We start from the raw sequence: 57,671 nt of genomic DNA, 5'->3' as shown, positions 1-57,671 counted from the left end.
GACAGCGAGTCGGAAACGGGCGGAGACTCGAGCGGCGGATCGGACGAGTCCGGCGACGGCGAAACCCTCTGTCGGCTCACGGTGCTGGCCCACGAGGACGACGAGGGAGCCATCGGCTCGATACTCGACGACGTGGCGGCGAACGACGGAGTCGAGGTCAGGTTCACGGGACCGTGGCCGCCGTACACGTTCGCACCGGAACTCGGCGGTGGCGGGACCGCCGCGGACGAGCGAGCGAATCCACAGCCATGAGACCGCAAAAGAACGACGATGCGCTCGTCGACGTGCTCGACGTGTTGCTCAGAGACGGTGCGATCCTCCGCGCGGACGTGATCGTCTCCGTCGCGGATATTCCGCTGGTCGGGATCAAGCTCACGGCGGCCATCGCCGGTATGGAGACGATGACGGAGTACGGCCTCTTCGAGGAGTGGGACGCCAGCCGCCGGAATGCAGCCGTGAGCCGACGCCAGTACGATCGGCCGGAACTCGACGAGAACCGCACTACGTTCGACGAACTCGGTGTCGGTCGCTCCCACGAGGACGCCGAGGGCGGAGATGGAACGTCGAGTTGACTACGGGCACGAGACCGTCGACTCGAGACTGCTGACAGGAGAAGGACGATCGAACGAAGCGACGACGTGACGATTGCGATCGACGGAGAGAGAAACGCCGCTACCGCACGCTTGACATCCTCCCCGCCGTGAACGGCGAGGCTTTGCGCCTGCTCTGCACGTAACCGGCCGACCCAGTTTGGTTCGTTCGTTCCCGTTCCCCCGGAGAGTCTCGTTCCCCGAGAGGGCTGACGGTCAGGCGTATTTCGGGCGTTCGGTCGTGTGCTCGACCTCGCCAGTGACTGTCTCCTCATCGCTGTCGTCATCGTAGACGTACTGGCCGGTCGCCCCACACAGGGTGCACTCGTACGTCTCGGAGATCTCGTTGATCATTTCGCCGTCCTCGAAGTAGACGCGACTCTGCGTGATCTGCAGGAACTGGGCGGTCTCGCAGTTAGTGCAGGTTATCATACTCGTTCGATAGCCAGCACCAGATGTAGTTATCCGGCTTGTAACCGATCGGCAAAGACGACTATGGGGGTCTTACCCGCCGACCGCCATCGAACGGGGATCCGGACGACTCGCCCCGTCGCTCGCGGCCGACCGACCGAGAGTAACTGTTTCATACCCCGGGACGGAGGCGGGATCGACCCGATGGCTCGGCGACGAGTATTCCGACGAAAAGCCGCTTTTACAGCCGTAACAAGACGGTTATCATCCCACTTATCCGGGTGAAATCGAACGGCAACGACCGGTTCCGAAAGACGATTCGACGCCGGGGGAAGCGCGATCGGTTTGTTCCGGCGGCCGCACCGATCGATGCGCTGGCGGAGCGACGATCATCGGTCGACGGAAACTCGATCACCGGTTCGAGCCGCCTCGTAAGCCGCCTCGGTCAGCGCCGTCACCCGGTGCGCGTCCCGAACCGTCGCCGGCGGCTCGGTTCCGCTTCTGACGCTCTCGAGAAACGCGTCGGCCCGGGTCCGTTCGTCGCGGGGATCGATATAGGGAACGTACTCCCCGGCGTCGGAATCGATTTCGACGACCTCCCGGGGCCCCCACTGCGTTCCCTCGAGGTAGACCGCACCCTCCTCGTCCCAGAGGTGGACGTGCTCGCGGACCGACGGCGCGTCGCCGTGAAACGAAAACGTGCCAGTCGCACCGTTTTCGAACCGAACGTCGAGGTGAGCGCGGCGGTCGACCCGCTGCTCGTCGTCGTGGAACGCCATGCTCGCGGCGACGGACGCCGGCTCGAGGCCGGTCGTCCAGAGAACACCGTCGAGGACGTGGCTACCCGTATCGTAGAGAAAACCGCCGCCGGACAGATCGGGATCGAGCCGCCAGGTCTCCCGCGAGTCGTCGATCCACCCCTGCGTGATGGAGGCGGTCAGCCACTCCGGCTCGCGCTCGTCGAACCGGGCGCGTGCCGTTCGAAACGCCGTCTGGAGGTGGCGCTGGTAGCCGACCATCACGGTCCGATCGCTTCGCTCGACTCGATCCGCGAGGTCGCGGGCCCGCTCGAGATCGGTCGTCAGCGGTTTGTCGCAGTAGACGTGGCAGCCCCGCTCGAGGGCGGCGACGACTTGCTCGTAGTGGAGAGTGTGCGGCGTCCCGACGAGCACTGCGTCGAGAGACGCCTCCGCGAGCATCGTCTCGTACTCGGCGTACTGCCGATCTGTGGACACGCCGAACCCGCGGCCAACTTCGTCGCGGAGCGCCGCATCGAGATCGCAGACCGCGCGGACGGTCGCGTCAGGGTGACGGTGGAACTGCCCACCGACGGTGGTCCCGATGTAGCCCAGTCCGACGATACCGATCCGAATCGGCTCCGATTCGTCGTCGTCACTCATACGATCCCGAACGGGCTGCAGTCCCATCCTTCTGGAGGCGTCGCAGGCAAGCAGCTCCTGCCCGTCGACCGGTTGCGTCCGATCTCGAGACGGGCGAGGGTTCGACCGATCGTCTACTCGAGTTCGTCCGTTCGTCCACGCGAGTCCGTTCCGCTTGGTTCGTCAGCGCGAGGGAGTACAACGGACGGGGTGTACCGAGTGCCGACCGGTAGCAGGGTGCTACGATCGGAGTAGACGGTACCTGCGTTCGGTTTGGAGTCGCTACCGGTGGCCAAGCGGCTGCATAACAATGGGTAACACGTGCAACGGTCGACCTGCGGGGTTGTAACTCCCCGCCGGGTACGCGCTCGGCTCATCTGTGCGCTGACCAGCCATTGCGTGCGTTCGTGCCCGAATCGCTCGGACGTGGACTCGCCCCCGCTTCGAGTACGCTCATGTCTCTCACGCCCAGGGCGGTTCCCGCCCGCCCGGGTTTCACGATACGTCCCCCGTACAGCCGCGGCTCGCAGAGTCGAAACCCAGTAGTGAAAACCGAGCGGAACGACGTTCGTAGTTCGCGCTCAGAACTCCGTGATGACCGGAATGCCGACCGTTTCGTAGTCGTCCATCGAGGCGAGCGTCTCGGGAGCCTCCTCGAGCGACAGCGTCTTGCCGATGATCTTGTCGGGCTCGAGGGTGCCCTGTGCGATCAGGTTGAACAGTTCCTCGTAGCGGACCAGCGGCATCCCGAAGGAGCCGTGGAAGTCGATCTCCTGCATCGTCATGACGTCGACGGGAAGTTCGATCTGGCCCTCCTCCTCGCCGGTCGTCAGTCCGACCTGCACGTGGCTGCCCCGCGTGCCGAGGCTGTTGACCGAGTTCTTGCAGGTATCGGCGACGCCCAGTGCGTCGATCGAGACGTCGGCACCGCCGTCGGTGATGGCCTGGACCGCCTGGGCCGAACTGTCGACCTCCGTCACGTTGACCGTCTCCCGGGCACCGAGTTCCTCGGCGCGCTCGAGTTTGTCGTCGACGAGGTCGATCGCGATCGGGTGGGCACCCAGCGCGTCCGCGATGTGGATCGCCGAGAGGCCGACGCCGCCGCAGCCGTGGATGGCGACCCAGTCGCCGGGTCGAAGGTCGGCCCGGTCGGCCAGCGCGTGGTAGGCCGTCATGAACCGGCAGCCGAGACCCGCCATCTCCGTGAAGCCGACGTCATCGGGGAGTTTCACGCAGTTGAAGTCGGCTTCCCGAACGGGAAACGCCTCCGCGAACGCGCCCTGGGAGTACTCCGACAGGCCGAGCGGAAGCACCGTCTCACAGTTGTTCGCCCGCCCTTCGCGACAGTGCGGACAGGTGCCGTCGCCGAGGTGGAACGGCACCGCGACGCGGTCGCCTTCCTCGAGGGTCTCGACGTCGCTCCCGACCGCCGAAACGACGCCAGCGGGCTCGTGGCCGAGGATCTGCCCTTCCGGGACGCCCGCGCCGATCCAGCTCCAGTCGCCCTGCCAGGCGTGCCAGTCGCTCCGACAGATCCCACACGCCTCGGTCTCGACGATTACCTGATCGGCTCCCGGCTCCGGATAGTCAACGTCTTTGACTGCCAGCGGTTCCCCATGTTCTTCGAGTACGGCTGCTCGCATGTTCCAACGGTAGTGGCAGCGAGTATAAAAGTGTAGGCGGTACGCTGTCGAGTTGTCAGAAACTATTTTTGAGTTGTTGGTCGTTGCTCGAATGGATTGGGTCGGAACTCCGGCCGAATTCCCTCGATACCGATCGGTGTCGAACAGATCTCGACAACGGAATACGGATGTACAGTGAAGTTGAAACGATATCGAGACGAGTGCGGAACGCTCCTTTGAATCGGATGAACCGCTTCGAGGAGCCGATCACTATCGCACCCGCCATCTAACGGCCCAGACCAATTCCCTTGTTCTAAAGGACTGTAATATTAAATATGAATAATATAATATACATATTCGGCTGATACAGCGACAATCGTGGAAGTTCGCTCGGTAGTGGAGGGAAGGAGTCGAAATAAGCCGATTTGGGGCGAGAATCGATGGCCCTCAGCGATAGCTCCGGCAGCGCGAGACAGCGATTTACTGGAGACGTCTCCCCGAGATAGTATCCCTTTGAGCGGCCTGAAATGGCGGTTGTCCGTATATTTCGCCGTGACATATACGGCCAAAGACCCCCGACTCTGATTTTGTACTAGAATTATTATGTTTTATGGGAAGTGACGATATACTAGTATTTAGGCAGATCAGGTCTCCTAACGGGCGGCCGGTCACCGAGGTCAGCCGTTCTACATTACGATCCTACGGTTGTAATTAGAATGTCGACGGCACCGGGTAGCGATCGACGATTCGACTGGAAACCGCGTTTTCAACCGGTTGCGAGCCGGCTAGTGGTCGCCTTTCGTCCGACTACGTTCTCGTTTCGACGAACTCACCGATCGTTATGTAATACCGAATGAAAATCGAGAAGAAGGGAGAGCTTCGACCGAAAACTTTCCCCCACGCGTACGACTGGTTTTCGTACCGTTTTCGGGCGGTATCGTCGTCAGTCAGGGGATCAACATGCCCGGTCGTTTATTTGCGTCTGTTGGAGTGATATACCGGTACCGACGCTGAAAAGATCGTATAGGAAATCGTTCATTCATAACGAACTGCCGTCTCGCTCGCGAGCGACGGTACAAACGACTCACATATCCGAAGCAGCAGTGATCGACGCCGTCCAGCATCGCTTTATCCGAATGCGTAGTCGTCATACTGCATCTTCCGTTCGTGAATGCTGAACACACAAATATTTATACTAAACACTATCTAGCCATTGCATGGGCAAACGAGCGAACAATCCCGTCAAATCGGTTGTCACGACGTTCAACATTCTCCAGACGTTACGCCGACTCGACGGTGCCGGGGTCACCGAACTGTCGAACGAGCTCGAGCTGCCGAAAAGCAGTGTCTACAACTATCTCAGCACGCTCGAGCAGGAGGAGTACGTCGTCAAAGAGGACGGGACCTACTACCTCGGCCTCCGGTTTCTCGATCTCGGCCGGTACGCGCGCCAGCGTGACGACCTTTACGAGACGGCCCGTCCTGAGATGGAAGCGATCGCGGATGAGACCGGAGAGCTCGTCAACCTGCTGGTCGAAGAGCACGGACAGGGCGTCTACGTCTGTCGGGTGCGCGGCGATCAGGCCGTCAACGTCGCGGCGAGTACCGGCCACCGCGTGCCGCTTCACAACACGGGACTGGGGAAGGCGATCTTCGCGCATCTCCCGGCGGAGCGCGTCGACGAAATCCTCGACGAACACGGGATGTCGGCCGATACCGCGCACTCGATCACCGACCGCGACGAGCTCAAGGCCGAACTCGAGACGATCCGGGACCGTGGTGTGGCGTTCGATCGAGAGGAGCGAATCGACGGACTCTGTTGTGTCGCCGTCCCGATTCTGGACCGCGACGACCGCCCGATCGGCGCTCTCAGCGTCGCCGGACCGAAGAGCCGCATGAAAGGCGACCGGTTCGAGACCGAACTCCCCGAACTCCTCGAGAGCGCCGCGAACGTGGTCGAGCTGAACCTGACGTACTCCTGACCGTTTCATCACGAGTCTCGCTAGCTGGCCCCACGAATAAATGTTTATCAATACCGAACGACCGTCTCACGCCTGACGCCACGCGACGACGCCGTCCGCCGTCGTCCGCTCGAGGGTCCCGCGGTCGACGTGGGCCGCAAAGTGACCGGAGAGCGGATACGCGAGGTCGATGTCGAGTCCGTAGCTGCCCCGACGCTCGACGACGGCGTCGATCGCCTCGCGCAGGGTGATCGGTTCGCGCTCGTCGACGAGGGTCGGTATCAGCGCGTCTAGCTCCGACGCGAAAGCCAGCGATTCATCGAGGAAGTCCTCGACGTCGGTACCCTCGAAGACCTCGTAGTGAGTCAGCGACAGCACGTCCGGATCGAGGGTTCGGAGCAGGTCGATCGTGTTCTCGTAGGCGGGAGAGCGGTAGTACGGCGGCGGCTGAATGTAGCCGCCAGTGACGGTGAACACGCCCCGGCCGAAGACCGCGTCGCCACCGATTACGAGGTCGGTAACGGGATCGTAGAGCGCGAGGTGACCGCGCGTGTGCCCGGGAGTATGTAGGACCCGCAGTTCCCGATCCGCGAGCGCGAGCGACTCTCCGCCCCGGAGACGGAGGTCGATCCGTTCGCCGGGTCCCATCATCCCCTCGAGCCACTCGGTGGTGTCATCGTTGTACGTGATACCGTGGTCGTCGGCGAACATCCCATAGCGTTCGCGCATGATCCGGTCGGTGCTCTCGATCAGGTTCACGTCGGCGTCGTGAGCCGCCAGCGTAACCGACGGTGCGTGCTCGCGGAGTTCGTGGGTACCGCCGTGGTGATCGGCATCCGCGTGGGTGATCACCGCCAGGGACACGTCCGCGAGTGACCAGTCCATCTCCTCGAGGAACGGCCGATAGATCGTCGTCGGCGCGTCGACGACGCCGGGATCGACGACGATCGGTCCGTTGGCGCCCTCGAGGACGTGGTAACCGTGTAGCTTGTCGTCGATGACGGTCTCGATCCGGTGGATTCCGGGGGATAACGTCTGTGTCGCTGTCTCTCGCATAGGGTCGAGTCGAACGTCGGCGCGGCGGCTACAAAAACGTTGGTCCGATCAGAACGCGCTATCCGCGAAGCCGCCGTCGACCGTGACGATCTCGCCGGTGACGAACGAGGAGGCGTCGCTGCCGAGGTAGATCGCCGCGCCGACGATCTCCTCGCGCTCGGCGACTCGGCCGAGCGGGGTGCGTTCGTCGATGCGCGCTCGCTTCTCCGTTCCTTCGGCGTACGTCTCGGCGTTCTGCGGAGTGATGACGAATCCGGGCGCGATCGCGTTGACCCGAATGTCGGGAGCGAGTTCCTTCGCGGACGCACGCGTGAACGCTTCGACGCCGCCTTTGGCCGCGGTGTAGGCGGGCAGGTTTGCCATCGAGAGTCGAGCCGACAGCGAGGAGATGTTGACGATCGACCCGCCCTCAGCCATCGCCGGGGCGAACGACTGAGTGACGCGACGGACGCCGTCGAGCGCGACATCGGTGACGAAATCCCACTCCTCGTCGGAGATGTCCTGCACCGTCGCCCGCGAGATCGCTCCCTGCGATGCGACGACGATATCGATACTGCCGAACTCGTCGACGGCCGTCTCGCGGACGCGCTCGAGCGACTCGGAGTCGGTCACGTCGCACGTAACCCTCGCCGTCTCGACGCCGCGGTCCTCGATCGCCGCCGCGGTCTCCGCGACCTTCGACTCGTCCCGGCTCGTCGCAATGACGTCGGCACCCTCCTCGGCGAAACCGAGGGCGATCGCCTGTCCGATACCGCTGGTCCCGCCGACGACGATTGCACGCTTGCCGTCGACGGTCACTGGACTATGTTCGTAGTCGACCATACGCCTAGCGTACCTGTCCGTCCCTATTACGTTTACCGTCCCGGGGCGCTCCGGATCGGGAACCCCACAGAATTATAACTGCCCGCGAACGACCCGAAGGCATGCGCGGATTAGCAAAGACCAGTCGGAGTCAGGGAGCCATGGAACTCGTCGACCGCGATCGGCCAGAGCCGGAGCCCGACGAGGCGTTGATCGAAGTCGATTACGCGGGCCTCTGCGGGAGCGACGCCGGGATCTACGAGTTCGAATCGGCGTTCGAACGGATGGAGCTGCCGACCGTCATCGGCCACGAGTACTCGGGTCGCGTCGTCGAGGTCGGCGACGCCGTGACGAAGTTCGCGGTCGGCGACCGGGTCGTCGAGCGGCCGATTCGCGGCTGTGGCGACTGCTATCAGTGCGAGATCGGCGAATCGAACGTCTGCCAGGATGCGGTCATCACGGGCGTGGACCACGACGGCGCCTACGAGCCCTATGTCGCCGTCCCCGAAGATGCGCTCCACCCCGTTCCCGACAGCGTCGAACAGCAACACGCGGCGATGGTCGAACCGACCAGCATCGGCGCGCGAGCGGTCATCCAGAACTCCCGAGTGCGCGCCGGCACGCGAGTCCTCGTCGAAGGGCCCGGCCCGATCGGGCTCCTCACCGCGCAGGTCGCCCGCGCACAGGGCGGCGAGGTCGTCGTCAGCGGCGTCGGCCAGGACGTCGACTACCGCCTCCCGCTCGCCGAGGAACTCGGCTTCGAGACGATCAACGTTGCCGACGACGATCTCGACGCCGTCCGCGACGAACTGACCGACGGCATCGGCTACGACGTCGTCTTCGACACGACGGGCCACCCGTCGGGACTGCCGTCGGCCGTCGACGAGGTCCGGAAGGGCGGCCAGATCGTCCTCGTCGGCCAGACCGGCGAGACGACGATGCCCTACTCGCCGCTCGTCCGCGCGGAGATCGACCTGCAGTGTTCCTACGCATCGAAGTACGAGGACTTCGAGAACGCGCTGCGCCTGATCGACACGGGCGACGTCGACGCCGAGACGTTCCTCGACGACCGCTTCAGCCTCCTCGAGGCCGACGAGGCGTTCGAGACCTTCCTCGAGAGTGGGACCTGCAAGCCGGTTTTCGACGTTTCCGTCCTCCGGAACTGAACTCGCGAACGCCGCAGGCAATCGTTCTCGTTCCGTGCTACCGTCTAGCGGAAGTTTTAGTAGCACCTACAGTTATTCACGACTGTCGATGGACTACAGACAGCTGTCCGACCCGAACGCAGAGTATACGATGCGCGACCTCTCGGCGGAGACGATGGGCGTCTCCGCCGACCGCGGGCCGCGCGATGTCGAAATCACGGACGTCCAGACGACCATCGTCGACGGCAACTACCCGTGGACGCTGGTCCGCGTCTACACCGACGCCGGCCTCGTCGGTAACGGTGAATCCTACTGGGGCGCCGGCGAACAGGAGATCATCGAGCGGATGGCCCCCTTCATCGAGGGGGAGAACCCGCTGGACATCGATCGCCTCTACGAGCACCTCGTCCAGAAACTCTCCGGCGAGGGGTCGATCTCGGGGAAGGCGATCTCCGCGATCTCCGGCATCGAACTCGCCTTACACGACGTCGCCGGCAAGATCCTCGAGGTGCCGGCCTACCAGCTACTGGGCGGTAAGTACCGCGACGAGATGCGGATCTACTGCGACTGCCACACCGAGGAGGAGGCCGACCCCGACGCCTGTGCGGACGAAGCCGAACGCGTCGTCGAAGACCTGGGCTACGACGCGCTGAAGTTCGATCTCGACGTGCCCAGCGGTCACGAGAAGGACCGTGCCAACCGCCACCTCCGGAATCCGGAGATCGAGCACAAGGCCGAGATCGTCGAGAAAGTCACCGAGCGCGTCGGCGACCGCGCCGACGTGGCCTTCGACTGCCACTGGTCGTTCAGCGCCGGCAGCGCGCATCGACTCGCAAAGCGACTCGAGGAGTACGATGTCTGGTGGCTCGAGGACCCGATCCCGCCGGAGAACCACGACGTCCAGGAGGAGGTCACCAAGCGGACCTCGACGCCGATCACCGTCGGCGAGAACGTCTACCGGAATCACGGCAACCGACGACTGCTCGAGAACCAGGCGGTCGACATCGTCGCGCCGGACGTACCGCGCGTCGGTGGGATGCGCCAGACGCGAAAGATCGCCGATCTGGCGGATTTGTACTACGTCCCGGTCGCGATGCACAACGTCTCCTCGCCGATCGGGACGATGGCCAGCGTCCACGTCGGGGCGGCGATTCCGAACTCGCTGGCCGTGGAGTACCACTCCTACGAACTCGGCTGGTGGTCGGACTTAGTCGAGGAAGACATCATCCACGAAGGGTACGCCGACGTGCCGGAGAAACCGGGGCTCGGCGTGACGCTGGACCTCGATGCGGTCGAAGAGCATCTGGCCGAGGGCGAGGAGCTGTTCGACGAAGCGTAGGCTTCGTCAAGCTCGCTGAGCGTTGCTCAGCGTTGTTCGACGAAGCGTGAGCGAAGTCAGGCTCACGGAGCTTTGCTTCGGGTCGTTCGATGAAGCATCGCCCGTCCGACTGGGACGGTCGATCGTGTCGACGAATCGGTAGTCGACCGACGAAACGAACGAGAGTCACCTCCCATCGCATTTCTCTCCCCTTTCCCGAAGCACGCGTTCGTGACGCATGCCACCGAGCGGGCCGTTCCTTCCCGAACGCGGCCAGTACGCCTACAGCGCTAAACCTTGGCGATGACGTCTCGATCGCACCTCGCACCGGTATCTTTATAAACATGTGGAATTATTTGCCAATCCGTATGGTTGACAATGACAAACCGGACAAGGGTATCGGTAGACGAACGTATCTCGGTGGCATCGCGGCGGGTGCTGCACTCGGAATCGCGGGCTGTGTCGGCGGCAGCGGCAGCGAATCGGGTGAACTCGAGGTCCTGCACGGCTGGACCGGCGGCGACGGCGCCGCCGCGGTCGACGCGCTGACCAGTGCGTTCAAGGAGGCTAATCCCGACATGGAGCCGGAGCCGAGATTCCAGGCCGTCGGCGGTGACGGGAACGTCGAGTTGAATGCGACCCTGCTCCGGCGGTTGTCCAACTCGAATCCGATGAGCTCCTTCGCGAACTGGCCGGGAAAGAACCTGAATCGGTACGACGGCGCGCTGATGGACCTCGAGGAAGACGTCTGGGACGCCGAGGGGTACAAAGAGAGCATGCAGGACCGGGTCATCGACATATGCAAATACAACGACAAGATGCCGGCGGTCCCGATCGGGTCACACCGAATGAACAACCTGTTCTACAACACGGCGGCGTTCGACGAGGCGGACGTCGACGCCGAGAGCCTCGGGAGCGTTCCCGATCTGATGGACGCACTCGAGACGATCGACCAGAACACCGACTACACGCCCTTTTCACACGGGATGCGAGCCCCGTTCCTCGGACTCCAGACGTGGGCGCAGATCCTCACGAGCCAGAGCGGCGTCGAGGCGTACATGGACTTCATCGAGGGGAACGGCGACAGGGGCGCGATTATCGATGCGCTCGAGACGTTACGGGAGATTCAGGAGAACTACATTCCCGACGACGCCTCTTCGATCGGCTACACGGAGGCCGGACAGAAATTGATCGCGGACGAGGCCGCCTGTATCCACGGCGGCAACTGGCTCTACGGGCTGTTTCGGAACGACGACGATTTTAACTTCGGCGAGGAGTGGGACTGGGTCCCCTTCCCGGGGACCGAAGGGCTGTACTTCTACCACGTCGACGCGTTCGTCGCGCCGTCGAACAACCCGAGCCGGGAGGAGACGATCACGTGGCAGAAGTTCGTGGGGACGAAGGAGGCACAGATCGAGTTCAATAACCTCAAGGGATCGGTGCCGCTTCGGACCGACATCGATCCGAACGAACTATCGGACTTCCTGGCGATGACCTACGAGGACCTCACCAACTCCGAGGCGTATCCGCCGACGATCGCTCACGGCCTCGCCCTCGAACCCGAGTCCATGAACGCCTGCAAGAGCGCGATCGGGAACAACTTCTCGGACCCGTACGACGCGGAAGCGACGGCGGACGGCCTGCTCGACGCGGTCCCTCAGTGACGTCGCGCTGTCGTTCGACGTGACATCCGACCCACGTCGTAACATAACTCAATTTTTATTACGGTGGCGAGTATTGGCTAGTTCGATGGCAACAGGAGACACGACCGAATCGAAATCAGTACCGACAGAGGAGGTGGTCGGTTGGGAGACGAAGCTCAGGTACTTCCTGAACAGCGACTTCGTCCGGTCGTCACCGTTCTGGGGGATTCCGTTTATTCTGATGGGGATCGCCGTCTACGGTGGCATCGGGTACAACGTCGTGATTTCGCTCACCGACTACGCCGGCCTCGGCCGGCCGACGTTTTCGAACCTCGACTTCGAAATGTACGCGACCGCCCTCTCGAACGACGCGTTTCGGGAGGCGGCGATAAACAACCTCGTCTTGCTCGTCGCCTTTACGACGGTTTCGCTCGCCCTGGGGCTCTTTCTCGCGATCCTTCTGGATCACGGGATCCGGTACAAGGACAAGATCCAGACGATCTATCTCATGCCGATGGCGCTCTCGTTCGTCGTGACGGCCCAGCTCTGGTTGTGGATGTACAACCAGGAGAACGGGGTGTTGACGGTCATCGTGACGACGCTTGGATTCGAGCCGATCAACTGGCTCGGAAATCCCGAAATCGCGCTCGCGTCGGTCATCTTCGCGCTGGTCTGGCAGTTCAGCGGGTACGCGATGGTCGTCTACCTTGCGGGACTCCAGTCGATCCCGTCCGACCAGTTCGAGGCGGCGAAGGTCGACGGGGCGAGTACCGTCCGCACCTACCTGCGGATCATCATCCCGCAGCTGAAGGAGTCGTCGGTCAGCGCGGCCGTCGTCCTGATGGTGTTCGCGCTCAAGGCGTTTACCTTCCTCTACGCGCTCGTCGGGCAGTACCGCCCGCCCAACGGCACTGACATCCTGGCCACGCTGATGGTCCGGCAAGCGTTCAAGTTCGGGAAGTGGGCCTACGCGGCCGCGATCGCGACGATGTTACTGCTACTCGCGCTCAGCGTTATCGCACCGTATCTCATCTACCAGCATCGACAGGGGAGTCTCTGACCATGTCACGATCCACTTCGGATACGAACGTCGACGTCGCATCGCTCGTCGAGGACGTCAACCTCAGACGGGTCGGTCAGTACACGCTGGTCGTCCTCTTTCTGGGGTTCTTCCTCGTCCCCCTCGAGACGGGGATCATGACGGCATTGAAGACCAACGAGGCCGTCGCGCGCTCGCTGCCGTTCGCGCCCCCGGTCGGCGAGGGGTTCACGCTCGAGAACCTCGAGTACGCGTTCAGTCAGCTGACGAACTCGTTCGTCAACTCGCTTCTCATGGCGATTCCGGCGACGATCCTCAACGTGTTGCTGGCGAGTATGGCCGCCTACGGCCTCACGATGGTCAACTGGCGCGGTCAACTGGCGGTACTCTCGCTATTCCTGGTGGGGGTATTCGTCCCGTATCAGGCCGTTCTCGTTCCGCTGGCGCGCTTCTGGAACAATCTCTTCCCGCTCGCGCGAATGCTCGAGCCGATGTTCGCGGCCGCGCCGCTCCTTCAGGGCTATCACTCGCGGCTCGTTCCGCTGATCATCACCCACGTCGCGTACGGGATCCCGATCTGTACGATTCTGTTTCGGTCGTACTACAAGAGTCTCCCCGACTCGCTGGTGGAGGCGGCCAAGATCGACGGGGCGAGCATCACGAAGATCTACCGCCGCATCGTGTTGCCGATCTCGAAGCCGATGTTCGCCGTGGTCTTCATCTACCAGTTCACCCAGATTTACAACGAGTTCCTGTTCTCGTTCACCCTCATTACAGGATCGAATCACCCCGCGGCACCGGTGACGCTGATCCTGCCGGCGATCGGCGCGTCGACCTCCGGCGTCGATTTCGGGATCCGGATGTCGGCCGCGTTCCTCGCCGCTCTGCCGACGATCATCCTGTACGTCGCGTTCGCCGAACAGTTCGCGGAAGGACTGCGCACGGAGAGTGGATAACCGATGGGACGAATTCAACTCGATCACCTGACGAAACGGTTCGGAGACACGGTCGCCGTCGAGGACGTCACCCTCGACGTCGAGGACAGCGAGTTCCTCGTGCTGGTCGGCCCCTCGGGCTGTGGCAAGTCGACGACGTTGCGCATGATCGCCGGCCTCGAGACGCCCAGCGAGGGTAACCTCTACATCGACGGCGACCACATGAACTATCGCGTCCCGCAGAACCGCGATATCGCGATGGTCTTCCAGGATTACGCCCTCTATCCGCACATGACCGTTCGCGAGAACGTCCGGTTCGGACTGGAGGAGGAAGCGGGGTACACCGCGGACGAGATGGACGAGCGAGTCGAGGAGGTCGCCGCCGACCTCGGCATCGAGGACCTCCTCGATCGCAAGCCGGGCGAACTCTCGGGCGGCCAGCAACAGCGGGTCGCGCTCGGTCGGGCGATCGTCCGCGATCCCGAGGTTTTCCTGATGGACGAGCCGCTCGCGAACCTCGACGCCAAGCTCCGGTCCCAGATGCGGACGGAGCTCCAGAACCTACAGGCCGGCCTCGACGTGACGACGGTCTACGTCACCCACAATCAGACCGAGGCGATGACGATGGGTGACCGGATTGCGGTGCTCGACGGTGGTCTCCTGCAACAGGTCGGCGAACCGCTCGAACTCTACCACGAGCCGGCAAACCAGTTCGTCGCGGGCTTCATCGGCGAACCGATGATGAACTTCCTCCGCGGCCGGCGGTCCGAAGCCGGCTTCGCGGGCGACTTCCTCGAGTATCCGTTCGACGACCGACTGGCCGACGCCGTCGGCGATGTCGACGACCTCGTCATCGGGATCCGTCCCGAGGCGGTCGACGTTCGGCGGGACGACGACGAATCGGCTCCGCTCGGCGACCACGAGTACCGGATGACGGTGACGGTCACGGAGACCCACGGCGATCAGAACGTGGTCCACCTCACGCACGCCGACGCGGCGGACGATCACGACGTTCTACAGGCGGTGACCGACGGGATGCACGTCGTGGAGGCGGGCGAATCGGTCGTGGTGACGCTCGATCCCGAGCGGATCCACGTTTTCGACGGAACCAGCGGCGACGCGCTCTGCAACCGTCGTCTCGAAACCGAACGCGAACTCACCCAGGTGTAACATGGCGGGCTTAGAACTCGACGACGTGACCAAGGTGTACGGGGACGAAAACGCAGGCGTCGTTGCGGTCGAAGACGTCTCGGTCGAGGTTCCCGACGGCGACTTCCTCGTCCTGGTCGGCCCCTCGGGCTGTGGCAAATCGACGACGCTGCGCATGATCGCCGGCCTCGAGACGGTCACGGACGGCGAGGTCAGGCTCGGCGACCGGACGATCAACGAGGTCTCGGCACAGGACCGCGACATCGCGATGGTCTTCCAGTCGTACGCGCTGTACCCCCACAAGACCGTCCGCGAGAACATGGCCTTCGGGCTCGAGGAATCGACCGAGCTCTCCGACGCGGAGATCGACGAGACGGTCGAGGAGACGGCGGCGCTGATGGGAATCGACGAGCTGCTGGATCGCAAGCCGGGCGAGCTCTCGGGCGGCCAGCAACAGCGGGTCGCGCTGGGACGGGCGATCGTCCGCGACCCCGACGTGTTCCTGATGGACGAACCGCTCTCCAACCTCGACGCGAAGCTGCGCGCGGAGATGCGGACGGAGCTCCAGCACCTTCAGGAACAGCTCGGCGTGACGACGGTCTACGTCACGCACGACCAGACCGAGGCGATGACGATGGGCGATCGGATTGCAGTATTGGATCAGGGAGAGCTGCAGCAGGTCGGCACGCCGCTGGAGTGTTACCACGAGCCGAACAATCTCTTCGTCGCCGGCTTCATCGGCGAACCGTCGATGAACTTCTTCGACGGTCGCCTCGACGGAGCGCGGATCGTGACCGACACGTTCGACTATCCGCTCGAGCCGGCGATGAGCGACGACCTCGAGGACGGGAGCGAACTCGTCCTCGGGGTCCGACCGGAAGACGTTCGGATCGACGAGGTGGCCGCGGACGAACGGCGATTCGAGGCCACGGTGGACGTCGTCGAACCGATGGGCAACGAGAATCTCGTGCATCTCCGGTTCGACGACGGGACCGAGTTCACGGCGACGACCGAGGGGATCCCGACCGTCGGCGACGGTGACCGCGTCGACGTCGCATTCCCGACGGAGGCGATCCACCTCTTCGACGCCGAGTCGGGGACGGCGGTGAAGAACCGACAGTTATCCTTCACGGGGCCGACCAACGAAGTACGGCCGTAAGCGTCGGTCGCTGTTTCTAGTGAAGCGATCCTCGAGAGCGCCAATCATCCGGCCTCGATCGCGCGGTGACGGCTGGAAGACGGGCGGTAGCTAACTGAGCGGGAGGATCGACGAGAAAACGAGCGTACTCAGCAGGCCCGTGAGGCCGATGAGGATGGTTGCGACCGTCCACGTCTTCAACGTCTCCGCCTGCGTAAGGCCGCCGATCTCCTTGACGATCCAGAAACCGCTATCGTTGTACCACGAGCAGAAGGACGCGCCAGCGCCGATCGACATGACGAGGTACGCGACGTTGACCTCGAGTCCGCTGGCGAGCGGAGCCATGATACTCGCCGTGGTGACGATCGCGACCGTCGCCGACCCCTGAACGACGCGAACGCCGGCGGCGATCACCCACGCCGTCACGAGCAGGCCGAGGCCGATCCCTTCGAGGCTGCCAGCGATGTACTCGCCGGCACCGGCCGCCTGAAGCATTGCGCCGAACGCACCGCCGGCGGCGGTGATCGCTGCGATGTTACCGCCGCTTTTGAGCGCCTCGGTGAGTTCGTCGGAGAACGCATCGCTCTCGAGATCGCTCATCCGGTAGTACGTGAGCGCCGCTGCCAGCGCTGCCGCCGTGAGGGCGACGGTCGGATCACCGAAGAACCCCGTGATGTCGCCGACCGATGCGTCCGAGCCGAGTATCGTTTGTGCGGTCGTGTCGGCGGTCACGAGGAGGACGGCGAGCAAAATAGGCAACAGCGATTCGAACACGCCCGGCAACTGGCCTGTCGGAATTCGGTTTTGTGACTCGAGTTCCTCGACCGTCGTTCCCATCGCGTCTCGGAGCGGGATCTCCACTCGGCGGTTGATCCAGTAGCCGTAGCCCAGTCCGGAGATGAGCGCCGTCGGCAGTCCGACGAGGACGCCGACCAGAATGGTACTCCCGAGATTGGCGTCGAACTCTTCGACGGCGAGCAACGGTCCGGGTGTCGGCGGGACGAAACCGTGCGTAACGACGCCGGCAGCGCCGACGGCGACGATGTACAGCGCGTAGTTTTGACCGTCTCGCGACCGCGCGGCGCGTGCCAGCGGCGCGAGCAAGTAGAACACGTTGTCGAAGAAGACCGGGATAGACATGATGAAACTGCTACTGAACAGCGAAATTTCGGTGTTCTCGTCCCCGAGTACGGCCGTGAAGGCTCGAACGATCCGATTGGCCGCACCGCTCTCGACCATGGCCTTTCCGATGATCGCAGCCATCAGGATGGGGATACCGATTCCGGCCATGTTCTCGCCGAAGGCCGTTGAGAACTCGCCGGGAACGTCGGCGAAAGCGACCGACGGAGCGACGATGCCGACCGCGAGTCCCGCGATAACGAGCGAGACGAACGCCGGTAGGTCGAGGACGACCAGCAGGAGTACGATCACGACGATGCCCACCACGAGCGATACGAGTGGCGCTTGTCCACCGGATTGTAGTATCCAACCGAACATCGTTTCCCCATATAATATTACCATATATAATAGTCACTTATTATCGAACTGGTACTATGCGATATCGATGTCCACCGCCGTAGCTTCGCAGCGACTCAGTCGATAGGTCGGCTACAAAGCGGTCTCGAGGACTCAGTCCGGAACCGAACCGGCTCGCCGACCGGTCGGATCTCGGTTCGGGCTCCGTCGATCGAGACTCGATGGCCTCGTTCGGTGTCCGAGTTCGTCAGCCAGCCTCGAACGACCATCCGTCACCGGACGCGTTCGGACGAGGGTTGCCGAGAAGGGAGCGAGAGAACGTCGATCCGATCAGACTTCGACGACCGGATTCACGAGTTCGCCGATCTGGTCGATCGCGATGCGGACCTCGTCGTTCGGCTGAAGGGTGAATCCGTCGTCCGGAACGAGGGAGGTGCCGGTGAGCAGGACGCCGAGTTCGGGGACGACGTCGTGGTCCCGCCAGTACTCGACCAACTCGTCGCAGGTACGGGCCATGTTGCCGATCGAGGTCTCGCCGTCGTAGAGGGTCTCGCCGTCTCGAGTGATCTCCATCGACATCGTCAGTTCGTGAGGGTCGCCGACCTCGGCGGCGGAGGCGATACAGGGACCGATCGAGCAGCAGCGCTCGTACATCTTCGCCTGGGGAAGATACAACGGATTCTCGCCCTCGATCTCGCGGCTGCTCATGTCGTTGCCGACCGTGTAGCCGACGATCGAGCCGTCGTAGAGGACGATACCGAGTTCCGGTTCGGGGACGTCCCACGAGGAATCGGCTCGGATGCCGACCGCCTCGCCGGGGCCGACCGTCCGGCTCGGCGTCGCTTTGAAGAAGATCTCCGGCCGCTCGGCCTCGTAGGCGTGGAGGTACATCTCCGGCATCCCGCTCTCGGCTTCGCGGGCCTCCTCGCTGATCTCGTACGTGACCCCCGCTGCCCAGACCTCCTCCGGCACGATCGGTAGCGTCCCGTCAGTGAGCGAATCGCGAGAGACCGTCGGAGCTTCGTCCGTGAGCTCGCTCGCCATCTCGTCGATCCCGATGCCCGCGATGTCCGCCGCCGCAGCGAGTTCACCAAACCTGTCTAGTCTCGGTTTGACGGCTGTCAGATCGTATGCTGTGTCGTCATCGACAGCGATCAGTCTATACTGGTCGCCAGTGGATAGGCGCTGATACCGCATGCGGGCATCAACTACCTAATCCATTATAAATGTCTCGTCCCCGGACGGTTCGGCGGCGGGAAGCGTCGGAACGGCAAGAATTATGAGCGAACGGGACGACCTCCGTCTGTATGCCAGACCAGCGGCTGAACTACGTCAGCGGCGAGTGGCGCGAATCGAATACCGGCGAGACCTTCGAAACGACCGATCCCGCGAACCCCGCGGCGGTCGTCGCGACCTATCCCCAGTCCGACGCGGACGACACCGAGCGAGCAATCGAGGCGGCTCGCGACGCGAGCGACGACTGGGGATCGACGCCCGGCCCCGAGCGCGGCCGGATCCTCACGACGGCCGGATCGCTGCTGGATCAGCGAAAGGACGAGCTGACCGAACTCCTCGTCCGCGAGGAGGGCAAGACCCGGAGCGAGGCCGGCGGCGAAGTACAGCGCGCGATCGACATCTTCCACTACTACGGTGCGAAGGCGAGCGATCTCGGCGGCACGGTCAAGGGCTCCAGCGCACGCGATACGACGCTCTACACGACGAACGAGCCCCTCGGTGTCGCGGGCCTGATCACGCCGTGGAACTACCCAATCGCCATTCCGGCCTGGAAGATCGCACCCGCGCTCGCAGCGGGGAACGCCGTCGTCATCAAGCCCGCATCGCTCGCGCCCGGCGTCGTCCACGAGATGGCCGCGGCGCTTGACGACGCGGGCCTCCCCGACGGCGTGCTCAACGTCGTCACCGGGCCCGGGAGCGAGGTCGGCTCCACGATCGCGAGTCACGAGGATGTCGACGCCATCTCCTTTACCGGCAGCACGGCTGTCGGCAACACCGTCTACGACACCGCGACCGAGGACGGCAAGCGCGTCCAGCTCGAGATGGGCGGCAAGAACCCGACGGTCGTCAGCGACACGGCAGATGTCGAGGAAGCGGCCGAGATCGTCGCCGACGGCGCGTTCGGCGTGACCGGGCAGGCGTGTACGGCCGCTTCTCGCGCCATCGTCCACGAGGACGTCTACGACCAGTTCGTCGACGCCGTGGTCGACCGCGCCGCCGCGATCGACCACGGTCACGGGCTCGACGATCCCGGTATGGGCCCCCACGTTAGCGAGTCGGAGCTCGAGAGCACGCTCGAGTACGTCGACATCGCACGGGAAGAGGGTGCAACCCTCGAGTACGGCGGGTCGGCGCTGGACCGTGAGGGCTACTTCGTCGAGCCCGCAGTCTTTTCGGATGTCGACTCCGAGATGCGCATCGCCCAGGAGGAGGTCTTCGGCCCGGTGCTGGCGGTCATCCCCGTCAGCGACTTCGACGAGGCACTGGCCGTCGCTAACGACGTCGACTTCGGGCTCTCCGCGAGCGTCGTCACCGACGATCACACCGAGGCCAACCGCTTCGTGGCGGAGATCGAAGCAGGCGTCGTCAAAGTCAACGAAAAGACCACCGGCCTCGAACTCCACGTTCCCTTCGGCGGCATGAAAGATTCCTCGAGCGAAACCTATCGGGAGCAGGGCGACGCCGGACTGGACTTCTACACCATCAGCAAGACCGTCTACGACAACTACTGACGACTCCCCGATCGACCGACTCGAGTCACCGCGGAAGCGACGCTTTTTCGACGGCCGCGATCGGTCAGAATCGCCGTCGGCGATGCGAAACGAGCCGCGCTCCTCCCGAATCCGATGCGCTGACAGCCCCGCCAGCGCGCCGAACCGGGCCGACTACCGGAAACCAGATAGTACCGCCGCCACCGTTTCCCGAATCGATTGTGTCCCACGATGACGAACAAAGAGACACAATGTCTTACGATGGAAGATGGGCTTACGGATATATGGTTGTAATCTCTAGCGGAGAGAAGACGAAACGCGAATTCGTACGAGACGGCTGTGGGAGTGCCGGGTAAGCGGTTTCAGCCGGTGATGTCACGGGCTGTGGACCAGCTGTGGGCCTAGTCGATCGTTCAGTAATTACGGACGGCTTTTCTTTCTCGGGTTCGTGATAATGGGCGCTACGCTCGAGGCCCAGTACAGTGAGTCAGGGTCCTCCGCTCGTCAAACGGGACGAAAAGCTCCGCTCTGACGGAAACGATCGTTCGGTATCGACGAACGGTTTGTTTGAACGGCACGACGGCGGAATCGATCAGTCGACGCGTTCTCGAGCCGTACCGCAGGCGGTGGGGTCGAAACCCGTCCTCGCCCGCGACGACGCACGATCGTCGCGGCCGGATTCCCGCGGTCGTCACACGTTGGCATCGGTCGTTTTTTATCAGATCGGGATATAGAACCGGTATGCGCGACTGGATCGATAGCTACGAGGAGCGAACGTGGCAGACGACAGAGAACGGGACCGTCAGATACGCCCTGATCGGCCTGGGGTGGTGGACCATCGACGTCGCATTGCCGGCGATCGAATCGTCCGATCTGGGCGAGGTGACGGTGCTCGTCAGCAGTTCGACCGAAAAGGCGACGCGACTCGCCGACGAGAACGACGTCGCGAGCGGGATCAGCTACGACGAGTTCCACGACGGTGCGGCCGCCGACGAGTACGACGCCATCTACGTCGGGACGCCGAACGCCTACCACCTCGAGTACGCCGAGACCGCGGCCGAACTGGACAAGGCGGTCCTCTGTGAGAAGCCGATGGAGGCGACCGTCGAGCGCGCCGAGGCGATGGTGGAGGCCTGCGACGCCGCGGACGCGCCGTTGATGATCGCCTATCGCATGCAGACCGACCCGGCGGTGCAACGGGCCCGCGAGTTGATCGCCGACGGCTTCCTCGGGGAGCCGGTGTCCGTCTACGGTCACAACACCCAGTCGCTGCTCGAGATGATCCCCGACCCCGACCAGTGGCGGCTCGACGCCGACCTGAGCGGGTACGGCACCTCGGTGATGGACCTGGGAATCTATTCGATCAACACGACCCGATTCCTGCTCCGACGCGACCCCGTCAGCGTGCAGGCCGAGATGGTCTCGAACCACGAGGCGTTCGCCGACGTCCCGGACGAGCGGTCCTCGTCGCTGCTGGTCTTCGAAGACGACGTGCAGATGATCTCGACCTCGAGCCAGCACGCCCACGAAGACACCCATCTCAAGATCACGGGAACCGAGGGGCGGATCGAACTCCGGCCGGCGTTCCACGGAGAGTGTTCGCTCCACCTCTCGCGCGGCGACGTGTCGGTCACGATCGAACACGGAAGTTTCGACGCGGAGCGCGAGATGAAAGAGGAGTTCGACTACTTCGCGGACCGTCTCCTCGGCGACGGCGACCTCTATCCGGACGGTCGACACGGCCTGCAGGACATGCGGATCATCGAGGCAATCCACGACTCCGCGGAACGAGGTGAGCCGGTCGCGCTCGAGTGACTGGCGACGGGAGGCTGCGAACGCGATGATCGATGCAGGAGCCCGCACTGATCGAGGCCCTCTATTTCTCCCTTCGGAGACGGGATCTGTTTTCTGGTAACATGCACCAAAAGATATAAGTTTGACATCGGAGACTTACCAATCGCCATGCCTGATGGTTGCGAAAGCGATTTCGACCGACGGACAGTGCTGCAGACGATCGGTATCGGTGCGCTCACGACGGCTGGCGCTGCGGGCATGAGCGGCTCCGTCGCCGCCGACGAGAGTGCAACGCATTACCACAATCCCCTCTACGAGCCACACTTCCCCGATCCGACGATCCACCGGGCGCCCGACGGCACCTACTACGCCTACGGCACCAACATGAACCGGGACGACGGGTCCAACGACTCCGAGGAGTTGCTGATCCCGATCCTCTCGTCGACGGACCTGGCCAACTGGACGTACGAGGGAGAGGCGTTCGATTCCCGACCGGGGTGGACCTACGGCTCGATCTGGGCGCCCGATATCCACTACGACGACGGCGAGTGGAAGCTGTTCTACTCGCTGTCGCCCCGGCCGTGGGAGAGTGGCGAGTTCGGTATCGGGCTGGCCACGTCGAGTTCGCCGACCGGACCGTTCACCGACCACGGGCAGATCATCGGCGACGACGAGACGGGCGGTGGCACCATCGACGCGTACGTCGCCGAGTACGACGGCACGCCATACCTGTTCTGGGGAAGCTTCCAGGGTATCTACGTCGGCGAGTTGAGTTCGGACCTGCGGAGCTACGACATGTCGACGCAGACGCAGGTGGCCGGCGACGCCTACGAGGGGACGACTCACTTCGAGGCCAACGGTTACCACTACCTCATCGTCTCGACCGGCGGCTGTTGCGACGGCCTCTCCAGCACGTACGAGTACGAGGTCGGGCGGTCCACGTCGTTCTTCGGCCCGTACTACAACCAGAACGGGACGGATCTGATCGATCGCGACGTCAACAACAAGGGGGTACCGATCCTGACCGGGAACCGGCGCTTCCCGGGGCCGGGTCACGGCGACGTCATCACCGACGACGACGGATCGATGTGGACGATCTACCACGCCTACGACCGACAGGACGGCGGCTTCGTCGACGGCGTCCCGCGTCGCGTCCTCATGCTGGACCGGATCACGTGGGAGAACGACTGGCCGGTCGTCGGGTGTACCAACACCCCGAGCACGACGGCCCAGGTGCCCGGCAGCGCGAACGACTGCAGCGGGCCGGTGTCCGGCCCTCTCGCCGAGGGGACCTACTCCATCACGAACGTCAACAGCGGGAAGTTGCTGGAGGTCGCCAACGCCGGCACCGCGAACGGCGACGACGTCCGCCAGTACGCGGACACCGGCAGTCCCTGCCAGCAGTGGACCCTCTCGCAGAACCGGGACGGTACCTACGACATCACGAACGTCAACAGCGGCCTGTACCTCGAGGTAGCCGAGGCCAACTACGGCAACGGGGCGAACGTCCAGCAGTGGGAACGCTCCGGACACCCGTGTCAGCGCTGGAACGTCGTGGATAACGGCGACGGCACGTACCGACTGGTGGCCGAACACAGCGGGCGTGTCGCCGACGTCGAGGACTTCTCGACGGCCGACGGCGCCACCGTGATCCAGTACGACTGGCTGGGCGGCGATAACCAGAAGTGGACGTTCGATCCGGTGTAGCGGCGCTCCGCCTTCACTCGCTGTGTACTCGCAAACCGACGTGATTCGGGCGACGCCGACCGGTGCCGCGAGCCAGCGCCGGACGCTCACCCCACAGTAGGCGCTTTCGTCGCGACGGATCGAGCCGACGACTGATCGACGATCATCGTTCGGTGTAAATCCGCTCGAGCACCTCGATATCGGCAGAAACGGTCTTGAGAGCAGACGGATCGATTCGTCTTCGTCAAGCTAATACCAATTTAAATATTCAAAACACTTATTATATAATCCGTTGATCGACACTATGCATGCTATTCGATAGCAACAGTCGCAGCAGACGCGACGTTCTCAAAACGATCGGAGCCGGTTCGATCGCCGTCGCCGGCGCGGTCGGATCGACCGGGACCGCCGCGGCCGACGAGAGCGCGACGCACTACCACAATCCGACCTATTCGGATCGCGTTTTTCCCGATCCGACCGTCATCCGAACCGGCGATGGGACGTACTACGCGTACGCCTCCAACATGGAGAAGGACTCGGAATCCCAGGAGGAGATGGTTCCGATCCTCCGCTCGAGCGACCTCGTCGACTGGACCTACGTCGGCGAGGCCTTCGAGAGCTACCCCGACTGGCGCAGCGACGACGCGTCGCTGTGGGCGCCCGACATCAACTACTACGACGGACAGTACTACCTGTACTACTCGTATTCGGTCTGGGGGAGCGACAACGATCCCGGCATCGGACTGGCGACGGCCGATTCGCCCGAGGGACCGTTCACGGATCAGGGGCCGGTCTTCCGCGAGAGCGATCTCGGGATGACAAACGCAATCGACTCGGAGTTCCGCGTCGTCGACGGTACTCCCTACATCGTCTGGGGAAGCTGGTACGGGCTCTACGGGGTCGAGCTGACGGCTGACGGCACGGACTACGTTCCCGGGACGACGTTCCACCTCGCGGGCGATCACCGAGAGGCTCCGTTCCTCCTCGAGCGCGACGGCTACTACTACCTGTTCTACTCGACCGGCTACTGCTGTGAGGGGTACGACAGCACGTATTCGGTCGAAGTCGGCCGATCGACGTCGTTCACCGGCCCCTACTACAATCAGAACGGGACGGATCTTCGCGACCTGAACGAACACAACAGCGGCGTCGCGGTCCTCTCGGGCAATGACCGGTTCACCGCGCCCGGCCACAACGGGGCGATTCAGGACGACAACGGCGACTGGTGGATGCTCTATCACGCCTACGACGATCAGGAACCGGAGTTCGTCGACGGTACGTGGAACCGCATCCTCATGACCGACCGCATCCAGTGGGAGGACGGCTGGCCGGTCGTCGCCGGCGACGGGACTCCCAGTTACCAGAGCCGCGTGCCCCACACCGCCGACACGGGGCCCGTCTCGGACGGCGTCTATCGAATCGAGAACGCGGCGACGGGGAAGGCCCTCGAGGTGTACGAGTCGTCGACGGCCGACGGCGCGAACGTGGTGCAGTGGGCCTGGCACGGCGGGGAGAATCAGCAGTGGTGGGTGGAATTCCTCGGTAGCGACCAGTATCGGCTCGTCAACGAGAACAGCGACCGGGCCGCCGACGTTCCGGACGGTTCGACGGCGGCCGGGACGAGTATCCACCAGTGGGGCTGGTGGGCCGGCCCGATGCAGAAGTGGCTCCTGAACGGCAACGGCGACGGAACCTATACGATCGAGAACGTCAACAGCGGTCTCGCCCTCGACGTGCAGGGCTCGTCGGCGAGCGACGGCGCCGATGTGATTCAGGAGACCCCGAACGGCTCCGCGAGCCAGCGGTGGACCCTCGAGCCGCTGTGATCGGTCGGTTCCCCCGCGAACGACGACTGACGACGATAGCCGGTCCGCCGATCAGGACTCGTCGTCCTGCGCGTCGACCGACGCCACGGCCGCGAGGTTGACGATGTCCTTGACCTCGTCGCCCCGCTGGAGGACGTGAACCGGTTCGTCCATCCCGACCAGCATCGGGCCGATAGCGTCGGCCCCACCGAGCCGCTGGAGCAGTTTATAGCCGATGTTACCGGCCTCGAGGTTCGGGAAGACCAGCACGTTCGCCGGTTTCTCGAGATCGCTGAACTCGTAGGTGCCGGTCAGCATCTCCTCGAGGACGGCGGTGTCGGCCTGCATCTCCCCGTCGACGGGGAAGTCGACGCCGGGATCAGCACGGAGCCGACGGGCCGCTTCGCGAGGTTTCCGCGTCCCTTCGTTGTCGACGCTGCCGAAGTCCGAGTACGAGAGGAGGGCGGCGCGAGGCTCGACGTCGAACCGGCGAGCCAGCGCTGCGGTGTGGCGAGTGACTTCCTCGAGGACGTCCTCGTCGGGAGCCTGATTGACCGTCGCGTCGGCCACGAAGATGACACGATTCTTGAACGTCAGCATGTAGACGCCGGCGGCGTAGTCGGCGTCGTCGGCCGTGCCGATCACCTGCAGGGGCGGCCGGAGCGCCGACGGATAGTGGTTCGTCAGTCCCGTCAGCATCGCGTCGGCGTCGCCGCGGTCGACCATGACGCTGCCGAAGTAGTTGGTGTCGTCGCGGATCATCGACGCTGCCTCGCGGCGAGTGACGCCGTTGCGCTTCCGTCGCTCGTAGAGGTGTTCGGTATACGCTTCGTACTCGCCGCCCTCGGGGTCGACGACGTCCGGTTCGAACTCGAGGCCGAGATTCGTGACCGTGCTTCGAACCTCGTCCTCGTCGCCGATCAGAACCGGCTCAGCGATGCCTCGTTCGACGATCTGGGAGGCCGCCCGTACGATCGTCTCGTCGGTCCCCTCGGCCAGCGCGATGCGCTTCGGATCGGATTTCGCCTTGTTCAACACGACCCGCATCATCTCTCGGGACTTGCCGAGTCGCGCCTCGAGGGCTTCGACGTACTCGTCGACGTCGAGGTCGACACGGGCCGCGCCGGAATCGATCGCTGCCCGCGCGACTGCGGGGGCGACCTCGAAGAGGACGCGCGCATCCAGCGGCTTCGGAATGATGTAGTCCGGGCCGAACTGGAGCGGCCGATCGCCGTACGCCTTCACCACCGAGTCCGGCACGTCCTGTTTGGCCAGCTCGGCCAGCGCCGACGCCGCCGCGACTTTCATCTCCTCGTTGATCTCGGTCGCACGCACGTCGAGTGCGCCGCGGAAGATGAAAGGGAAACCGAGGACGTTGTTGACCTGATTCGGGTAGTCGGAGCGGCCGGTGGCCATGATAACCGTATCGTCGCGGGCGTCTTTGGCGTCCTCGTAGCCGATCTCCGGATCGGGGTTGGCCATCGCGAAGATGATCGGGTCGTCGGCCATCGATCGGACCATCTCCTGACTGACGATGCCGCCGGCCGAGAGGCCAACGAAGACGTCCGCGCCCGCTATCGCCTCCGCGATGCCGCCTTCGGGTACGTCGCTGGCGAACTCCCGATTATACTCGTTCAGATCGCCGGACTCGGCCCGTTCAGTGGTCAGAATCCCGTCGATATCGCACATCGTGATGTTCTCTCGTTTGACACCCAGTGAGACGTAGAACTTGGCCGTCGCGACCGCGGCCGCACCCGCACCGGCGAACGTGACCGCGAGCGACTCGAGGTCCTTGCCGGAGATTTCGACGGCGTTGAGCAGCGCAGCCCCGCTGATGATTGCGGTGCCGTGTTGGTCGTCGTGAAAGACCGGGATCGACAGCCGATCTCGGAGGCGTTTCTCGATTTCGAAGCAGTGGGGAGCCGCGATATCCTCGAGATTGATACCGCCGAACGTCGGCTCCATCGCGGCGACCGATTCGACGAACGCGTCCGGTTCGTCGAGGTCGAGTTCGATATCGAACACGTCGATGTCGGCGAACCGCTTGAACAGGACGCCTTTGCCCTCCATGACCGGTTTCGACGCCTGTGCACCGATGTCGCCGAGTCCGAGCACGGCCGAGCCGTTCGAGACGACGCCGACGAGGTTGCCCTTCGTCGTGTACTGGTAGGCGTCGTCCGCGTCCGCGTCGATCTCTCGACACGGCGCGGCCACGCCCGGCGAGTACGCCAGCGAGAGGTCGCGTTGCGTGTTCGTCGGTTTCGTCGTCGAAATCTCGATCTTGCCCGGCGGATCGGCACGGTGATACTCGAGCGCGTCTTCATCCATTGTTGTGCTCGTGTGTCGCCAGCGGATCGACAAAAGTGTACGCTTCTGATCGGCCGATTCACGCCGTTAGAGAGCCGGTCTGTACCAAAAATCCGTGATCAATCCGCGGCGTGACGCGGAACGTGACCGCAATCGACACATCCCCACGATCGCCGTTCGAACGAGAGTTTCCCCTCACAATCTGGACATCGATACGTCTGTCCCACTACTTCTTCGGGAGCTGTCATGGCTCCCCCTTTGGGAAGGGCCGTGTTAAACTTATTCCCCTTCAGCGACGACGGGCGTGAAACGGAATCTCCACGACGACGAACAGCAATTGCCGGTCGATATCGCGCTGAAAATTCGCCGTCGCTCGTCGACAGGAGCCGCCACGGGTCTGTCCATCGAATCGGAGCGAACGACTCGAGCCAGCCGGGTCGCACACCGTTCGGTAATGGGAAACAACGTTTTGATCTCGCCGGTTTCATCGGCGACCCAGCCGGTAGTAGCAGACGCCGTCTATCGGAGCGGGTATCCGACCTGCGGCGGTCGAACCGATGGCCTGCGACGCAGTCTTCGCCACCACTCTACTCGTCGACCGACTGAGTAGCGTTCGACAGCGAGAACCGGGCGTTCAGATCGGAGGACGAACGAACGCGACACCCCGTTCGGACACCGTGAACACGCTGCTCCTCGCGGCTATCGCCGACCGGACCCGTTACACGATCGCGCAAACGGAAATCTCACGTTCGAACGGCACCAAACGGCGGTTCGTCCGCGAACCGCGACGGGGCCTCGTCCCGAGGAGGATCCGAAAATCGAGCCAACACAATTACAGCCCTATCTCTGTAACCGCCGGTGGCCGACGGCCTGCGAGTGGCCAACAAACCGCCGGCGATCGGTACCCGCTGCCGCTACTCTCTGGGGACCGCTCCGCCAACCGGGACCACGGTTGAGAGGTCAGCGTACGAATAGGTATAGCGCGATGATTGGAAGTCTCCTCCCATGACGGACCGCGTTCCATCGGGTTGTAATCGCGCTTGTATTGCACGTTTCATCGGCAGACGACAGCGTATCGTCAAACATACATATTGTCGATCGGAGCCGTCTCGTATTCGATAGATTACAAAATCGTACTACAGACCGTTTCCGATACTAATATGATAGTCGAGTGTGTACGTGGCCAGGGTCCTATTGCGGTAACCGCAACACTTGTACGATAGGCGTCAGTGATTTCCGGTATGACAGACGACTCGAGCGGTGGGCGTCGGACCAAAATCGAGCGGGTGATAGACCAGTACGACCTCGAGTCGTGGGGGGATCGCCTCGAGACCGAGTGGATCGGCGACGGAACGGACCGAACGAGTCTCCGCGACCTCGCGACGGAGTTCAACAAGGCCGTCCTCCGAGCGGCCCTCCGCGATGCGGGCGGATCGGTACTCGATTCCGATATCGAAACGCTCTATCGAACGTTAACGGACGATGACGTGTCGCGCTCGGACGCGGTTAGAAAGCGTCGCGAACTGGAACGATCAGGGGTCGACATCGACGCCGTCCGCTCCGATTTCGTCACTCATCAGACGATCTATACGTATCTCACGAACGTTCGCGACGCGTCCCTTCCCGACGAGGACACCGAGGACCGACTCGAACGAAAGAAAGAGACCGTTCAGCGACTCGCCGGCCGAACGCAAGTCGTCACGGAATCCACGCTCGAGGAACTGAGAAACGCCGAGGAAATTACGGACCGGGAGTACGACGTCTTCGTCGATGTCCGGACCATTTGCGGGAACTGCGGAACCGACTATTCCGTCGCCGAGTTGCTCGATCAGGGCGGCTGCGACTGTGAGAGCGGGGAGATGTCATAACGTAACACGTCGGAAAAACGGCCGTTACCGCATAGCATTTATAGCCGGCGGCGTGAAATAACCCTCGTGTCATCTCCAGAGTCAGTCACCTCGTCGATTACCGTTCTCGCGGAGAATATCGGCGGTATCGATAGTAGCGAGGTAACGCTTCAACCCGGCGTCAACGTCCTGACTGGACGGAACGCGACGAACCGAACGTCGTTTCTCCAGACGATCATGGCCGCGCTGGGCAGTCGGCGCTCCTCGCTGAAAGGCGATGCGGACGCCGGTCGCGCCGAATTGGAATTCGACGGTGAACAATACGAGCGATACCTCGAGCGACGCAACGGCGAAGTGGTCTTCGACGGTGATCCCTATCTCGACGATCCGGAACTCGCGGACCTCTTTGCCTTCCTGCTCGAATCCAACGAAGCACGCCGGGCAGTGAGACGCGGCGACGAGCTTCGCGAACTCATCATGCGTCCGATCGATACGGACGAGATCGAAGCCGAAATTTCCACCCTCGAGGCCGAAAAACGCGACCTCGACGATCGCCTCGAGCGGCTCGAACAACTCGATTCCGAACTCCCGGGGCTCGAGTCGAAGAAACGGGAACTCGAGGACGAGATCGAAACGACAACTGAGGAAATCGCCGATCTCGAGGACGAACTCGAGGCGTTCGATCTCGACGTCGAGGCGAGCCGCGACCGGAAAGCGGAGATCGAATCGGCGTTCGCCGACCTCCAGACGGCGCGGACCGAACTCGAGTCCATCGAGTACGATCTCGAGACCGAACGGGAGAGCTACGCCGAACTCGAGCGGGAACGCGACGAGCTGGAGGCGGAACTCGAGGCCTTTGACGACGATCACGAGTCGGCGGATCGGCTCGAAGGGCGGATTCAGGAGCTTCGCGCCCGAAAGCGGTCGCTCGATACGACCGTTAGCGAACTGCAGAGCGTGATCCGATTCAACGAGGAACGGCTCGCAGACGACGGGTTCGAGCTGGATCTCGAGGACCACGTCGAATCGGCGGACGAAGACGACGGCGACATTACCGAACAACTCCTTGCGGACGACGACGTCGTCTGCTGGACGTGTGGCTCGCAGGTCGGCCGCAACCGGATCGAATCGACGCTCGAGCGATTGCGATCGCTCCGCCAGGAACAGCTCGAGGAACGAAGCGAGTTGCAAGCACAGATCGACGAACTCTCCTCGCGTCGGAAGGAGATTCGCGAGCGAACACAGCGACGAGGGAAAATCGAAACGCGGCTGTCGGCGATCGACGACGAACTCGAGCGCCGCGAACAGCGCATCGAGGAACTCGACACCGAAGTCGAACAGCAACAGGCACGTATCGACGAGCTCGAATCAGAGGCCGAAGCGTTCGAAAACGCGGAGTACGGCGACGTTATCGACACCCACCGCGAACTGAACCGTCTCGAGCTCGAACTCGAGGGACTCGAGGACGACCAAGACGACGTCCAGGCCCGAATCGAGGAGATCGAGGACAAAATCGAGGAGCGAAGCGAACTCGAGGACCGCCGCGAGGGCGTCGAAGCAGAGTTGACCGACCTCAGGACGCGCGTCGACCGGATCGAAGAAAACGCCGTCGACGCGTTCAACGAGCACATGGAGTCGATCCTGTCGATCCTCGAATACCGAAACATCGACCGCATCTGGATCGATCGTCGTGAGAAGACGGTCCGGGAGGGGCGGCAGAAGGTCACGCGGACCGCGTTCGACCTGCACATCGTTCGGTCGACCGACGACGGAGCGACGTACGAGGATACCGTCGATCACCTCTCGGAGAGCGAACGCGAAGTCACCGGACTGGTCTTCGCACTCGCAGGCTATCTGGTTCACGACGTCTACGAAATCGTTCCGTTCATGCTCCTGGATTCACTCGAGGCGATCGACTCGACCCGAATCGCCGATCTCATCGAGTACTTCGAGGAGCACGTCGACTGTCTCGTCGTCGCTCTGCTCCGCGAGGACGCCGAAGCGCTCTCGGACGAGTACGCCTACGTTCGGGAGATCTAAGCCGCTGAGCGATGCCGATCCGGAACGACTGAATCGGTTCGTGCAATTCGTTCGGTGCTGCCGACAGTATCCCGTACATAGCATACACATAACAGTACTCCAAGCGGAGATAGTTCAGCGACCTTTGTTTGACCCGCTGGTCGATGGACGCCCTCCCGGGGGAACTCAATAACTGTATCCCTCTCCCGTCGGTGTCTTTCGTCGTCGAATCGATTCGTCTCGACGGTCTCGTATTGCCTCTTCCCGTCCGAAGGAATCTCCCGCAAGAGTTGTTCTTGTAAAATATAAATAATAGTATCGTACGGTAGCAATCAAATGAACTATATGATTGGAGAGAGGGAGCAGTCCGTGCCCTAAATCGTCTATCGGATCGAGGGAAATTGCGAAACGATCAACTGGTGACATTGGGTTGGCGTGTACAGTACACGGGTCCCACGCGACTCGAACGGCCCGGTTGCTGGTATCGTCGGCGACCGAACACCGGTACGCGTTGCATTTGCAGTTGTAAGCTACAATATCACCGCCGTCCTGTTTGCCGTGTGAACTATTCCGAAACGAGACCGACACGGCCCCATTCGACGGTGGTACCGACACGGCCCCATTTGATGGTGGAACCGACGCGATCGAGGGAAACGGAGGGTTCACCGACCGATGAGCCGCTACTGCGCCGGCGAGCGGCCGTTCGCTCGTTCGAACTAACCGACGCACTTGTGACAGCATGAGCGATCACGTAACGGAGCCGATCCCTGGCGACTCGGACGGTGAGACGACCGAATCGGAACGCGCTCGTGGCGACCACTCCATCGGTCGTGGCGAACGACTGGCCGCCACGGCTTTCGGCGGCGCACTGGTTGTCGCCGGACTCAGGCGACGGTCGCTCGTCGGCGGAGCGATGGCACTGGGCGGCGGCTGGCTCGTCGCTCGAGGACTGAGCGGTGCGAGCCGCCCCCTCAGGACGCTCGGTTCAGTAGCGACCGAAGAGCTCGATGGACCGACCCTCGGCGGTGCTGTGGGACCGATGACGGTCGATCGGACGATCACGGTCGGCGTCCCTGCGGACGAACTCACAGCGTACTGGCGCGATCCGGAGCAGTTGACGCGAATCATGGGTCCCGTCGCCGAGGTGACGGAGGCCGGCGAAGACCGCCATCACTGGGAAGTACACCCGCCACGGGGACCGTCCCTGACCTGGGAGACGGAAATCGTGGACGACCGGCCCGGAGAACTCCTGCGGTGGGAGTCGCTCGAGGGAGCGACGATTCCGGCCGACGGCGAAGTTCGCTTTCGGCCGGCCCCGGGGGATCGAGGGACCCAAGTGACGCTTCAGTTGCAGTTCGATCCGCCCGGCGGCAAACTGGGAGCCGCAGTGGTGCAGCGACTGGGAATCGTCCCGAAGACGATCGCCCAAACGGCGCTACGCCGATTCAAGAGTCTCGCCGAAACGGGAGAAATACCGACGCTCGAGGCCAATCCGTCCGCACGCGGAAGCGGCGATCTCGTGTGAACGCACGGTGCCAGCGTCGTGTGAACGCCGGTACCGGCTGGACGACACAGCCGCTGCGTACAGCGCCTGAGTTCCCCTCGATCGACAATCGGCGGTTACGGCCAGAAACAGCCGACCGGGACGCGGACGAAGCGTCCGTCGTCAGGGCTGTGAATCGGAAGTCGACGACGGGCTCTCGTCAGTCGATATCAGGTTCTTGAGGAGGGAGTCACCGAGTACGGCCACGACGAGAGCGCCGACGATATCGAAGACGAGGTCGAAGAACGTGTCGGCCGCCCCATACGAAACGAGTACGGGTTCGAGTCCGAGGCGAGAGGCGGTCGCGTGAATAGCGTACTCGGCGACCTCCCACAGCACCCCTGCGCAGGCGACGATGGCGACGACCCAGGGCCGCGGGTCGCGCCCGCGGCGACGGGCCGCGGCGAAGGTTAGTCCGCCGAGAATCGTCGCCGAGTGCGTGTGGGTCACGTGATCCCACCACCAGATGTCATCGTAGGGACCCAGCATTCCGACTGCGTGAGTGAGCATCGCCGTACTCAGATACGCGCGTTGCCACGGCCTGAACGTCACGTCGTATCGGCGTTCGACGGCTCCGGGAAGAAACGTCGCCGCGATCGAGACGATTGCGTTGAAAACCGCCCCCGGATCACGCCGACGGAAACCGACGACGAGGACGGCGAGGATCGCGTACCGGACACCGCGATCGGCCTCGCTGGCTACCGATGTCTGCATTGGTTTGGTAGCAGATTGCAGTCGAGGCGCATAACGATACTGAAAGGAGACGAGTCTGCGGTCGCCGCCGCTCGGCGAACACTACCAGCGCAGGAATCGGTCACTCCCAGCGCGAAAGTCGGTCACTTCCCGCGTTCGGGTCCGTACCGAGCGGGGAGCACTGCCAGGAGGCGATCCGAGAGCGTCCGGACCAGGTATCCCGCGACGAGGACTTCCGCGATGGTCGGGAGCAGCCGTCGAACGGCCGTATAAACGACCGCGATGACCAGCGCGGCTCCCACGACTAATCGGAGGACGCCGTCGAGAGCGATCAGGAGCGGGACGGCGATGGCGAGCGAGAGCAGCAAGTCCTCTGGCGCGCCGTCGTAGCGGATCCAGCGACGCGGCGCGAGCCACCGCCCTCGACGATGGTCGTAGACGGCGCGGCTCGAGGTCGCCTCCCACGGCCGCAGTTCCAACCCGCCGCCGAAGATATCCATGACGCTGTGGACGGCCGCACCGAGCAACAGGAACGTCGCAGCAATCGTCACCGTCGTCGGGACGAGCACCGCGAACGGAGCCACCGCAACGGCGAGCACCGAATAATAGACGGGATAGTGCAGCGTCTTTCGATGACCGACGTACATATCCAGATCGGGAAGAATACCACCGAGCAGGCCGGCAGTGAGCGCGACGCCGGCGAATTCGGGGGCGATAGCGGCAAGCGGGAGGGCGAGGGCCAGCCCGATGAGCGCGTGCGTTGGCAGCATCATTATGTCGTACTACAGGCAACACAGCCGTTTGAGTATGTCGGTGGTTACGTCAGCAGCGGTCGGCCGCTAGAGTCGCATGCTGTGGTTCCGTTCGGCCACCGATCGGCACCCCGACGGACTCGAGGTCGTCGCGATCCGCGTGAATTCGAGCGCGTCGCGACGGCTTTCCGCCGGAACTGCTCGCTCGTGTCGCCACGACACGACGACCCAACGAACGACTGTCCAGCGACTGTCACGGTTCTCGAGGGCAACCTTTGATGGGGTTCGACACGAAATCACAGCGTGATGGCCGCCGATGGATACAAACTGTTCGGTGTCTACCTCTCGGAGGACGTCTTCGACGCGCTCGACGAATTCCTGTACGAAGACGCCGGCGTCGTCGACTACGAGGAGTACTTCGATCCGACCGCCTCGACGGTCCCCGCGGGCGATCCGGGTGCCGACGCGACCGACAGGCTCGTCTCGGCGGTCGTGGCGGACTTCGCAGAACTGTACGACGAGGCGGATTTCGAGGCCCCTCGAGGCGTCGATTCCGACGCGTTCGTCCTCGCCCATCTCGCGGCCGAGCCCCAGACGATCGCCGCCGCTCGCGAACGCTTTCAGGCGGCCGCCACGATCCGAGAGACGGACCTCCGAACGGTCCACACCGCGATCCTCTCGACGATTCTCTCGCGGGAGTCGGCACACGAGGGCCCCTGACTCCCGAGGCATTGTTCAGAGTAGCTGATTCCTGCAGTATGCGTAGCGCTGGAGCCGTGTTTCAGCGGTTGTCGGTTCGGCATTGCCAAAATGGTTCGCAAACTGGTATATGAGCCATTTTGTCTCCTAAAATAGGCGTTCGGAAATGTTCCGGTTCCCGTGTTTTTCGTATCGAAATCGGAGTCCGTGCCGATGGAGTGCTGCGTTGAGACATGAGCTGGAATCGATGAGAAACACAGCGCTCCCGACGGCGCGTTTCTCGGTGAGTTCGGAGAGAAAGATCGAGGTAACGCCTTCCTTCCGCGTTGGAAAGAGGCGGATATGAAGGAATCCGTTTGTCACGGGATTGACGGCAGCATTCAGCCAGTAGCGTTGATCGTCGAGGTGGCTCACCGTTTCCTCGAGCGTGACGTGATCCGGCTGTTTTCCAGCTGTGGGCTGTAAATCAGCTTTCTGCACTCAGCTGTGAACAGTCGAGAATTCCCGTTCAACACCAGAATTCTCCAATATGAAAATAGTTTATAAGAGTGATAATACGCGCAGCTGAAGTTGGATACTGAGTTCCATTTAGCTCGTGCGGTGTCTGAACGACTGAGTGGATTCTACGAATCCGAAACTTCGATCCTGTTGCTCGCGAATTTGCTCGCGACAGAAGTAGTGGGTTGGGGCGGATTTGAACCGCCGACTTCCTCCGTGTGAAGGAGGTATCATAACCAACTAGATCACCAACCCGCACGAGGAAATTCCCGTGCGTTTGACTTAAGACTTCCTTTCAGCGGTCGTCCGCAGCCACCCTCGAGCGGCTCACGCGATCACGCGCGGAATCGAGCGCCGTGAAGACCCTCGTTTCGGCTCGTTGCTCGAGGTCGGTCACGTCCTGGCGAACCCGGTCGACGCGGCCGGGTTCCGGGTCGCGCTCTCGGCCGAGCGACGATCGGACCCGATCCGTGACTCCGTCCGTCTGCTCCACTACACCGAATCGAGCGTGCTCGGCGGCTCGTCGCAGGTAGTATAGGCTGTCGTGGAAGTGTTTGTTCATGTGATTCTCTCCCATAGAGAGGCCGGACGAGAATATAGTTCTTTCGCGACCAACAGAATTCGAGCGTGCGGAGCAGCGTCGTGACGCCGCCCATGCACGACTTCTGGGCAGTGCCCGAGGACACGCAGCAAGGCGAAATGACCCGCTTCCTCAAGAACGTCGAACTGTTGGGCGCATCCCTGATCGTGCTGGTCATCGCCGGCGTGGGATACGCGCTGAACATCGGCCTGTAGTCCGTCCGGACGAACGAAGTCGTCTCTACGGTCAGCAGAGGGAGTGTATTCACCGGAATCCGGTCCGCGCGCCGTGTCGATCGGTGACGAAATCCAATCTGTTTTGGAGGGCAGTTCAAGCGGGCGGTCGTCGACTGGTAGAGTATGGCAACGAACGAGACGGCCTCTGGCTCCCGAGAGCGGAAACGGTTCATCGTGGAATGCAACGGCTGTGAGTACGAGCGATCGGCAGACGGCCGCGACGAAGCGACGCGAATCGGAACCGACCACCGACGAGAGACGGGACACGATCTCGTCGCTATCGAATTACCGCCGATGACCGAAACCGAGCGCTCGTAATTCCACGCCGTTCGGGGCCAGACGCGGTCCGCGATGGGGCGATAGTGAGTCGAGCCGATATCGAAGGCTAGAGCCGTCGTCTCGAGGATAGCTATCGCGGAAATCGAAGCCGATTTCCTGACCGTTTGCACCTAGTAGTCCGGCGTATCCTCCGGTTCGCCGTCGCGAGCGTTGACCACGCGAGCGAACGTGAACAGCCCGTCCGAGAGCCGGTTGAGGTACTGGACCGCGTCCTCGTTGATCTGCTCCTCGCCCGCGAGCGCGACCGCCCGCCGCTCCGCTCGTCGACAGACCGTGCGAGCGTGGTGAAGCGCCGCCCCGCGTTCGCTGCCGGTCGGGAGGATGAACGAGGTCAAGGGCTCGAGTTCGTCGTCGTACTCGTCGATCCAGTCCTCGACGGTCTCGACGTGATCGGGACGGATCGCGGGATCGTCCTCGTCCGGATCGGGATTCGCGAAGTCCGCCTGGACGACGTGGAGGTGGTTCTGGATCGCCGCCAGCCGATCGTCGATATCGTCGTGGTCGGTCGGTCGGATCGTCCCGAGCAAGGCGTTGAGTTCGTCGACGGTCCCGTAGGCCTCGATACGGGCGCTGGACTTCGAGACGCGGGTCATGTCCCGAAGGTCCGTCTGCCCGTCGTCGCCGCGACCGGTGTAGATCGACATGGCTGGACCGACGGAGGGATCGCACTTAACTTCCCTGTCACTCGACGCGCCGCGGTTCGCGTTCGCTCCGGAGATTCGATTCGGGGCCTCGAAAATCAGTACGTTAAACTCGCTTCGCTCTCTAGGGTCACGTATGGCTCTGGAACTCGTACACGAGTGTCCCGATTGCGGGGGCGAGAAGACGTTCTACCGCGCCGCCAGCACGACGCTCCACCTCGGCGAGAAGGTCAAGTGGCACTGCCCGGACTGTGACTACGGGTTCGTCCGAATCGGCGACGACGGAACCGCAGTCGACTCGAGCACGGCATAGACTCGATTCCGAACCGGTCGTCTCGACCCGCGTTTCGCGGAAAATCTTCTGCTGATGGTTTTGCCGCAGTAGAAACGCCAGCGAGTCCCGCGACAGGCTGCCACAACCGAGTCCGTGATTCGATCGAATACCCGCACGGTTGCCGAACGGAGACCGCGAACCGATCGATCGCTTACGAGTCGTCCGAAAGCGCCTGCCACGACAGTCGCGGGTTCCGCGCGGCGCTCGTCTGGTCGATTCGACGGGCAGTAGTGCGTTCCGGCGCGGCCTCGAGCGTCGCATCGTCCTCGCCGGCGACCGCGTTGAACGCGGCGGCGAGTCGATCGAGAGTGTCCTTGCTCTCGATTTCGGTCGGTTCGGTCATCAGGGCCTCGGGGACGATCTCGGGCCACTTGGTCGTCGGTGGATGGACGCCGTAGTCGAGCATCCGTTTCGCGACGTCAGCGGCGTCCTGTTCGCCGGCGCTGGCGACGAACTCGTGGTGGAACGGGCCGTAGGGGATGTCGTACTCGATCAGCTCTGCGAGATAGTTCGCGTTGAGCACCGCGGAGGCGCTCGCGTCCGCGAGTCCCTCGTCGCCGAGGCGGGCGATGTAGGCGAACGCCTTGAGGAGCACGAGCCAGTTGCCGTCGAACCCGTGGACCTTGCCGATCGTGTGTTCGGGATCGAACCGCTCGTAGACCGGATCGCCCCCTTTCGAGACCTCGCTACGCTCGCGGACGCGCGGTGCGGGCAGGAACGGAGCGAGGTCGTCGACGACGCCGACCGGACCGGCACCCGGCCCCCCGCCGCCGTGGGGCGTCGCGAACGTCTTGTGAACGTTGTAGTGCATCACGTCGAAGCCCATGTCGCCCGGCCGAGCGCGGCCGAGCAGGGCGTTCAGGTTCGCCCCGTCGTAGTAGAGCAGGCCGCCGACGTCGTGAACCATCGCCGCGATTTCGGTGATGTCGCGCTCGAACAGCCCGAGCGTGTTCGGGTTGGTCAGCATGAGCGCCGCGGTGTGCTCGGAGAGGGCGGCCTCGAGCGCCTCGAGGTCGACTCGTCCCTCGTCGTCGCTGGGCAGGGAGACGACGTCGTAGCCACCGAGCGCGGCGCTGGCGAAGTTGGTCCCGTGGGCGCTCTCCGGGATGATGACCTCGTCCCGATGGCCCTCGTCGGTGTGTTCGTGGTACGCCGCGGCGACGCGGATCCCGACGAACTCGCCGGCCGCGCCGGCGGGCGGCTGGAGCGTCACCGCGTCCATCCCGCCGATCCGTCCCAGATAGTCTTGCAACCGGTAGAGGAGTTCGAGCGTCCCCTGGACGGACTCCTCGGACCGATCCGGGTGAACGGCGGCCGACGGAAGCGCGGCCACGTCCTCGGTGAACTTCGGGTTGTACTTCATCGTGCACGACCCCAGCGGGTAGGGCCCGCTGTCGATCCCGTAGATCATCTGCGAAAGTCGCGTGTAGTGACGCGCTAATTCGGGTTCGGAGAGTTCGGGCAGCTCGAGCGAGTCCCGCGTCAGGTCGTCGGGGAGCGGCGATCCGTCGGCATCGCGTCGGGCATCGCGACCGTCACTATCGCCGCCGGTGTCACCACCAGTACTATCGCCGATCTCGACCCGCGTCTGATCCTTTTCGGAGAGCAGCGGTTCGTACTCACCGTTCTCGATGTATCGGGCTTGGTCGTAGCGCGACTGTGCGGCGTCGCGGTCCTCGAATCCGTCGTCACTCATCGTGCCACCTCCTCGAGGGCTTCGACGAAGCGGTCGATCCGCTCGTCGGGAACGCCGGCGATACAGACCTGAATCTCGTGGTCACCGAGGACGTGAACCGCGAAGCCGAGTCGCTCGAGGTCCTCGGCGACGGCCCGTGCGGGCTGGTCGACGCGGGCGACGAACTCCCGGACGTGGTGGCGGTCGTGGACCGGCGCTTTGACGCCGACGATGTCGTCGAGGCGCTCCGCGAGGTCCCGCGCTCGCGTGACGTCGCGTTTCGCGAGATCGACCATCCCGGTCGGCCCGAGGACGGCGGCGTGTATCGCGGTTCGGAGCGCGACCCAGGCCTGGTTCGTACAGATATTGCTCGTCGCGCGTTCCCGGCGGATGTGCTGTTCGCGGGTCTGGAGGGTGAGCGTGAACGCCCGGCGGTCGGTCGCGTCCTCGCTGACACCGACAAGTCGGCCGGGAACCTGGCGCAGGTACTCCTCGCGCGTCGCAAAGAGGCCGAGTCCCATTCCGTAACTCGTCGGGAGGCCGAGCACGCTCGCGTCGCCGACGACGACGTCGGCACCGACATCGACGGGCCGCTCGAGTAGGGACAGCGCGATCGGATCCGAGCCGAGCGCGTAGAGCGCGTCGTTGTCGTCAGCGAGGTCGCCGACCGCCGCGAGGTGCTCCTCGATCGTCCCGCGCACGGTCGGGTTCTCGGCGTAGAGCATCACGACCTCCTCGTCGACGGTCGCCTTGAGCCCTGCGAGGTCGACGTTCCCGTCGTCGATCGGATACTCCTCGACGGCGAGATCGGTACCGGACACGTAGTTCTCGAGCGTGCTCCGCCGTTCTTCCCGCAGGAGTTCGGGAACGAGCACGCGGTGGCCCGTCGTCTCGCGGACGCGATCGGCCAGCGTCGCGGCCTCGCCGAGCGCCGTCGCCGCGTCGTAGATCGAGCAGTTCGCGATCGTGAGGCCGGTCAGTTCGACCAGCAGCGACTGGTACTCGAACAGGGCCTGCAGGAACCCCTGTGAGATCTCCGGCTGGTACTGCGTGTACGACGTGAGAAACTCCGAGCGATCCGCGAGGTGGTCGACCAGCGACGGAATGTAGTAGCCGTAGTGGCCGCGTCCGAGCAGTTCGGTCACGTCGTCGTTGCGACCCAGGATAGATCGAACCAGTCGTCGCGTTTCCCGTTCCGTGCGTGCGTCGATGCCGAAGCGGCCCTCGAACGCGACGTCGGCCGGAATGTCGAAGAGGTCTTCGACACTTCCCGCACCGACCGCCTCGAGCATCGCCGCGCGGTCCTCGTTCGTGTGGGGAGCGTACGGGCTCCCCGTGGCGTGTGATCCGTGCATGATTAGCGGTGGTCTCGATCGATCGCTCCCGTCCGCCCCCACCCGCGTCGATTGCGTCGTTCGATCCGAGACACGATACACGTCTCTAGCGGGCACGGGGTTATGAACGCACTCGTTTCGGACTGACGGGCCGGTCGTCGCCGTCTCCGCCACCCTGCAGGCGCTACACGGACCACTATACAAGACGCCGGTGTCGGAGGGTCGCATGGTCGACGCAGGCGACGAGACACGTGCGGACGATAGCGAGACCCGAGACGGGGAACTCGAGGGAGACGGCGGGGAGGAACGGGACGCTCGAGACGGTCCGCTCGATCCCGGGGACCAGGAGATCGGGGCGGCGGCCGCGGCCGACACCGACTCGCTGCTCGGCGTGCTCCCTCACTTCTATCGCGGGGAGGTCAGTCAGGCCAACAGCGCGCAGGATCGGATCGATCGGACGACCGACTGGGCGATTACGCTCCTCGCCGCGTTGCTCTCGATCGTCTTCTCGAGTCGGAATATGCCTGCCTTCCTGCTCCTGATCGGAATGTTCGTCCTCTCGATCTTCCTGTTTTACGAGGTCCGCCGCTACCGGTTCTACGACCACTGGCGCGCCCGCGTCCGGTTCATTCAGGAGAACGTGTTCGCGAACGCCTTCGAGCCCGTCGGCGTCGAACATCCGGCCTGGCGCGAGGAACTGAGCGATGATCTCCGGAACCCGACGTTCAAGGTATCGACTCGAGAGGCCCTCTCTCGGCGTATTCGTCGCGTGTACGGGCTCCTGTTCACGGTGGCAGGGGTCGGCTGGGCGTTCAAAGTCACGATGTTTACCCCGGAGCAGCAGTGGACGGAAGCCGCCGAGTTACCGGGGATTCACGGTGCGGTCGTTGCGGCAGTTCTCGGCCTCTTCTTCGTGAGCGTGATCGTACTCGGACTGTGGCCCGGGGGACGGAAGGCGAAAGGAGAGATTCACGGCGTAAAATCCGGCGAGTGGAAGAACGAGTAGCGATGTCGGTAGTTCGATTACGAGTCGGAACGCGAGTTATCGCCCGGATCAGTCGCTGATTCAACACCCGCGCCCTCGTCCGACTCGGTCGCGGATTCCGGTTCGCTGGCCGGCTCCCCGGGGCCATCCCCTCTTCCCTCGCCTTCGGTGACGGCCCCGGCTATCGGTTGATCGGTACGCGCTCGAGCGAAGCAATCGAGGGTGAGTTTCGCGCCGCCGAGGACGACCGGCCCGATGAACAGCCCGACGGCACCGAAGACGATGAGGCCGCCGAAGATCCCCACGACGACGATAGCGGAGTTGAAGGCGCTGGTCCGACCGATCAGCGCGGGACGCAGGTACGAATCCGAGAAGGTGACGAGCAGTCCGTAGACGGCCATCGCCGCGCCGGCTGTCGGCCGCCCTATCGCGACCAGGTAGGCCGCCGCGGGGATCCAGATCCCGAACGCGCCGACGAGCGGGAGCAGCGTCAGGACGAACGTCGCGACGGTGAGGAAAACGACTGCGGGGACGCCGGCGATCGCCAGCCCGACCCCGAGCATCACCGCCTGAATGGCCGCGACAGCGACGTTTCCGACGACAGAGGCCCACATGAGCTGATCCAGTCCCGTGCGAAGTTCGTCCGTAATCTCGTCGTCGATCGGCAACACCCACTGGAACCACGCGACGAGTCGGTCCCCATCCCGCAAGAGGGCGAAGAGGACGAACAGCGTTACCGTCAGTCCGATGAACATACTCGGCAAACTACCGACAAGACCGATCGCTCCCGACGTGACTTCCTGGATGCCGGCCGCGATTCGACCCTGATTCGATTCGTACAGATCGACGAGATCGACCGCGTAGCCGTTGGTCTCGAGTATTCCCTCGACCGTCTCGACGTCGATTTCGCCCTGCCTGATCGAGCGGACCAGCCGAAGCGACTGTCGAACCGCGACCGAGATGACGTAGATGAGCGGGATCAGGACGACGAGTAACGTCCCGATCACCACCGCAATCGCTGCGAACGTCGGTCTGATGTACTGCTCGAGCCGTCGCTGGACGGGCAGCAGAATGTACGCGAGAACGACGCCGAACAGGACGTACTGGAGATACGGGAGGAGGACGAACAGTGCGAGGAAACCACTGAGCAGCGCGAGCGCGGTCAAGCCGGGTCGCTCGACGATCCAGTCCGGAGGATCGGGACTGTCTGGCATGTCCGGGTATGCAATACCCCTATAAATTAGTCCACTGATACGATATGCAACCCGTTTGATTTCCAAGAACTCTGGAACAACTCACAGACCATCTTTATGCCCCTTAACGAAAGCTCAGTTCAGGGGAAGGAGTGAACGCCTCGAGCATCCGCGAGCGAAGCGAGCGGTTCACCGCCGAAGCGGACGAAGTCCGCAGAGGCGGCCTTTTTAGCGTAGATTTTTGCGCCCAACGAGGGACGCGAGGCGTCCCTCGAGCCGTGCGAGCGGGCCGAAGGCCCGCGAGCAGAGAGCGGTTCCGAGCGAAGTCGTTCGAACGGCGCGAAGCGTCTTTCGTGATGACGAGAAACCTACGGTTTCTCGAACCACGAGGAATCCCGAGGCGGAAAAAGGTACGTAGGCTACTCCACGTACCGATACTTCCGCTCGCCCATACGGCCCCAGCCGTCGAAGACGAACTCCTCGGTGGGCGTCGTGAACTCCTCGACATCGACGTCCATCTCGTGGTTGTGAGCGTCGTGGATCTCCTCGTAGTCCTCCCACGACATCTCGTAGCGATCCGCGAGCTGTTCGTCGACGTTCAGGGCGTCGATCTCCTCGGCCCACCCCTCCCGAATCGTCTCGGAATGGATCTCCGCCTGTGCGCCGCTGCCGTAGGAACCGATGAGCATCTTTTCGCCGGTCATCTCCCGGCCCTGCTCTCGAGCGTGTTTGAGGGCGCTCGCGCGGGCGACGTGGACGGAGCCCGTGTACCAGTTGCCGACCTCGCGGGCGATGGTCAGGGTCGGATCGATCGTCGTGTCGTACCACTCCGCGTAGCGGTCGGTGTCCTTGAGAAGGTCCATGTACTCCCGGAGCGCGTCACGGTACTCCTCGTCGGAGTCGAACGCCTCGGGTCGGGGTTGCCGACCGATTTCCTCGGCCAGTTCGTCCTCGATTTCCGTGTTCCGGGTGATGTGGCGGAACGCGAGTAACGCCGCCTTCCGGACCATGCCCGGGAACGGCGTGTGGAACGGCGCGTAGACGAAGTCTTCCTCGTGGACCTCGCCCGCGACGCTCTCGTAGTCCTCGAGGGCCTCGCGCATCCGTGCGAGGTAGACCTGCACGGAGCGTTTGCCGTCGACGGACGGGAACTGCTGGTTGGGCTTGAGGAAGTCCGTCTCGTCGGCCGAGCCATAGCCCTGCTCGGCGGAGAGTTCGACGAGGTTCGGATCCTCGCTGATAAGCATCGCGACGGCCCCGGCCCCCTGGGTTGCCTCGCCGTCGTCACCGCGCGCGTAGAGTGCGGTGTCGGTCGCGATGACCAGCGCCGAGCGGCCGCGATTGCGGCCCGCGCGGATCCAGTTGTAGGCGTCGTCTAGACTCTGCGTCCCCGCGATACAGGCGAACTTCCGCTCGCCCTTGTTCGCGTGATGGAAGTCGTCGTCGTACACCTGCTCGAGGCAGCCAGCGACGTACGTCGAAACCGGCTTCGAGTTGTCGAAGGCGCTCTCGGTTGCGACATCGATTCGACCGATATCGGCCGGCTCGAGTCCTTTCCGTTCCATCAGTCGGTGGGCAGCGTTCGCCCCCATCGTGACGATGTCCTCGTAGCTATCGGGGAACGAACTCGCGTTGAGCCCGAGCCCTTTCGTGTATTTTTCCGGGTCTTCGCCCTTCTCCGGGGCAAACGTGCCGGGAAGGTCCAGCTTGAGGTTCCCGGTCCAGATCTCGACGGCGTCGATACCGACTGCAGTCATGTCTCGTCAATACAGGTGATGATACAAGGTATTGTCGTTCGGCATTTCGTCACCTGTCGAACTCCTGCTCCACCGGATCCCGCAGTCCCATCGCGAGTAACCAAGTCGGTCGAGATTAGCCCGGATTGTCGTCGTACCACCGATCGACGACGGCACCGTCCGAATCGAAGACGAGGAGCGTGATTTCGTACGCGTCGCCACCGGTCCCGCCGCCGGGTTCGTGTACGAACTGGCCGTCTGCGTCCGGTTGCTCTGCGATTTCGGTCGCCCACGCGTTGTCGAGATTTCGGAACTCCGCCCAGACGGTTCCAAGAGTTGACGAACTGTCGACGGTGTAGTCAGCGGTGTACCTCGATTGACCGTTGTTTCCGTTGTCCGTAACGGACACCGACTGGAACTGCGGGCTCGTTGACGCGCCCAGATCGTCGTTGGCAGTCGGATTGGTTCCGTCGGCCGTATCACCGAACGACCGGCTGTCGACCAGCACCCCGTCGGTATCGTACACGCGAAGTTCGATTCCGAACTCGTCGTCGATCGAATTCCCGGAGAACTCGAGTCGACCGCGGGGGTCGGTCGCAGTCTCGGTCGTGATCGCACCGCTATCGCGGTTCTTGAAGCTGACCTCGACTCGGTCGAACTCGTCTCGGTTTCCGACATCGTAGGAGACGAAGTAACGCGCGGAGTTGTCGTTCGGCTGACTCCAGTCGTCGACGCGACTTCCGTTCAGTCGCGGACTCGTCGATGACGATAAGTCGTCGTCTGCGTCCGGATTCGCGCCATCCGCCGTGTCCGTCTCGTTCCTCGTGTCGATTACGTTCCCATTGGTGTCGAACGCCGTTATCGTGATCGTATACGAGTCTCCGCCGGATCCACCCTCGCTGTACTCGACGGTCCCACGAGGGTCGGATCGATTCTCGACCGTCGTCGTTCCGCCATCGATATTGTCGAACTCGATCTGGACGTGATCGAACGACTCCGCACTTACGTTGTACGAAACGGCGTACTGAGCGACGTTGTTGGTCGTGTCGTCCGTGATCGCCCACGAGATTCCGTCCGTTTCGGAACCGGGACCTTCGTCCGGCGGCCTCACGTCAATGACAATCGTATCACTGACACCACCGCTCGAAACGAATAGATCAATCGTGCCGTTCCCGTCGGCGATAACGTCTACGATACCGTCCTCGCTAGATTCACTGAAGGTGTCGACCGTCACGCCGTCGCTCGTCGTATAAGCGAAATCGAACGCAGCTGCTTGCGCGGTTGCCGTGGCCGAGAACGTTGCTGTCGTTCCAGCCACGAAGAAATAATCACAGCTCTCAGCGTCGTCACACTGCTCCACGTTCTCAGAGGGTTCATCGAACGAAACGTCGTAACTGCCACCCGTCCGGTAATCGTTGCCAGTACGTTCGGTACCAATAGCGAAATTTTTGTCTGAACTTCCCCCGTTCCCGACGCCGACTCGAGCGATATCGAGTTCGAATTTTTCTTCTAGGACGATCGATGCGGTTCCGTTTCCGCTGCCTGCTTCGTCGTATCTAGCTCCCTCGGTCGACTCAAGTTCGACCTTCCATCGCTCCGGACTTTCGGTCGGTACCGTGATTCTGGAGCCGGCTTCGAGTGTCGTTGTTCGAACCGGATCGAGGGATTCGACGGGAACCGACACAGTTCCCGAACTCCGTTCCTGTAGACTGCCATCGAGAAGCGTAAGCGTGATCCGTTCACTCCCGATCAGTTGTTGGCTCCCGACTGAAACGTTCGCCCGCTCGAACTGATTGTACAGTAGCGAGTGTTCGAGTATAGTTCGGGGTGCGTTGCGGTACTCGTTGTAGTTGGGCTCGTAGACGAGAAACCGAGTTTCGTACTCGTCCGTTTCGTTCCCCGAAACGATCGTTACGTTGGATTCCGGTCGGATAGTTTCGATTGTCCCACTCGGGTCAGGCGGATTCATTGAGAACGTTCGAGTCGGATACTGCGTCCCGAGTGTGACCGATACAGACTGTGAGTTCCCTGTTGTGCCTGCGTTTCGGATCGCGTTCCGCAACTCCTGCATCTCGTCGTGAACGTTCTGGTTGTGCTCGCTCTCGATCGCCCCGTTCTCAGCGGGGACGACATTGACCTGATAGAGCACGAGTGCGGCGAAGACGATCGCGAGCATCAGCACCGCCCCGATCTGGACGGTCACTGCGCGCTCGTCTCTCCGCAATGACATAGCCGAGGATAGTCGTGATAACGTAAACGTCTGGTGGCTACGGAACGGCGAATCTGTCGGTCAAAACAAACCTGCCGCTCGAGCGGCTGCGCGTGCTCGTTACTCGTCTTCTTCGACGACTTCGGGATCGCTCATCGCGCTCTGGAGGCTGTCGAGGCCGTTGATCCACTCCGTGACCAGTCCGTACTCGAGGTCCTCGGCGACGGTCATGTCGAGCTCGTTGCCGTCGATGATGAGCGTCCCCGCCTGGGCCGCGTAGCCGAGTGCGGCATCGAGATCCTCTTCGGCCTCGGCGTCGGCCGCGGCACCGAGGTAGTCGCCGACGCTGCCTTCGTCGGCAGGTCCGTTGGCGACGTACTCCTCGGCCGCGAAGAAGACGCAGACCAGACTCGTCTGGACGCCGTCGACGAGGATCAGCTTCTCCTCGTCTTCGATATCGACCTCGCTAAGAACGATTTCGCGGACGTCCGCGATCTCTCCGAGCGCATCCTCCTGATCGAGTTCGTCGTCGTCGTAGGCGGCGACGATCTTCGCGATCGCGATCGCCGTGTCGTCCTGCAGATTGAGCAGGAGCCGCGCCGACGATTCGTCCTCCGGATCGATGTCTTCGTCTTTGATTCGACCGATCCAGTTCTGCCAGCGTTCCTCCGAGTAGAACTCGGTCGGGGGATTGCTCATACAGACACCTACACCGGCCGCTTGAAATGCCTTTCTCTACACTAGCCGCCGCGAGTGAATGTTTAGTGGGACCGAACGAACGCGCAATACCCGCCTACAGCCGCTTTAGTGGTCCAGATACGACGTTTACTGCTGTTAGTTCCCCGAACGATCGAAACGTAATCAGCGATTACTCCGTTCGCTCGAGCGTCGCTTCCGTGTCGATCCCGTAGACTCGCTTCGGCGTCTCGACGTGGGCGATCCGAACCGCGGTATCGTGACCGTTCTCGAGCAACCACCGAACCCGCCGCGGGACCGTCTTGGGTCCGAGCACCGCTCCCGGCCGGTCCGGGTCGTCGATGTAGTCGGTTTCCATCAGGAACGGCTCGCCGCGCTCGGCCGCGGTCTCGAGGCGATCCTTCTCGCTCATCACGCTCGGCGTCGGCCCCTCGAGGCGGCCGCCCGCGTAGTGTTTGACGACGCGGTGGGCCGGCATGCCGGCGGCTTCGGCCCACTCCGCGACCGCGGTCATGTCCTCGCTGGCCTCGGCGTGGAGCTGGACGGCACACTCGAGGTCGGCTCCGTGCTCGAACGCGCGGCGCATGACCTCGTTCGAGGCGTCCCAGACGTCGTCGTCGACCTCGTAGTGTGGCCGGCCGGATTTCAGCGCCAGCGCCTCACCCGACTCGACGTACTCGGCCGCGACGTCGATCCCGGCCTGCATGAGGTCGCGAGCGTCCTCGGGCGCGAACCCGCGCTCATCGACCAGCCGCGAAACGAGGCCGGGGTGAACGCCGAGGACGGGCCACGCTCGGCCCGCGAGTTCGCTCGAGGCCTCGTCGACGATTTCGACGGTGCGCTCGAAGACCTCGCGGAAGTCCTCGCCGGTCTCGGCCTCGACGCCGAGATGCCAGGAGGGTTTGTTCACCACGAGCAGGTGGGTGCCGCCGAGGCGGGCGAAGTCGCGAACGGCGTCGATACCGCGGTGGTTGTCCGGATCGAGATGGAGGTGGTCGTCCAGGACCGGCGTCTCGTCGATCATAGACGCTACTGGGCGGTCCGCGCTGGAAAAATCTCCGACTTCCGCGGAGTGTAGCGGTGGTCGCGCGACGGCCACTGAAAGATCGATCGATGACCCATCGAGATCCGAGTGGAATTCGATCGAAATTCGACAGGTAAATCACAACCTTCGGCCGTACTGAGTAAAGGATTGATACTGATCGACCGTCGAATTGGACGATTCTGTCAACAATAGTTATTATGACCCATCCAAATAATGAGAATGTGTCACAGTATGAGTGATCGAGTATGAGTGCGAACGGAGAGTCGCCGTCCGACGAGGGTCCGGCCGACCAGTTCATCGGCGGCGAGACCGAGAGCGGTCCGACGGTCGAGTTCTACGGCGGCCGCGGGATGAGCGCGTTCCCGATCGCGTTTTTCATCCTCTGGGCCATCGTTCAGACCGCACTCTGGCGAATCGGCGATACCGGCGGTCTCATCGTCGGCATCCTGGTCGGACTGATCCTCGGGATGTTCTTCGTTCGGGGGAACTGGCAGTCCTACGCCAACACGATCTTCGAGGGGATGACCCAGCCCGTCGCGGTGACGGCGATCGTGGCGTGGATCTGGGCCGGCATGTTCGCCCAACTCCTGCAGGACGGCGGCTTCGTCGGCGGGCTGGTCTGGCTGGCCGACTCCGCCGGCGTCGGCGCGGCGCTGTTCCCGGCGATCACGTTCGTCCTCGCCGCCGTCTTCACGACGGGGATCGGGACGGGGTACGGCTCGAGCGTCGCCTTCGTCGGCCTCTTCTTCCCGGCCGGCGTCTTGCTCGGTGCGAACCCCATCTTGCTGTTCGGCGCGATCCTCTCGGGGGCGATCTTCGGCGACAACCTCGCGCCCGTCAGCGACACGACGATCGTCAGTGCCGTCACGCAGGACGCCGACATCGGCGGCGTCGTCGCCTCGCGGTTCAAGTACGTCATCGTCGCCGCCGTCATCGCCTTCGTCGGCTACGTCGTCGCCGGCGGGATGATGGGGGGCCTCGAGATCGGCGCGGAGGCCCAAGAGATCTTCCTCGAGAGCAGCGAGGCCCTCGGCCTCGTCCACGTGATCTCGATGCTGGCCGTGATCGGTGCGGCCGTCGCCGGCCGCCACATCGTCGAGGCGATCTCGTGGGGGATCGTCATCGCGATCGCCTTCAACCTCGTCTTCGGTCTGGCGGGCCTCGGCGAGATCGTCATGTTCAACGCGCCCGAGGACGCGCCGCTGGCCCAGCCGCTCGAGTCCCTGCCGATCCTCACGATCGTCGAGGATCCCGACGCGGTCGGCGTCGGCGGGAGCCTGATGGACGGCGTGGCGGGATTCCTCGAGCTATCGATCCTCGTCCTCCTGATCATCGGCGCGGCCCAGATCATGATCCGCGGCGGCGCGTTCGAGGTGCTTCTCGAGTGGTCCATCGAAAACCTCGCGACGAACGTCCGTAACGCCGAACTCACGATGGTCGGCACCGCGGCGCTGATCAACGCGATCATCACGATCAACACCGCCGCCGAGGTCGCGATCGGACCTTACATTTCGAAGATCGGCGAGCGGTTCAACCTGAACGGCTACCGCCGGGCGAACATCTTGGACGGCCAGACCGCCGCCATGGGCTACATCTTCCCGTGGTCCGGCGGCGTCCTCGCCGCCTACGGTGCGATGCAACAACTGCCCGGTGACTACGAGTGGTTCGAGCAGTCGATGATCGTTACGCCGATCGACGTCGTCCCGTACGTCTTTCAAGGATGGCTGTTGGTCGCCGTCTTCGTCGTCGCCGCGCTGACCGGCTTCGGCCGCGAGTACGTGACCGACCGCGAGACCGAGGAGGTGGCTCGCGTATGAGCCTCCTCGGAAAGTACTTCAAAGGCTGGCGGTTCCGCACGTCGCGGCCCGCCCTCGAGCAGGGAAGCGAAATCGATGTCTTCATCGCGGAGTCGAACGGCACGTCGGGCCGCGCCTACATCGGCGACACCGAACTGATCGTCGAGGGTGCCGGGCCGGACTGCGTCGAGAAGCAAGTGCGGGTCCGCGTCACGGAGTTCGACGAGGCTGCCGCGAGCGGTCGCGGCGAGTTCGTCGAGGTCGTCGGCGAGAGCTCCTACGACGGGTAGCTCATCGCAAAATCCGCGGGAGACTTCGTTTTCAGCGATTCGAGAGTCGTCTCACGGCTCGAGCGTGACCGCTTCGTCGGCCGCGTTCCGAAGCGCGTCGGAGCGGCCGTGCGTCCCCGGCGCGATCGCGATCGTCTCTACGCCGACGGTGCCCGCGTACTCGAGGACGGGTTTGAAGTCGGTATCTCTCGAGGCGATGGCGAGCCGATCGATGGTGCCGTCGCCCGCGAGCGCGGTCGCGTCGACGGCGAGTTTGACGTCGACGTCGCCGCTGGTGACGATCACTTCGAAGCCGCGGGCTTCGGCGGCCTGAATGAGGCCAGGAGTAGCGTGCTCGTCGAGATAGAGTCGGATGACGCCGACGCGGCCGAGTTCGCGGGCCGCGTCCCGCAGGTCGTCGAGATCGACGTCGAACTCGTCGCGGAAGACGTTCGGCCCGTCGACGAAGAGGCCCACCGACGGCTCGGTAGGGGGCTGTCGGTCGCCGGAACGGGCGAATCGGGCGCGAACGCGGTCGAACATACCCGTGTTTTCCGCGGCCGTGAGATAGATGTGACGAAACGCCGTGTGGATCTTCGAACGGAATCTCTGACGGAAAGGGGATGGGAACGAAGCGTTCTGCTATCGCGTTACCGGTGAGGACTACATCCTCCCCAGCCGATTCAATCACTCCTCACGGTTCCCGTTGGTCACCGTTCGCTTTCGAGGCCTCACTCTGTTCGGCCTTGCACCGCTCGCTATCGTTCGATCACTCGAAGACGAAGTAGTCCCGTTCCTCGCCCTGGACCGAGATCCACTTCGGCTCGGTGAGTTCCCGGACGATCCACTCGCCGTGGTACCGGCCGAGACCCGATTGCTTGACTCCGCCGAAGGGGGCGTTGTGGTCCTCGTTGATCGGCTGATCGTTGATGTGGACCATGCCCGCCTCGATTCGATCGGCGAGATCGCGGGCGCGATCCACGTCCTCGCAGAAGACCGAGGCCGAGAGGCCGTACTCGGTGTCGTTGGCCAGTTCGATGGCCTCCTCGTCGTCCGAGAACGGAATCACGGGTGCGACGGGACCGAAGTGCTCGTTGCACGCCGTCGGCATGTCGTTCGTACAGTCCGAGAGGACGGTCGGCTCGACGAACAGGCCGTCGGCCTCGCCGCCCGTCTCGAGGGTGGCACCCGCCTCGAGCGTCCCGTCGATGAACTCGACCAGCTCGTCGCGCTGGGTCTCGTTCTGGACCGGGCCGAACGTCACGTCTTCGTTCTCGGAGGGATCACCGATCACGAGCGACTCCGCGTGGTCGGCGAGCAGGTCGACGTACTCGTCGTACAGCGACTCGTGAACGAGGTGGCGGTTGATCGAGATACAGACCTGTCCCTGATGGAAGAACGAGCCGAACGCGCCGGCGCGTGCGGCCCGCTCGAGGTCGGCCTCGTCGGTGACGACGAACGGCGCGTTACCGCCGAGCTCGAGGGCGGGCAGCGCGAGGCTCTCGCCGGCGTTTTCGGCGACGCCTTTGCCGACGGCCGTCGAGCCGGTAAAGGAGATGACGCGCGGCGTCGGGTGGCCGGTCATCCGATCGCCGATCGCCGAGCCGCGGCCGGTGACGACGTTGACGACGCCGTCGGGAACGCCGGCGGCCTCGCAGAGCTTCGCGATGAGCAGCCCGCCGGTAATCGGGGTGTCCGTCGCCGGCTTCAGGACGACGGTGTTACCCAGCGCGATCGCGGGTGCGAGGGCCCGAAGCGAGAGGTGCAGCGGGAAGTTCCACGGCGAGATGATACCGACGACGCCGACGGGTTCGTGGACGATGTGATTGTCCTTGTCCTCGATCGACGAGGACGGCCGGACCTCCTCCGCTGGCGGCTCGAGCTCCAGCGCCATCTCCACGTCGCCGGTCGCGGTCGCGAACTCGCCCATCGCGCGGTAGCCCGGGGTGCCGGCCTCCGTCGCGAGTAGGCCGGCGATCTCCTCGAAGCGCGCGTTGAGTTCGTCCAGCAGGTTCTGGACGATCTCGTTGCGCTCCTCTCGAGGGGTCGCCGCCCAGTCGGACTGGGCGGCCTCGGCCGCCTCGTAGGCGGCGTCGACGTCGTCTTCGGTTCCCGCCGGTACTTCCGTAAACACTTCCTGTTTTGCCGGGTTCTCCACGGGAATCGTCTCGCCGCCGGTGGCGTCACGCCACTCGCCGTCGATGTACAGTTGGTTCCAATCGGCCCGTGGCTCGAGTTTCGGAGAACTCATACGGCGATATCTACGTTAGTTTTAGGCATATACCTTCGGCAACCGGAGACGATAGTCCGTGCTGTTGTAACGACAAACGGTTACGAAAACGAGGTGGGTGACCGGCCTCGACGAGCGGTGACCCGCGTTCGCAAACCGGACGTTTGGTACCGAAAGTGGACGCTGAAACGATTTGCGCGAAGATCACGCGGACGTCATGCGATCAGCTGTGCAGTAACTGTCAGTGGCTACGATACCGGTATCGCCAGCGAGTCCGACCGACGAAAAGACATTACTACTCCGCGGCAGATATTCCGAGTATGCCGCTTCAGACGCCGCCGTTACGTGGGTTACACGACGAGCGCGGAGCGAAGTTCACGGAGTTTGGCGGCTGGGATATGCCGGTCGAGTTCGATTCGATTCGGACCGAGCACGCCGCCGTTCGGGAAGACGTCGGGGTCTTCGACGTCTCGCACATGGGCCAGATCCACGTCACCGGTCCGGACGCGACGGAGTTGATGCGACGCCTGACGTCGAACGACGTCTCCCGACTCGCGGTCGGCGACTCCCAGTACGCCGCGATCACCGACGAGGACGGGATCATCATCGACGACACCGTCGTCTATCGACTCCCCGATGAGGGCGGGCAGGCGACGTACCTGTTCGTCCCCAACGCCGGCACCGACGAGACGACCCACGAACGGTGGCGTAGCTACCGCAACGAGTGGGACCTCGAGGCGACCGTCGACAACCGGACCGACGAGTACGCGATGTTCGCCGTACAGGGCCCGGACGCCGTCGATCTGGTCGAGGGCGTCACCGAGGAGTCCGTGAGCGACCTCGAGCGGTTCGAAGCCCGGTACGCGACGATCGCCGGGATCGACTGCTGGACCGCCCGGACGGGCTACACCGGCGAGGACGGGTTCGAGGTGATCGTCCCCTGGGCGGCGGCAGAGGAGATCTGGACGGCGCTGGACTGCCAACCCTGCGGGCTCGGCGCGCGCGACACGCTCCGTATCGAGGCCGGCTTTCTCCTCGCCGGCCAGGAATTCGACGCGGACACCGATCCGCGGACGCCGTACGAGGCCGGCATCGGCTTTACCGTCGCCCTCGAGACCGATTTCGTCGGCCGAGACGCCCTGGCGGAGATCGAGGCGGCGGGCGTCGAGGAGCGACTCGTCGGCTTCCAGTTGATCGATCGCGGCGTTCCTCGCCACGGCTACGACATCACCACGACGGAGAGTCGCGTCATCGGGACCGTCACCAGCGGGACGATGAGTCCGACCCTCGAGCGGCCGATCGGCCTCGGCTACGTGCCGGTCGAGTACGCCGAACCGGGGACGACGCTGCAGGTGGTCGTCCGCGGCCAATCGAAGAAAGCAAGAGTTGAAACCACACCCTTCATCGACACAGTATAATGAGCTTCGACGTTCCCGACGATAGACGGTACCTGGAATCGCACGAGTGGGCGCTCGAGACCGACGGCGTCGTCCGCGTGGGCATCTCCGACTTCGCACAGGACGAACTCGGCGACGTGGTCTTCGTCGAACTCCCAGACGAGGGCGACGAGCTCGAGCAGGGGAGCGAGTTCGGCGTCGTCGAATCGATCAAAGCGGTCTCAGACCTCTACGCGCCCGTCGGCGGCGAAGTCGTCGCGATCAACGACGAGCTGTTCGACGCCCCCGAACTCGTCAACGAGGACCCCTTCGGCGAGGGCTGGATGCTCGAGATCGAGGCCGACGATCCCGACGAACTCGGGGCCCTCCTCGCCGCTGACGAATACGAGAATCAGATCGCCTGAACGAAGCTTCGATAACGGATCCGTTTTAGCGACTATCCAATCTTTCGAGAACACCAGACGACCGCCCCGAAATCGTCGACTGAGCAGTCGCTCACACGACGGAATAGGGGTGCTATTCGAGCGTCACGAGGTGCTCGAGCACGTCGTCGAGCGGCGCCGACGTGACGGCCAGCGAGTAGCCGTCGATTCGCGCGAGTTCCCGCGCGTGGTCCCAGAGGTCCTCCTCCTCGAGTCCGTGGAGGATCACGGCGTTCGGCGTCGGGTTGATCATCCGGAGGGCGATGCCGACGCCCTCCCCGCGCGTGACGTTGGTGAACACGAGCACGCGGCTCGTGCTCTGCCCGTAGAGCCGAAAGAACTCCTCGCTCGAGAGGCGGGTGATGGCCTCGATGCTGTCGATGACCGTGTGGCCGCTGACCTGATCGGTGCCGCTCGAGGCCACTTCGGTCGCCTCGAGGTCGTCGTACAGCCGCGTGAGGGGAAGCGAGGTGGCGTACTCCCGGAGGTCGTAGACGATATCGCTGTCGAAGCCCGCTGAGAGGACCCGACCGTACTGTCTGATACGCTCGCCGCCGCGTTGCTCGTCGATCTCGAGCAATCCCTCGACGAGTCGGCCGACGACGCCGATGCCGGGACTCTCCCGGCGGCCGCTCTCGTAGTCGGAGATGACCGACGACGAGACGTCGAGTTCGGCCGCGAGATCTGTCTGTGAGACGCTGAAGTCGGTGCGCCACTTCCGTAGCGTGGCCCCGGGATCCTCGCTCAACGTGATCTCCCCGGCGATTTTCTCCGCGAGTTCCCGTTTCGGTCCGCGTCCGCTCATATGCGACGGTCACGCGGTCGATCCAAGTAGCTACCGGAGACGGGTCGATCGCTCGGCCAGCGGAGTCGGCAAGGAGTGCCCGCGTCGCCGATCGATCAGCTGGACCGGCGAGCGATAGCAGCAATCGGCCGACGACGATAGCGGCTCGAGCGCCCCAACAGTCAAGCCCCCGCGGTTCGAGTCGCCGGGATATGCCATCGACCGTCGTCCACGTCGCGTTCGCGGGATTGCTCGGTGTCGCCTTGCTCGGCGACGAGTTCGACACTCGAGTGATCCTGTTCGTGATGGGGTGTAGTGCCCTCCTCGATCTCGATACGCTGATCGGCATCGTCGCCCCCGGAACCCATCGCGCGGCGTTGCACAACGTCTGGATCGTTCTCGTCCCCGCCGCCCTGTTGCTGTGGGACGGCACGCTCCGCGAGGAATCGGCCGTCCGGGACCGGTGGGGGACGTGCGGCCACCGCGTCGCGTGGACGACGCTGGCCGCGTTACTGTTCGCGCACGTCCTGTTCGACGCCTTCTTCAACGGCGTCAACCTCTTCTGGCCGGTCCACGACCGATTTTACGACCTCTCGGGATCGCTGCTCATCACCGACCAGCGCGGACTCGTCCAGACGTTCGTCGAACTCGAGGGCAGTGCGGTCGCCGAGTCGACGGCCCGCGGGACGACCGAAAACACCCACTACAGGACGGGATTCGATCCGACCCGCGACGAGCCGGCGACGGGCGTCGAGCGAATCTTCCCCATCGCGGCGACCGGCGAGCGGTTCGTCCTCACCGTCGCCGGACTGACCGCCGTTCTCGTTCGGGTCGTCGAAGATCGGCGGTCGGACTGAGACGACGAATCGCGATCCGAGACCTCGCTCGAGGCGGCTACTCCGCCGTCCCTTCGCTCGAGGACGGCGGCTCGGTCGTCTCGACGTGTTCCCGAAGCCACCCGATCGCCGCCTCGACCGTCTCGAGGTCGGTACTCGAGACGCGGATCCGGCCGGGCCGGTTTTCGCTTCGCGGATAGCTCCCGACCGCGACGTCGAACCGCTCGGTGACGCCCTCGAGGGCCTCGTGGAGCGATCCCTCGGGTGCCGGCGTGTAGATTGTGCGGGCCACTGCATTACCCTGGAACTCGTCGGCGACCGATTCGAACATGGCTTTCATCTCGTCGGGGATGCCGGCGAGGACGTAGACGTTCTCGACGATACAGCCGGGAGCCCACCCCTCGTCGACGACGATCGGCGTCGCGCCCTCGGGGATCGACGCTGCAGCGTCGATGTCGAGCTGGAGGTCGTACTCCTCGACCATCTCGGGATTCTCATCCCGAAACGCGGCCGCTTTCTCGACCAGCCGCTCTCGGATCTCGCCGTGGACGACGAACTCCCGCTCGAGGCCGTCGGCGACGGCTTCGACGGTCACGTCGTCGGGCGTCCCGCCGATGCCGCCGGTGACGATCACGGCGTCGAACGCGTCGCTCCATCGGTCGACGTACTCTGCGATGAGTTCGCGGTCGTCGGGAATCGTCAGGATCCGCTCGACGCTGCTGCCGCGGTCGGTGATTCGCTCGGCCAGCCACGACGCGTTGGTGTTGGTGGTCGACCCCGCGAGAATTTCGTCGCCGACGGTGACGATCGCGACGTTCATGGGCCGTTTTCGAGTTCCGGGTAGTTATCGGCTCCGGGACCCGACCGGCGAACGGATCCGACTGCTGGCCAGCGTCGGGACG

The 57,671-nt window shown here is 63.5% G+C and carries 49 protein-coding genes, 1 tRNA gene and 1 pseudogene (1 of these 51 cut by a window edge); 27 read left to right on the top strand and 24 right to left on the bottom strand.

The window, feature by feature from the left end:
• A protein-coding gene (gene gvpL, locus LDH74_RS06925) for a gas vesicle protein GvpL (RefSeq protein ID WP_226041786.1) crosses the window boundary here: on the top strand, positions 1–252 show its 3' portion. 717 nt of this gene lie to the left of the window's left edge; 252 of the gene's 969 nt are visible here — the last part of the coding sequence; the start codon falls outside the window, past its left edge; the stop codon is at positions 250–252.
• Positions 249–572, top strand: a complete 324-nt coding sequence (locus LDH74_RS06920; RefSeq protein WP_226041785.1) for a gas vesicle protein — start codon at positions 249–251, stop codon at positions 570–572. The genes gvpL and LDH74_RS06920 overlap by 4 nt, the downstream gene beginning before the upstream one ends.
• Before the next feature lie 234 nt (positions 573–806).
• Here LDH74_RS06920 and LDH74_RS06915 read toward each other — a convergent pair whose 3' ends face one another.
• From LDH74_RS06915 to LDH74_RS06905, 3 genes are all read right to left on the bottom strand, one after another.
• Positions 807–1,022 carry a hypothetical protein gene (locus tag LDH74_RS06915; RefSeq protein ID WP_226041784.1) on the bottom strand — a complete coding sequence of 72 codons (216 nt, stop codon included), beginning with the start codon at positions 1,020–1,022 and terminating at the stop codon, positions 807–809.
• A gap of 368 nt (positions 1,023–1,390) precedes the next feature.
• A complete protein-coding gene (locus tag LDH74_RS06910; protein ID WP_226041783.1) occupies positions 1,391–2,401 on the bottom strand; it encodes a Gfo/Idh/MocA family oxidoreductase in 1,011 nt (336 codons plus the stop codon).
• Positions 2,402–2,961: 560 nt separating this feature from the next.
• Entirely contained in the window at positions 2,962–4,023 is a 1,062-nt protein-coding gene (locus tag LDH74_RS06905; RefSeq protein WP_226041782.1) for a zinc-dependent alcohol dehydrogenase family protein, read from the bottom strand.
• Positions 4,024–5,219: 1,196 nt separating this feature from the next.
• Between LDH74_RS06905 and LDH74_RS06900 the strand changes: the two genes are divergently transcribed.
• The gene (locus LDH74_RS06900) at positions 5,220–5,984 is read left to right on the top strand and encodes an IclR family transcriptional regulator (RefSeq protein ID WP_226041781.1); all 765 of its coding nucleotides are present in this window, start codon (positions 5,220–5,222) and stop codon (positions 5,982–5,984) included.
• Between the two features lie 66 nt (positions 5,985–6,050).
• Here LDH74_RS06900 and LDH74_RS06895 read toward each other — a convergent pair whose 3' ends face one another.
• Positions 6,051–7,019, bottom strand: coding sequence for an MBL fold metallo-hydrolase (locus LDH74_RS06895; RefSeq protein WP_226041780.1), 969 nt, complete (start codon positions 7,017–7,019; stop codon positions 6,051–6,053).
• Between the two features lie 48 nt (positions 7,020–7,067).
• Positions 7,068–7,841, bottom strand: coding sequence for an SDR family NAD(P)-dependent oxidoreductase (locus LDH74_RS06890; protein WP_226041779.1), 774 nt, complete (start codon positions 7,839–7,841; stop codon positions 7,068–7,070).
• Positions 7,842–7,942: 101 nt separating this feature from the next.
• Between LDH74_RS06890 and LDH74_RS06885 the strand changes: the two genes are divergently transcribed.
• The 7 genes from LDH74_RS06885 (at position 7,943) to LDH74_RS06855 (ending at position 16,208) form a co-directional block, all read left to right on the top strand.
• Positions 7,943–8,986, top strand: a complete 1,044-nt coding sequence (locus LDH74_RS06885) for an alcohol dehydrogenase catalytic domain-containing protein (RefSeq protein WP_226041778.1) — start codon at positions 7,943–7,945, stop codon at positions 8,984–8,986.
• 82 nt (positions 8,987–9,068) lie between these two features.
• Complete coding sequence (locus LDH74_RS06880; protein ID WP_305082476.1) at positions 9,069–10,304, top strand: mandelate racemase/muconate lactonizing enzyme family protein; 1,236 nt, start codon at positions 9,069–9,071, stop codon at positions 10,302–10,304.
• 377 nt (positions 10,305–10,681) lie between these two features.
• On the top strand, positions 10,682–11,947 hold the full coding sequence (locus LDH74_RS06875; protein ID WP_345778549.1) for an ABC transporter substrate-binding protein: 1,266 nt from the start codon (positions 10,682–10,684) through the stop codon (positions 11,945–11,947).
• An 85-nt stretch (positions 11,948–12,032) separates the two neighbouring features.
• Positions 12,033–12,986 carry a sugar ABC transporter permease gene (locus tag LDH74_RS06870; RefSeq protein ID WP_226041775.1) on the top strand — a complete coding sequence of 318 codons (954 nt, stop codon included), beginning with the start codon at positions 12,033–12,035 and terminating at the stop codon, positions 12,984–12,986.
• Positions 12,987–12,988: 2 nt separating this feature from the next.
• Positions 12,989–13,921, top strand: a complete 933-nt coding sequence (locus LDH74_RS06865; protein ID WP_226041774.1) for a carbohydrate ABC transporter permease — start codon at positions 12,989–12,991, stop codon at positions 13,919–13,921.
• Positions 13,922–13,924: 3 nt separating this feature from the next.
• The gene (locus LDH74_RS06860; RefSeq protein WP_226041773.1) at positions 13,925–15,070 is read left to right on the top strand and encodes an ABC transporter ATP-binding protein; all 1,146 of its coding nucleotides are present in this window, start codon (positions 13,925–13,927) and stop codon (positions 15,068–15,070) included.
• 1 nt (position 15,071) lies between these two features.
• Entirely contained in the window at positions 15,072–16,208 is a 1,137-nt protein-coding gene (locus LDH74_RS06855) for an ABC transporter ATP-binding protein (protein WP_226041772.1), read from the top strand.
• Between the two features lie 90 nt (positions 16,209–16,298).
• Here the strand turns inward: LDH74_RS06855 and LDH74_RS06850 are convergent, their stop codons facing one another.
• Entirely contained in the window at positions 16,299–17,684 is a 1,386-nt protein-coding gene (locus LDH74_RS06850; RefSeq protein WP_226041771.1) for an SLC13 family permease, read from the bottom strand.
• A gap of 309 nt (positions 17,685–17,993) precedes the next feature.
• Positions 17,994–18,860 (bottom strand): fumarylacetoacetate hydrolase family protein, encoded by an 867-nt coding sequence (locus tag LDH74_RS06845; RefSeq protein ID WP_226041770.1) that lies wholly within the window; start codon positions 18,858–18,860, stop codon positions 17,994–17,996.
• A gap of 110 nt (positions 18,861–18,970) precedes the next feature.
• Between LDH74_RS06845 and LDH74_RS06840 the strand changes: the two genes are divergently transcribed.
• The 4 genes from LDH74_RS06840 (at position 18,971) to LDH74_RS06825 (ending at position 25,695) form a co-directional block, all read left to right on the top strand.
• The gene (locus tag LDH74_RS06840) at positions 18,971–20,410 is read left to right on the top strand and encodes an aldehyde dehydrogenase family protein (protein WP_226041769.1); all 1,440 of its coding nucleotides are present in this window, start codon (positions 18,971–18,973) and stop codon (positions 20,408–20,410) included.
• A gap of 720 nt (positions 20,411–21,130) precedes the next feature.
• Positions 21,131–22,204 (top strand): D-xylose 1-dehydrogenase Gfo6, encoded by a 1,074-nt coding sequence (gfo6, locus tag LDH74_RS06835; protein ID WP_226041768.1) that lies wholly within the window; start codon positions 21,131–21,133, stop codon positions 22,202–22,204.
• 147 nt (positions 22,205–22,351) lie between these two features.
• Positions 22,352–23,890 (top strand): family 43 glycosylhydrolase, encoded by a 1,539-nt coding sequence (locus LDH74_RS06830; RefSeq protein WP_226041767.1) that lies wholly within the window; start codon positions 22,352–22,354, stop codon positions 23,888–23,890.
• A gap of 287 nt (positions 23,891–24,177) precedes the next feature.
• Positions 24,178–25,695: a family 43 glycosylhydrolase gene (locus tag LDH74_RS06825; RefSeq protein ID WP_226041766.1), complete on the top strand. Its 1,518-nt coding sequence runs from the start codon at positions 24,178–24,180 to the stop codon at positions 25,693–25,695.
• 51 nt (positions 25,696–25,746) lie between these two features.
• Here LDH74_RS06825 and LDH74_RS06820 read toward each other — a convergent pair whose 3' ends face one another.
• Positions 25,747–28,002: an NADP-dependent malic enzyme gene (locus LDH74_RS06820; protein WP_226041765.1), complete on the bottom strand. Its 2,256-nt coding sequence runs from the start codon at positions 28,000–28,002 to the stop codon at positions 25,747–25,749.
• Positions 28,003–29,222: 1,220 nt separating this feature from the next.
• Between LDH74_RS06820 and rdfA the strand changes: the two genes are divergently transcribed.
• From rdfA to LDH74_RS06805, 3 genes are all read left to right on the top strand, one after another.
• Entirely contained in the window at positions 29,223–29,849 is a 627-nt protein-coding gene (gene rdfA / locus LDH74_RS06815; RefSeq protein ID WP_226041764.1) for a rod-determining factor RdfA, read from the top strand.
• A gap of 66 nt (positions 29,850–29,915) precedes the next feature.
• Positions 29,916–31,868 carry an archaea-specific SMC-related protein gene (locus tag LDH74_RS06810; protein ID WP_226041763.1) on the top strand — a complete coding sequence of 651 codons (1,953 nt, stop codon included), beginning with the start codon at positions 29,916–29,918 and terminating at the stop codon, positions 31,866–31,868.
• Positions 31,869–32,586: 718 nt separating this feature from the next.
• Positions 32,587–33,372, top strand: a complete 786-nt coding sequence (locus LDH74_RS06805) for an SRPBCC family protein (protein ID WP_226041762.1) — start codon at positions 32,587–32,589, stop codon at positions 33,370–33,372.
• A gap of 141 nt (positions 33,373–33,513) precedes the next feature.
• Here LDH74_RS06805 and LDH74_RS06800 read toward each other — a convergent pair whose 3' ends face one another.
• Together LDH74_RS06800 and LDH74_RS06795 are read right to left on the bottom strand one after the other, a co-directional pair.
• Positions 33,514–34,104, bottom strand: coding sequence for a hypothetical protein (locus LDH74_RS06800; protein ID WP_226041761.1), 591 nt, complete (start codon positions 34,102–34,104; stop codon positions 33,514–33,516).
• Between the two features lie 122 nt (positions 34,105–34,226).
• Positions 34,227–34,856 carry a metal-dependent hydrolase gene (locus LDH74_RS06795; protein ID WP_226041760.1) on the bottom strand — a complete coding sequence of 210 codons (630 nt, stop codon included), beginning with the start codon at positions 34,854–34,856 and terminating at the stop codon, positions 34,227–34,229.
• 282 nt (positions 34,857–35,138) lie between these two features.
• On the opposite strand from LDH74_RS06795, the gene LDH74_RS06790 reads away from it, so the two are divergent.
• Positions 35,139–35,555 carry a hypothetical protein gene (locus tag LDH74_RS06790; RefSeq protein ID WP_226041759.1) on the top strand — a complete coding sequence of 139 codons (417 nt, stop codon included), beginning with the start codon at positions 35,139–35,141 and terminating at the stop codon, positions 35,553–35,555.
• A 658-nt stretch (positions 35,556–36,213) separates the two neighbouring features.
• On the opposite strand, the gene LDH74_RS06785 is transcribed toward LDH74_RS06790, so the two are convergent.
• A tRNA-Val gene (locus tag LDH74_RS06785) sits at positions 36,214–36,287 on the bottom strand.
• A gap of 40 nt (positions 36,288–36,327) precedes the next feature.
• On the bottom strand, positions 36,328–36,594 hold the full coding sequence (locus LDH74_RS06780) for a hypothetical protein (protein ID WP_226041758.1): 267 nt from the start codon (positions 36,592–36,594) through the stop codon (positions 36,328–36,330).
• A gap of 77 nt (positions 36,595–36,671) precedes the next feature.
• Between LDH74_RS06780 and LDH74_RS06775 the strand changes: the two are divergent.
• Both LDH74_RS06775 and LDH74_RS06770 read left to right on the top strand, forming a co-directional pair.
• Positions 36,672–36,827, top strand: a pseudogene (locus LDH74_RS06775) (quinol oxidase); the annotation flags it as partial.
• A 144-nt stretch (positions 36,828–36,971) separates the two neighbouring features.
• Complete coding sequence (locus LDH74_RS06770) at positions 36,972–37,166, top strand: hypothetical protein (RefSeq protein WP_226041756.1); 195 nt, start codon at positions 36,972–36,974, stop codon at positions 37,164–37,166.
• 131 nt (positions 37,167–37,297) lie between these two features.
• Here LDH74_RS06770 and LDH74_RS06765 read toward each other — a convergent pair whose 3' ends face one another.
• Positions 37,298–37,831: a cob(I)yrinic acid a,c-diamide adenosyltransferase gene (locus tag LDH74_RS06765; RefSeq protein ID WP_226041755.1), complete on the bottom strand. Its 534-nt coding sequence runs from the start codon at positions 37,829–37,831 to the stop codon at positions 37,298–37,300.
• Between the two features lie 133 nt (positions 37,832–37,964).
• Between LDH74_RS06765 and LDH74_RS06760 the strand changes: the two genes are divergently transcribed.
• Positions 37,965–38,141 (top strand): hypothetical protein, encoded by a 177-nt coding sequence (locus tag LDH74_RS06760; protein WP_226041754.1) that lies wholly within the window; start codon positions 37,965–37,967, stop codon positions 38,139–38,141.
• A 172-nt stretch (positions 38,142–38,313) separates the two neighbouring features.
• Here the strand turns inward: LDH74_RS06760 and gcvPB are convergent, their stop codons facing one another.
• Both gcvPB and gcvPA read right to left on the bottom strand, forming a co-directional pair.
• Entirely contained in the window at positions 38,314–39,858 is a 1,545-nt protein-coding gene (gcvPB, locus tag LDH74_RS06755; protein ID WP_226041753.1) for an aminomethyl-transferring glycine dehydrogenase subunit GcvPB, read from the bottom strand.
• Entirely contained in the window at positions 39,855–41,192 is a 1,338-nt protein-coding gene (gcvPA, locus tag LDH74_RS06750) for an aminomethyl-transferring glycine dehydrogenase subunit GcvPA (protein ID WP_226041752.1), read from the bottom strand. Before gcvPA ends, gcvPB begins: the two co-directional genes overlap by 4 nt.
• Positions 41,193–41,397: 205 nt before the next feature.
• Here gcvPA and LDH74_RS06745 point away from each other — a divergent pair, with 205 nt between their 5' ends.
• On the top strand, positions 41,398–42,177 hold the full coding sequence (locus LDH74_RS06745) for a DUF2270 domain-containing protein (protein ID WP_226041751.1): 780 nt from the start codon (positions 41,398–41,400) through the stop codon (positions 42,175–42,177).
• A 17-nt stretch (positions 42,178–42,194) separates the two neighbouring features.
• Here the strand turns inward: LDH74_RS06745 and LDH74_RS06740 are convergent, their stop codons facing one another.
• The 5 genes from LDH74_RS06740 to LDH74_RS06720 form a co-directional block, all read right to left on the bottom strand.
• On the bottom strand, positions 42,195–43,370 hold the full coding sequence (locus LDH74_RS06740; protein ID WP_226041750.1) for an AI-2E family transporter: 1,176 nt from the start codon (positions 43,368–43,370) through the stop codon (positions 42,195–42,197).
• 398 nt (positions 43,371–43,768) lie between these two features.
• Positions 43,769–45,106, bottom strand: a complete 1,338-nt coding sequence (gene hmgB, locus LDH74_RS06735) for a hydroxymethylglutaryl-CoA synthase (RefSeq protein WP_226041749.1) — start codon at positions 45,104–45,106, stop codon at positions 43,769–43,771.
• Between the two features lie 115 nt (positions 45,107–45,221).
• Positions 45,222–47,315, bottom strand: a complete 2,094-nt coding sequence (locus LDH74_RS06730) for a hypothetical protein (RefSeq protein ID WP_226041748.1) — start codon at positions 47,313–47,315, stop codon at positions 45,222–45,224.
• 99 nt (positions 47,316–47,414) lie between these two features.
• Positions 47,415–47,993 (bottom strand): DUF2150 family protein, encoded by a 579-nt coding sequence (locus LDH74_RS06725; protein ID WP_226041747.1) that lies wholly within the window; start codon positions 47,991–47,993, stop codon positions 47,415–47,417.
• Between the two features lie 169 nt (positions 47,994–48,162).
• Positions 48,163–49,014 carry a TatD family hydrolase gene (locus LDH74_RS06720; RefSeq protein WP_226041746.1) on the bottom strand — a complete coding sequence of 284 codons (852 nt, stop codon included), beginning with the start codon at positions 49,012–49,014 and terminating at the stop codon, positions 48,163–48,165.
• Between the two features lie 266 nt (positions 49,015–49,280).
• Here LDH74_RS06720 and LDH74_RS06715 point away from each other — a divergent pair, with 266 nt between their 5' ends.
• A complete protein-coding gene (locus LDH74_RS06715; protein ID WP_226041745.1) occupies positions 49,281–50,852 on the top strand; it encodes a Na+/H+ antiporter NhaC family protein in 1,572 nt (523 codons plus the stop codon).
• Entirely contained in the window at positions 50,849–51,121 is a 273-nt protein-coding gene (locus tag LDH74_RS06710; RefSeq protein WP_226041744.1) for a TRAM domain-containing protein, read from the top strand. Before LDH74_RS06715 ends, LDH74_RS06710 begins: the two co-directional genes overlap by 4 nt.
• A 51-nt stretch (positions 51,122–51,172) precedes the next feature.
• Here the strand turns inward: LDH74_RS06710 and LDH74_RS06705 are convergent, their stop codons facing one another.
• The gene (locus tag LDH74_RS06705; protein WP_226041743.1) at positions 51,173–51,643 is read right to left on the bottom strand and encodes an NYN domain-containing protein; all 471 of its coding nucleotides are present in this window, start codon (positions 51,641–51,643) and stop codon (positions 51,173–51,175) included.
• A 226-nt stretch (positions 51,644–51,869) separates the two neighbouring features.
• Positions 51,870–53,351, bottom strand: coding sequence for an aldehyde dehydrogenase family protein (locus LDH74_RS06700; RefSeq protein WP_226041742.1), 1,482 nt, complete (start codon positions 53,349–53,351; stop codon positions 51,870–51,872).
• A gap of 299 nt (positions 53,352–53,650) precedes the next feature.
• On the opposite strand from LDH74_RS06700, the gene gcvT reads away from it, so the two are divergent.
• Positions 53,651–54,748 (top strand): glycine cleavage system aminomethyltransferase GcvT, encoded by a 1,098-nt coding sequence (gene gcvT, locus LDH74_RS06695; protein ID WP_226041741.1) that lies wholly within the window; start codon positions 53,651–53,653, stop codon positions 54,746–54,748.
• Entirely contained in the window at positions 54,748–55,131 is a 384-nt protein-coding gene (gcvH, locus tag LDH74_RS06690) for a glycine cleavage system protein GcvH (RefSeq protein ID WP_226041740.1), read from the top strand. Before gcvT ends, gcvH begins: the two co-directional genes overlap by 1 nt.
• Positions 55,132–55,243: 112 nt before the next feature.
• On the opposite strand, the gene LDH74_RS06685 is transcribed toward gcvH, so the two are convergent.
• A complete protein-coding gene (locus LDH74_RS06685) occupies positions 55,244–55,954 on the bottom strand; it encodes a helix-turn-helix domain-containing protein (protein WP_098726969.1) in 711 nt (236 codons plus the stop codon).
• A gap of 191 nt (positions 55,955–56,145) precedes the next feature.
• On the opposite strand from LDH74_RS06685, the gene LDH74_RS06680 reads away from it, so the two are divergent.
• The gene (locus tag LDH74_RS06680) at positions 56,146–56,790 is read left to right on the top strand and encodes a metal-dependent hydrolase (protein WP_226041739.1); all 645 of its coding nucleotides are present in this window, start codon (positions 56,146–56,148) and stop codon (positions 56,788–56,790) included.
• 37 nt (positions 56,791–56,827) lie between these two features.
• On the opposite strand, the gene LDH74_RS06675 is transcribed toward LDH74_RS06680, so the two are convergent.
• Positions 56,828–57,589, bottom strand: coding sequence for a competence/damage-inducible protein A (locus LDH74_RS06675; protein WP_226041738.1), 762 nt, complete (start codon positions 57,587–57,589; stop codon positions 56,828–56,830).
• Positions 57,590–57,671 lie beyond the last annotated feature (82 nt).

It is taken from the genome of Natrinema sp. DC36, from assembly GCF_020405225.1.
GTDB lineage: Archaea > Halobacteriota > Halobacteria > Halobacteriales > Natrialbaceae > Natrinema.
Note: the sequence above shows the minus strand (reverse complement) of the source record. Positions and strands in the feature narration are given on the sequence as shown.

What these genes read in the sequence shown, in the direction of transcription:
- LDH74_RS06685 (WP_098726969.1), bottom strand. Translation starts at nt 55,954, where the DNA reads ATGAGCGGACGCGGACCGAAACGGGAACTCGCGGAGAAAATCGCCGGG.
- LDH74_RS06915 (WP_226041784.1), bottom strand. Translation starts at nt 1,022, where the DNA reads ATGATAACCTGCACTAACTGCGAGACCGCCCAGTTCCTGCAGATCACG.
- LDH74_RS06680 (WP_226041739.1), top strand. Translation starts at nt 56,146, where the DNA reads ATGCCATCGACCGTCGTCCACGTCGCGTTCGCGGGATTGCTCGGTGTC.
- LDH74_RS06705 (WP_226041743.1), bottom strand. Translation starts at nt 51,643, where the DNA reads ATGTTCGACCGCGTTCGCGCCCGATTCGCCCGTTCCGGCGACCGACAG.
- LDH74_RS06700 (WP_226041742.1), bottom strand. Translation starts at nt 53,351, where the DNA reads ATGAGTTCTCCGAAACTCGAGCCACGGGCCGATTGGAACCAACTGTAC.
- LDH74_RS06865 (WP_226041774.1), top strand. Translation starts at nt 12,989, where the DNA reads ATGTCACGATCCACTTCGGATACGAACGTCGACGTCGCATCGCTCGTC.
- LDH74_RS06720 (WP_226041746.1), bottom strand. Translation starts at nt 49,014, where the DNA reads ATGATCGACGAGACGCCGGTCCTGGACGACCACCTCCATCTCGATCCG.
- LDH74_RS06905 (WP_226041782.1), bottom strand. Translation starts at nt 4,023, where the DNA reads ATGCGAGCAGCCGTACTCGAAGAACATGGGGAACCGCTGGCAGTCAAA.
- LDH74_RS06710 (WP_226041744.1), top strand. Translation starts at nt 50,849, where the DNA reads ATGAGCCTCCTCGGAAAGTACTTCAAAGGCTGGCGGTTCCGCACGTCG.
- LDH74_RS06800 (WP_226041761.1), bottom strand. Translation starts at nt 34,104, where the DNA reads ATGCAGACATCGGTAGCCAGCGAGGCCGATCGCGGTGTCCGGTACGCG.
- LDH74_RS06825 (WP_226041766.1), top strand. Translation starts at nt 24,178, where the DNA reads ATGCTATTCGATAGCAACAGTCGCAGCAGACGCGACGTTCTCAAAACG.
- LDH74_RS06675 (WP_226041738.1), bottom strand. Translation starts at nt 57,589, where the DNA reads ATGAACGTCGCGATCGTCACCGTCGGCGACGAAATTCTCGCGGGGTCG.
- LDH74_RS06780 (WP_226041758.1), bottom strand. Translation starts at nt 36,594, where the DNA reads ATGAACAAACACTTCCACGACAGCCTATACTACCTGCGACGAGCCGCC.
- LDH74_RS06745 (WP_226041751.1), top strand. Translation starts at nt 41,398, where the DNA reads ATGGTCGACGCAGGCGACGAGACACGTGCGGACGATAGCGAGACCCGA.
- LDH74_RS06900 (WP_226041781.1), top strand. Translation starts at nt 5,220, where the DNA reads ATGGGCAAACGAGCGAACAATCCCGTCAAATCGGTTGTCACGACGTTC.
- gcvT (WP_226041741.1), top strand. Translation starts at nt 53,651, where the DNA reads ATGCCGCTTCAGACGCCGCCGTTACGTGGGTTACACGACGAGCGCGGA.
- LDH74_RS06820 (WP_226041765.1), bottom strand. Translation starts at nt 28,002, where the DNA reads ATGGATGAAGACGCGCTCGAGTATCACCGTGCCGATCCGCCGGGCAAG.
- LDH74_RS06855 (WP_226041772.1), top strand. Translation starts at nt 15,072, where the DNA reads ATGGCGGGCTTAGAACTCGACGACGTGACCAAGGTGTACGGGGACGAA.
- gcvPA (WP_226041752.1), bottom strand. Translation starts at nt 41,192, where the DNA reads ATGCACGGATCACACGCCACGGGGAGCCCGTACGCTCCCCACACGAAC.
- hmgB (WP_226041749.1), bottom strand. Translation starts at nt 45,106, where the DNA reads ATGACTGCAGTCGGTATCGACGCCGTCGAGATCTGGACCGGGAACCTC.
- gfo6 (WP_226041768.1), top strand. Translation starts at nt 21,131, where the DNA reads ATGCGCGACTGGATCGATAGCTACGAGGAGCGAACGTGGCAGACGACA.
- LDH74_RS06715 (WP_226041745.1), top strand. Translation starts at nt 49,281, where the DNA reads ATGAGTGCGAACGGAGAGTCGCCGTCCGACGAGGGTCCGGCCGACCAG.
- gcvPB (WP_226041753.1), bottom strand. Translation starts at nt 39,858, where the DNA reads ATGAGTGACGACGGATTCGAGGACCGCGACGCCGCACAGTCGCGCTAC.
- LDH74_RS06795 (WP_226041760.1), bottom strand. Translation starts at nt 34,856, where the DNA reads ATGATGCTGCCAACGCACGCGCTCATCGGGCTGGCCCTCGCCCTCCCG.
- LDH74_RS06910 (WP_226041783.1), bottom strand. Translation starts at nt 2,401, where the DNA reads ATGAGTGACGACGACGAATCGGAGCCGATTCGGATCGGTATCGTCGGA.
- LDH74_RS06860 (WP_226041773.1), top strand. Translation starts at nt 13,925, where the DNA reads ATGGGACGAATTCAACTCGATCACCTGACGAAACGGTTCGGAGACACG.
- LDH74_RS06840 (WP_226041769.1), top strand. Translation starts at nt 18,971, where the DNA reads ATGCCAGACCAGCGGCTGAACTACGTCAGCGGCGAGTGGCGCGAATCG.
- LDH74_RS06765 (WP_226041755.1), bottom strand. Translation starts at nt 37,831, where the DNA reads ATGTCGATCTACACCGGTCGCGGCGACGACGGGCAGACGGACCTTCGG.
- LDH74_RS06870 (WP_226041775.1), top strand. Translation starts at nt 12,033, where the DNA reads ATGGCAACAGGAGACACGACCGAATCGAAATCAGTACCGACAGAGGAG.
- LDH74_RS06885 (WP_226041778.1), top strand. Translation starts at nt 7,943, where the DNA reads ATGCGCGGATTAGCAAAGACCAGTCGGAGTCAGGGAGCCATGGAACTC.
- LDH74_RS06895 (WP_226041780.1), bottom strand. Translation starts at nt 7,019, where the DNA reads ATGCGAGAGACAGCGACACAGACGTTATCCCCCGGAATCCACCGGATC.
- LDH74_RS06760 (WP_226041754.1), top strand. Translation starts at nt 37,965, where the DNA reads ATGGCTCTGGAACTCGTACACGAGTGTCCCGATTGCGGGGGCGAGAAG.
- LDH74_RS06805 (WP_226041762.1), top strand. Translation starts at nt 32,587, where the DNA reads ATGAGCGATCACGTAACGGAGCCGATCCCTGGCGACTCGGACGGTGAG.
- gcvH (WP_226041740.1), top strand. Translation starts at nt 54,748, where the DNA reads ATGAGCTTCGACGTTCCCGACGATAGACGGTACCTGGAATCGCACGAG.
- LDH74_RS06850 (WP_226041771.1), bottom strand. Translation starts at nt 17,684, where the DNA reads ATGTTCGGTTGGATACTACAATCCGGTGGACAAGCGCCACTCGTATCG.
- LDH74_RS06830 (WP_226041767.1), top strand. Translation starts at nt 22,352, where the DNA reads ATGCCTGATGGTTGCGAAAGCGATTTCGACCGACGGACAGTGCTGCAG.
- LDH74_RS06845 (WP_226041770.1), bottom strand. Translation starts at nt 18,860, where the DNA reads ATGCGGTATCAGCGCCTATCCACTGGCGACCAGTATAGACTGATCGCT.
- LDH74_RS06725 (WP_226041747.1), bottom strand. Translation starts at nt 47,993, where the DNA reads ATGAGCAATCCCCCGACCGAGTTCTACTCGGAGGAACGCTGGCAGAAC.
- LDH74_RS06730 (WP_226041748.1), bottom strand. Translation starts at nt 47,315, where the DNA reads ATGTCATTGCGGAGAGACGAGCGCGCAGTGACCGTCCAGATCGGGGCG.
- LDH74_RS06920 (WP_226041785.1), top strand. Translation starts at nt 249, where the DNA reads ATGAGACCGCAAAAGAACGACGATGCGCTCGTCGACGTGCTCGACGTG.
- LDH74_RS06740 (WP_226041750.1), bottom strand. Translation starts at nt 43,370, where the DNA reads ATGCCAGACAGTCCCGATCCTCCGGACTGGATCGTCGAGCGACCCGGC.
- LDH74_RS06770 (WP_226041756.1), top strand. Translation starts at nt 36,972, where the DNA reads ATGGCAACGAACGAGACGGCCTCTGGCTCCCGAGAGCGGAAACGGTTC.
- rdfA (WP_226041764.1), top strand. Translation starts at nt 29,223, where the DNA reads ATGACAGACGACTCGAGCGGTGGGCGTCGGACCAAAATCGAGCGGGTG.
- LDH74_RS06890 (WP_226041779.1), bottom strand. Translation starts at nt 7,841, where the DNA reads ATGGTCGACTACGAACATAGTCCAGTGACCGTCGACGGCAAGCGTGCA.